Annotated in this window: 50 protein-coding genes, 1 tRNA gene and 3 pseudogenes (1 of these 54 cut by a window edge); 28 read left to right on the top strand and 26 right to left on the bottom strand. The window is 72.5% G+C overall.

Annotated features, from left to right (window positions below; genetic code table 11):
• A protein-coding gene (locus DAA34_RS02265) for a nucleoside deaminase (RefSeq protein WP_106817434.1) crosses the window boundary here: on the bottom strand, window positions 1–366 show its 5' portion. It extends 126 nt beyond the left edge of the window; 366 of the gene's 492 nt are visible here — the first part of the coding sequence; it begins with the start codon at window positions 364–366; the stop codon falls past the left edge of the window.
• Window positions 367–423: 57 nt separating this feature from the next.
• Between DAA34_RS02265 and upp the strand changes: the two genes are divergently transcribed.
• The 4 genes from upp (at window position 424) to DAA34_RS02280 (ending at window position 3742) form a co-directional block, all read left to right on the top strand.
• Window positions 424–1077: a uracil phosphoribosyltransferase gene (gene upp, locus DAA34_RS02270; RefSeq protein WP_106817435.1), complete on the top strand. Its 654-nt coding sequence runs from the start codon at window positions 424–426 to the stop codon at window positions 1075–1077.
• Window positions 1078–1273: 196 nt separating this feature from the next.
• Window positions 1274–1450 (top strand): hypothetical protein, encoded by a 177-nt coding sequence (locus tag DAA34_RS12235; RefSeq protein ID WP_199847401.1) that lies wholly within the window; start codon window positions 1274–1276, stop codon window positions 1448–1450.
• 13 nt (window positions 1451–1463) lie between these two features.
• The gene (locus DAA34_RS02275; protein WP_106817436.1) at window positions 1464–2216 is read left to right on the top strand and encodes a PH domain-containing protein; all 753 of its coding nucleotides are present in this window, start codon (window positions 1464–1466) and stop codon (window positions 2214–2216) included.
• A 38-nt stretch (window positions 2217–2254) separates the two neighbouring features.
• Window positions 2255–3742: an amino acid permease gene (locus DAA34_RS02280; protein WP_106817437.1), complete on the top strand. Its 1488-nt coding sequence runs from the start codon at window positions 2255–2257 to the stop codon at window positions 3740–3742.
• A gap of 134 nt (window positions 3743–3876) precedes the next feature.
• Here DAA34_RS02280 and pntB read toward each other — a convergent pair whose 3' ends face one another.
• The 6 genes and pseudogenes from pntB to DAA34_RS12385 form a co-directional block, all read right to left on the bottom strand.
• Window positions 3877–5310 carry a Re/Si-specific NAD(P)(+) transhydrogenase subunit beta gene (gene pntB / locus DAA34_RS02285; protein ID WP_106817438.1) on the bottom strand — a complete coding sequence of 478 codons (1434 nt, stop codon included), beginning with the start codon at window positions 5308–5310 and terminating at the stop codon, window positions 3877–3879.
• A 3-nt stretch (window positions 5311–5313) separates the two neighbouring features.
• Window positions 5314–6870, bottom strand: a complete 1557-nt coding sequence (locus DAA34_RS02290) for a Re/Si-specific NAD(P)(+) transhydrogenase subunit alpha (protein ID WP_106817439.1) — start codon at window positions 6868–6870, stop codon at window positions 5314–5316.
• A 168-nt stretch (window positions 6871–7038) separates the two neighbouring features.
• Window positions 7039–7479 (bottom strand): DUF4333 domain-containing protein, encoded by a 441-nt coding sequence (locus DAA34_RS02295; RefSeq protein ID WP_106817440.1) that lies wholly within the window; start codon window positions 7477–7479, stop codon window positions 7039–7041.
• Window positions 7480–7532: 53 nt separating this feature from the next.
• A complete protein-coding gene (locus tag DAA34_RS12375; protein ID WP_234354070.1) occupies window positions 7533–7826 on the bottom strand; it encodes an MFS transporter in 294 nt (97 codons plus the stop codon).
• Between the two features lie 40 nt (window positions 7827–7866).
• Window positions 7867–8259 (bottom strand): annotated as a pseudogene (locus DAA34_RS12635) (hypothetical protein); the annotation flags it as partial.
• Window positions 8169–8474, bottom strand: a pseudogene (locus DAA34_RS12385) (MFS transporter); the annotation flags it as partial. The pseudogenes DAA34_RS12635 and DAA34_RS12385, both read right to left, overlap by 91 nt.
• 54 nt (window positions 8475–8528) lie before the next feature.
• Between DAA34_RS12385 and DAA34_RS02305 the strand changes: the two are divergent.
• Genes DAA34_RS02305 through DAA34_RS02315 form a run of 3 tightly spaced genes read left to right on the top strand, consistent with a single transcriptional unit; the run spans window position 8529 to window position 10503 of the window.
• Window positions 8529–9749 (top strand): pyridoxal phosphate-dependent aminotransferase, encoded by a 1221-nt coding sequence (locus DAA34_RS02305; protein WP_106817441.1) that lies wholly within the window; start codon window positions 8529–8531, stop codon window positions 9747–9749.
• Window positions 9746–10219, top strand: a complete 474-nt coding sequence (locus DAA34_RS02310; RefSeq protein ID WP_106817442.1) for a fluoride efflux transporter FluC — start codon at window positions 9746–9748, stop codon at window positions 10217–10219. The genes DAA34_RS02305 and DAA34_RS02310 overlap by 4 nt, the downstream gene beginning before the upstream one ends.
• The gene (locus tag DAA34_RS02315) at window positions 10216–10503 is read left to right on the top strand and encodes a FluC/FEX family fluoride channel (RefSeq protein WP_106817443.1); all 288 of its coding nucleotides are present in this window, start codon (window positions 10216–10218) and stop codon (window positions 10501–10503) included. The genes DAA34_RS02310 and DAA34_RS02315 overlap by 4 nt, the downstream gene beginning before the upstream one ends.
• A 4-nt stretch (window positions 10504–10507) precedes the next feature.
• On the opposite strand, the gene DAA34_RS12590 is transcribed toward DAA34_RS02315, so the two are convergent.
• The 3 genes and pseudogenes from DAA34_RS12590 to DAA34_RS02325 form a co-directional block, all read right to left on the bottom strand.
• A complete protein-coding gene (locus tag DAA34_RS12590; protein WP_325027818.1) occupies window positions 10508–10837 on the bottom strand; it encodes a phospholipase domain-containing protein in 330 nt (109 codons plus the stop codon).
• A pseudogene (locus DAA34_RS12595) lies at window positions 10811–11038 on the bottom strand (phospholipase domain-containing protein); the annotation flags it as partial. The gene DAA34_RS12590 and the pseudogene DAA34_RS12595, both read right to left, overlap by 27 nt.
• 95 nt (window positions 11039–11133) lie before the next feature.
• Complete coding sequence (locus tag DAA34_RS02325; protein WP_106817445.1) at window positions 11134–11925, bottom strand: ParA family protein; 792 nt, start codon at window positions 11923–11925, stop codon at window positions 11134–11136.
• A gap of 153 nt (window positions 11926–12078) precedes the next feature.
• Here DAA34_RS02325 and DAA34_RS02330 point away from each other — a divergent pair, with 153 nt between their 5' ends.
• Window positions 12079–13896: an AMP-dependent synthetase/ligase gene (locus DAA34_RS02330; RefSeq protein WP_106817446.1), complete on the top strand. Its 1818-nt coding sequence runs from the start codon at window positions 12079–12081 to the stop codon at window positions 13894–13896.
• 85 nt (window positions 13897–13981) lie between these two features.
• Here DAA34_RS02330 and DAA34_RS02335 read toward each other — a convergent pair whose 3' ends face one another.
• Both DAA34_RS02335 and DAA34_RS02340 read right to left on the bottom strand, forming a co-directional pair.
• The gene (locus DAA34_RS02335; RefSeq protein ID WP_106817447.1) at window positions 13982–15262 is read right to left on the bottom strand and encodes an acyl-CoA dehydrogenase family protein; all 1281 of its coding nucleotides are present in this window, start codon (window positions 15260–15262) and stop codon (window positions 13982–13984) included.
• 40 nt (window positions 15263–15302) lie between these two features.
• The gene (locus tag DAA34_RS02340; protein WP_106817448.1) at window positions 15303–16625 is read right to left on the bottom strand and encodes an acyl-CoA dehydrogenase family protein; all 1323 of its coding nucleotides are present in this window, start codon (window positions 16623–16625) and stop codon (window positions 15303–15305) included.
• Between the two features lie 382 nt (window positions 16626–17007).
• On the opposite strand from DAA34_RS02340, the gene DAA34_RS02345 reads away from it, so the two are divergent.
• Complete coding sequence (locus DAA34_RS02345; protein WP_199847402.1) at window positions 17008–17358, top strand: hypothetical protein; 351 nt, start codon at window positions 17008–17010, stop codon at window positions 17356–17358.
• Window positions 17359–17409: 51 nt separating this feature from the next.
• Window positions 17410–17610 carry a hypothetical protein gene (locus tag DAA34_RS02350; RefSeq protein ID WP_106817449.1) on the top strand — a complete coding sequence of 67 codons (201 nt, stop codon included), beginning with the start codon at window positions 17410–17412 and terminating at the stop codon, window positions 17608–17610.
• Window positions 17611–17679: 69 nt separating this feature from the next.
• Here DAA34_RS02350 and DAA34_RS02355 read toward each other — a convergent pair.
• Window positions 17680–17752, bottom strand: a tRNA-Arg gene (locus DAA34_RS02355).
• A 160-nt stretch (window positions 17753–17912) separates the two neighbouring features.
• Here DAA34_RS02355 and DAA34_RS02360 point away from each other — a divergent pair.
• The 3 genes from DAA34_RS02360 to DAA34_RS12060 all read left to right on the top strand — a co-directional run bounded on the left by DAA34_RS02360 (window position 17913) and on the right by DAA34_RS12060 (window position 21683).
• Window positions 17913–19190 (top strand): endonuclease/exonuclease/phosphatase family protein, encoded by a 1278-nt coding sequence (locus DAA34_RS02360; protein ID WP_106817450.1) that lies wholly within the window; start codon window positions 17913–17915, stop codon window positions 19188–19190.
• A 346-nt stretch (window positions 19191–19536) separates the two neighbouring features.
• The gene (locus DAA34_RS02365; RefSeq protein WP_106817451.1) at window positions 19537–21384 is read left to right on the top strand and encodes a phosphoenolpyruvate carboxykinase (GTP); all 1848 of its coding nucleotides are present in this window, start codon (window positions 19537–19539) and stop codon (window positions 21382–21384) included.
• A 149-nt stretch (window positions 21385–21533) separates the two neighbouring features.
• On the top strand, window positions 21534–21683 hold the full coding sequence (locus tag DAA34_RS12060) for a hypothetical protein (protein ID WP_158707561.1): 150 nt from the start codon (window positions 21534–21536) through the stop codon (window positions 21681–21683).
• Window positions 21684–21710: 27 nt separating this feature from the next.
• Here DAA34_RS12060 and DAA34_RS12640 read toward each other — a convergent pair whose 3' ends face one another.
• The 6 genes from DAA34_RS12640 to dnaK all read right to left on the bottom strand — a co-directional run bounded on the left by DAA34_RS12640 (window position 21711) and on the right by dnaK (window position 27987).
• On the bottom strand, window positions 21711–23138 hold the full coding sequence (locus DAA34_RS12640; RefSeq protein WP_325027413.1) for a gluconokinase, GntK/IdnK-type: 1428 nt from the start codon (window positions 23136–23138) through the stop codon (window positions 21711–21713).
• A 26-nt stretch (window positions 23139–23164) separates the two neighbouring features.
• Window positions 23165–23743, bottom strand: a complete 579-nt coding sequence (locus DAA34_RS02380) for a TIGR03086 family metal-binding protein (RefSeq protein WP_106817453.1) — start codon at window positions 23741–23743, stop codon at window positions 23165–23167.
• A complete protein-coding gene (locus tag DAA34_RS02385) occupies window positions 23740–24186 on the bottom strand; it encodes a heat shock protein transcriptional repressor HspR (protein ID WP_106817454.1) in 447 nt (148 codons plus the stop codon). The genes DAA34_RS02380 and DAA34_RS02385 overlap by 4 nt, the downstream gene beginning before the upstream one ends.
• Before the next feature lie 8 nt (window positions 24187–24194).
• Entirely contained in the window at window positions 24195–25223 is a 1029-nt protein-coding gene (locus tag DAA34_RS02390; protein WP_106817455.1) for a DnaJ C-terminal domain-containing protein, read from the bottom strand.
• Window positions 25224–25393: 170 nt separating this feature from the next.
• Entirely contained in the window at window positions 25394–26005 is a 612-nt protein-coding gene (grpE, locus tag DAA34_RS02395; protein WP_106817456.1) for a nucleotide exchange factor GrpE, read from the bottom strand.
• A gap of 92 nt (window positions 26006–26097) precedes the next feature.
• Window positions 26098–27987 carry a molecular chaperone DnaK gene (dnaK, locus tag DAA34_RS02400; protein ID WP_106817457.1) on the bottom strand — a complete coding sequence of 630 codons (1890 nt, stop codon included), beginning with the start codon at window positions 27985–27987 and terminating at the stop codon, window positions 26098–26100.
• 159 nt (window positions 27988–28146) lie between these two features.
• On the opposite strand from dnaK, the gene DAA34_RS02405 reads away from it, so the two are divergent.
• Window positions 28147–28443 (top strand): hypothetical protein, encoded by a 297-nt coding sequence (locus tag DAA34_RS02405; RefSeq protein WP_106817458.1) that lies wholly within the window; start codon window positions 28147–28149, stop codon window positions 28441–28443.
• 50 nt (window positions 28444–28493) lie between these two features.
• On the top strand, window positions 28494–29015 hold the full coding sequence (locus DAA34_RS02410; RefSeq protein WP_106817459.1) for a hypothetical protein: 522 nt from the start codon (window positions 28494–28496) through the stop codon (window positions 29013–29015).
• A 49-nt stretch (window positions 29016–29064) separates the two neighbouring features.
• On the opposite strand, the gene DAA34_RS02415 is transcribed toward DAA34_RS02410, so the two are convergent.
• The 6 genes from DAA34_RS02415 to DAA34_RS02440 form a co-directional block, all read right to left on the bottom strand.
• On the bottom strand, window positions 29065–29727 hold the full coding sequence (locus DAA34_RS02415; RefSeq protein WP_106817460.1) for an FMN reductase: 663 nt from the start codon (window positions 29725–29727) through the stop codon (window positions 29065–29067).
• Complete coding sequence (locus DAA34_RS02420; RefSeq protein WP_106817461.1) at window positions 29724–30860, bottom strand: LLM class flavin-dependent oxidoreductase; 1137 nt, start codon at window positions 30858–30860, stop codon at window positions 29724–29726. Before DAA34_RS02420 ends, DAA34_RS02415 begins: the two co-directional genes overlap by 4 nt.
• Before the next feature lie 81 nt (window positions 30861–30941).
• Window positions 30942–31433 carry an SRPBCC family protein gene (locus DAA34_RS02425; protein WP_106817462.1) on the bottom strand — a complete coding sequence of 164 codons (492 nt, stop codon included), beginning with the start codon at window positions 31431–31433 and terminating at the stop codon, window positions 30942–30944.
• 94 nt (window positions 31434–31527) lie between these two features.
• On the bottom strand, window positions 31528–32691 hold the full coding sequence (locus DAA34_RS02430) for a metallophosphoesterase family protein (RefSeq protein ID WP_106817463.1): 1164 nt from the start codon (window positions 32689–32691) through the stop codon (window positions 31528–31530).
• 114 nt (window positions 32692–32805) lie between these two features.
• Window positions 32806–34659 carry a dihydroxy-acid dehydratase gene (ilvD, locus tag DAA34_RS02435; protein ID WP_106817464.1) on the bottom strand — a complete coding sequence of 618 codons (1854 nt, stop codon included), beginning with the start codon at window positions 34657–34659 and terminating at the stop codon, window positions 32806–32808.
• Between the two features lie 26 nt (window positions 34660–34685).
• The gene (locus DAA34_RS02440) at window positions 34686–35186 is read right to left on the bottom strand and encodes a YsnF/AvaK domain-containing protein (RefSeq protein WP_106817465.1); all 501 of its coding nucleotides are present in this window, start codon (window positions 35184–35186) and stop codon (window positions 34686–34688) included.
• 125 nt (window positions 35187–35311) lie between these two features.
• On the opposite strand from DAA34_RS02440, the gene DAA34_RS02445 reads away from it, so the two are divergent.
• The 13 genes from DAA34_RS02445 to DAA34_RS02510 all read left to right on the top strand — a co-directional run bounded on the left by DAA34_RS02445 (window position 35312) and on the right by DAA34_RS02510 (window position 48136).
• Complete coding sequence (locus DAA34_RS02445; RefSeq protein ID WP_234354071.1) at window positions 35312–36307, top strand: cation diffusion facilitator family transporter; 996 nt, start codon at window positions 35312–35314, stop codon at window positions 36305–36307.
• A gap of 103 nt (window positions 36308–36410) precedes the next feature.
• Window positions 36411–37217, top strand: a complete 807-nt coding sequence (locus DAA34_RS02450) for an SAF domain-containing protein (RefSeq protein WP_106817466.1) — start codon at window positions 36411–36413, stop codon at window positions 37215–37217.
• 1 nt (window position 37218) lies between these two features.
• Entirely contained in the window at window positions 37219–38019 is an 801-nt protein-coding gene (locus DAA34_RS02455) for a hypothetical protein (protein ID WP_106817467.1), read from the top strand.
• Window positions 38012–39673, top strand: a complete 1662-nt coding sequence (locus DAA34_RS02460; protein ID WP_234354072.1) for an ATPase, T2SS/T4P/T4SS family — start codon at window positions 38012–38014, stop codon at window positions 39671–39673. The genes DAA34_RS02455 and DAA34_RS02460 overlap by 8 nt, the downstream gene beginning before the upstream one ends.
• The gene (locus DAA34_RS02465) at window positions 39673–40545 is read left to right on the top strand and encodes a type II secretion system F family protein (protein WP_106817468.1); all 873 of its coding nucleotides are present in this window, start codon (window positions 39673–39675) and stop codon (window positions 40543–40545) included. Before DAA34_RS02460 ends, DAA34_RS02465 begins: the two co-directional genes overlap by 1 nt.
• Window positions 40542–41441: a type II secretion system F family protein gene (locus tag DAA34_RS02470; protein WP_106817469.1), complete on the top strand. Its 900-nt coding sequence runs from the start codon at window positions 40542–40544 to the stop codon at window positions 41439–41441. The genes DAA34_RS02465 and DAA34_RS02470 overlap by 4 nt, the downstream gene beginning before the upstream one ends.
• A gap of 166 nt (window positions 41442–41607) precedes the next feature.
• Window positions 41608–41841 carry a hypothetical protein gene (locus DAA34_RS02475; RefSeq protein WP_106817470.1) on the top strand — a complete coding sequence of 78 codons (234 nt, stop codon included), beginning with the start codon at window positions 41608–41610 and terminating at the stop codon, window positions 41839–41841.
• A gap of 49 nt (window positions 41842–41890) precedes the next feature.
• Entirely contained in the window at window positions 41891–42319 is a 429-nt protein-coding gene (locus tag DAA34_RS02480) for a TadE/TadG family type IV pilus assembly protein (RefSeq protein ID WP_158707562.1), read from the top strand.
• Window positions 42316–42771 carry a TadE/TadG family type IV pilus assembly protein gene (locus DAA34_RS02485; protein ID WP_158707563.1) on the top strand — a complete coding sequence of 152 codons (456 nt, stop codon included), beginning with the start codon at window positions 42316–42318 and terminating at the stop codon, window positions 42769–42771. The genes DAA34_RS02480 and DAA34_RS02485 overlap by 4 nt, the downstream gene beginning before the upstream one ends.
• Window positions 42768–43199 (top strand): TadE/TadG family type IV pilus assembly protein, encoded by a 432-nt coding sequence (locus DAA34_RS02490; protein WP_106817473.1) that lies wholly within the window; start codon window positions 42768–42770, stop codon window positions 43197–43199. The genes DAA34_RS02485 and DAA34_RS02490 overlap by 4 nt, the downstream gene beginning before the upstream one ends.
• A gap of 1 nt (window position 43200) precedes the next feature.
• Window positions 43201–46428 (top strand): LysM peptidoglycan-binding domain-containing protein, encoded by a 3228-nt coding sequence (locus DAA34_RS02495; protein WP_106817474.1) that lies wholly within the window; start codon window positions 43201–43203, stop codon window positions 46426–46428.
• A gap of 77 nt (window positions 46429–46505) precedes the next feature.
• A complete protein-coding gene (locus DAA34_RS12065) occupies window positions 46506–47564 on the top strand; it encodes a hypothetical protein (protein ID WP_158707564.1) in 1059 nt (352 codons plus the stop codon).
• Window positions 47561–48136 (top strand): hypothetical protein, encoded by a 576-nt coding sequence (locus DAA34_RS02510; RefSeq protein ID WP_106817476.1) that lies wholly within the window; start codon window positions 47561–47563, stop codon window positions 48134–48136. Before DAA34_RS12065 ends, DAA34_RS02510 begins: the two co-directional genes overlap by 4 nt.
• 12 nt (window positions 48137–48148) lie before the next feature.
• Here DAA34_RS02510 and DAA34_RS02515 read toward each other — a convergent pair.
• A partial coding sequence (locus DAA34_RS02515) for an energy-coupling factor transporter transmembrane component T (RefSeq protein ID WP_234354073.1) occupies window positions 48149–48968 on the bottom strand: 820 nt, incomplete at its 5' end.

Raw genomic sequence — 48968 nt, forward strand, 5'->3', positions numbered from 1 at the left:
GTCGCGGGGGATGTCCCACACCGACCCGCACGCACCGGCCTTCTCGTCCCAGGCGCCGAAGACGATCCGCCCGACGCGCGCGGCCACCGCAGCGCCGGCGCACATCGGGCACGGCTCGAGGGTGACGGCCAGGGTGCAGCCATCCAGGCGCCACTCGCCGCGCGCGGCAGCGGCCGCCCGCAGCGCGACGACCTCGGCGTGGCCCGTCGGATCGGCGTCCCGTTCCCGGACGTTGAAGCCGCACCCGAGGACCGTCCCCCCGGCATCGACGACGACCGCGCCGACGGGCACGTCGCCGGCCGGGCCCGCCCCCGCAGCCTCGGCGAGCGCCAGACGGACCAGCTCCTCGTCGCCGTCCCGGATCATGCGTCCAGTGTCCCCCGCTCGCCGGGCTCGGGCGCGGCCGCCGGGTAGGTTCGGCCCATGCGCGTGCACGTCGCGGACCACCCGCTCATCGCCCACAAGCTCACCTACCTGCGGGACGAGCGGACCGACTCGCCCACCTTCCGGCGCCTGGCCGACGAGCTCGTCACCCTCCTGGCGTACGAGGCAACGCGGGAGGTGCGCACGAGCGAGGTCGAGGTGAGCACCCCGGTCGCGACGGCGACGGGCGTGCACCTGTCCGACCCGAAGCCGGTCGTCGTGCCGATCCTGCGCGCCGGGTTGGGGATGCTCGACGGCATGGTGCGCCTCCTGCCGACCGCGGAGGTCGGCTTCCTCGGGATGCTCCGGGACGAGGAGACGCTCGAGGCCGTCGCGTACGCCAACCGGCTGCCGGAGGACCTGTCCGGCCGTCAGTGCTACGTCCTCGACCCGATGCTCGCGACCGGGGGCACGCTCGCCATGACGATCCAGTTCCTCGCCGAGCGGGGCGCCGACGACATCACCGCCGTGACGCTGCTGTCGGCGCCGGAGGGCATCGAGGCGCTACGGGGTCATGTCGACGACCTCAACGTGCCCGTCACCCTGGTCACGGCGGCCGTCGACGAGCGGCTCAACGACAAGGGGTACATCGTCCCCGGGCTCGGCGACGCCGGCGACCGGCTGTACGGGATCGCGCGCGCCACGATCGACTGACCCACCCCCGCCTGCGCGCATGGCTACGGCAATTGCGCGCGCAATTGTCGTACGCGCGTGAAATGTCGCGCGCAGATGGCAATTGCGCGCGCAATTGCGGGTGCGCGTGTCGTGGCGAGGTCGCTCGTGTCACACGTGCCACACTCGTCCCGTCGTGCGGCCACCCGGGTCGCCGTGAGCTGCCCGAGGAGGACCGATGTCGACGCCGCCGATCAAGAAGATCGTCCTCTGGCTCCTCACGATCTTCCTCGTCTACGCGATCCTTACGTCGCCGAACCAGGCCGCCGACATCGTCTCGACCGTCTGGGACATGATCGTCACCGCGGTCCGCAACATCGGCCAGTTCTTCGACGCCCTCCTCTCGCGGTCCTGACGGGAGCCGGCCGGTGACGCGCCGCCCGCCCGTCGTCGACGACGACCCCGCGCTGCGGCGCTACCTGGTCGCCGGGGAGCACGTCGTCACCTCGATCCGACGCCACCCCGTCGTGCTCATCATCCCCAGCGCGGCGGCGATCACCGCGCTCGCGCTCGCCCAGCAGGTGGACGTCCGCACCCCCGCGAGCGCCGAACGTGCGGCGGACATCCTGTGGTACGTCGCCTTGGGCGTCCTCGCGTGGGCGCTGTGGCGCTGGTTCGACTGGGCCCGCACCCGCTTCGTCGCCACGGACAAGCGGCTGCTGCTGCTCCACGGGCTCCTCGTCCGCAAGGTGTCGATGATGCCGCTGGCGAAGGTCACGGACATGACGTACGACCGCTCCATCCCCGGCCGCCTGTTCGGCTGGGGGACCTTCGTCCTCGAGTCCGCCGGCCAGGACCAGGCCCTGAGCGAGATCCACTTCGTCCCCCACCCCGACGCGAACTACCGGGCGATCTGCGCGGAGCTCTTCGGTGCCGAGCGGGACGAGCAACTCCTCGACCCCTACGCCGACGAGGCCGGCGACCCCTATCTCGACCCGGTCGAGCGGCTGCCCAGCCACGACGAGCTGCTCACATGGCACGACGCCGACGCGGCACCGCCGAGGAGGGAGTACCCTTGGCGGCCGCGCACCGGGGCCGGGGTTCGCCTCGGGCCGGACGACGACACGATGGAGCTGCCCGTGGTCACCCGGCCCGGGGGCCGTCGTGAACGACGAGGGTGACCACGGCGGCGCCTCGTGGGACCGAGAGGAACGCAGGCATGAACATGCTGCGCACCAAATCCATCGAGCAGACCATCCGCGAGGGTGACGAGCCGGAGTACCAGCTCAAGCGCACCCTCTCCGCCCTCGACCTCACCGTCTTCGGCGTCGGTGTCGTCATTGGCGCGGGCATCTTCACCCTCACCGGGCGCGCCGCCCAGGAGGTCGCCGGCCCGGCCGTCGTCATCTCGTTCGTCATCGCCGCGACGGCCTGCGCCCTCGCCGCGCTGTGCTACGCCGAGTTCGCCTCCGCGGTCCCCGTGTCCGGGTCGGCGTACACCTTCTCCTACGCCTCCCTCGGCGAGATCGTCGCGTGGATCATCGGCTGGGACCTGCTGCTCGAGATGCTCCTGGGCGCCTCGGTCGTGGCCCAGGGCTGGTCGGCCTACCTCGGGGTGTTCCTCGAGCGCCTCGGCCTGGCCGTCCCCGAGCAGGTGGCGTACGGCTCGCGGTTCGACCTCCCGGCCTTCCTCCTCGTGCTCGTCCTGACGGCCCTCGTCGCGTTCGGCATCAAGGAGTCGCTACGGGTCAACCTCGTCCTCGTGGCCGTCAAGGTCTTCATCGTCCTGTTCGTCATCACCGCCGGTATCGGCTTCATCAACACGGCGAACTACACGCCGTTCGTCCCGCCGGCCAAGCCGTCCGAGGCGATGTCGTCCATGCAGGCGCCGCTCATCGAGTACCTCTTCGGCTTCGCCCCGAGCCACTACGGCCTCATGGGCATCTTCGCCGGCGCCTCGCTCGTCTTCTTCGCCTACATCGGGTTCGACGCCGTCGCGACGACGGCGGAGGAAGCCAAGAACCCCCAGCGCGACCTGCCGATCGGCATCATCGCCTCGCTCGTCATCTGCACGTTCCTCTACTCGGCGGTCGCGCTCGTCATCACGGGCATGGTGCGGTACGACCAGATCGACCCGAAGGCCGCGCTCGCGACGGCGTTCACCGACGTCGGCAAGCCGGGGTACGCGACGCTCATCGCCGCCGGTGCCGTCGCCGGTCTGACGACCGTCGTCATGACCCTGCTCATCGGCGCGACGCGCGTCCTGTTCGCGATGAGCCGTGACCGCCTCATCCCCCCGGCCCTCGGCCGGACGAACGCGCGGACGGGCACGCCGGTCCTGCTCACCGTCGTCGTCGGTACCGCCGTCGCGTTCACGGCCGCGCTGACGAAGGTCGGCGTCCTCGAGTACATGGTCAACATCGGCACGCTGTCGGCGTTCGTCCTCGTCTCGATCGCCGTGCCCGTGCTGCGTCGCAAGCGCCCCGACATGGAGCGCCCGTTCAAGGTCCCGTTCAGCCCCGTGCTGCCGATCCTCTCGGCACTGATCTGCACCTACCTCATGCTCACGCTGCCGGTCGAGACGTGGCTGCGATTCCTCGTCTGGATGGCGCTCGGCCTGGTCATCTACCTCGCATACGGCTACCGGCGCTCCCGGCTGTCGGGCAACGCGGCCGAGGGCGACCTGCCGAGCATGACGTCGACCTGATCGACCCTGCCGACCGCGGCCCGTCCCCGACCCGGGGGCGGGCCGTTGGCGTTCGGGCTCGGCGGGCACCGGCCATGGACGAGGGCCCGTGCCTGGTCGGCACGGGCCCCTCGCTGGCCGCACGGGCCCGCTCGTCAGAGCGCCTTGAGGATGTCCTCGACGCGGTCCTTCGCGTCCCCGAAGAGCATCTGGGTGTTCTCCCGGAAGAAGAGCGGGTTCTGCACGCCCGCGTACCCCGTGCTCATCGACCGCTTGAAGACGATGACGTCCTTGGCGTGCCACACCTCGAGGACCGGCATCCCCGCGATCGGGCTGCTCGGGTCCTCGGAGGCCGCGGGATTGACCGTGTCGTTGGCGCCGATGACGAGGACGACATCGGTGTCGGCGAGGTCGTCGTTGATCTCGTCCATCTCGAGGACGATGTCGTAGGGCACCTTCGCCTCGGCGAGGAGGACGTTCATGTGGCCCGGCAGGCGCCCGGCGACCGGGTGGATGCCGAACCGGACCTCGACCCCGCGCTCGCGCAGCTGCCGGGTGAGCTCGGCGACCGGGTACTGCGCCTGGGCGACGGCCATCCCGTACCCGGGGGTGATGACGACCGACGAGGCGTCCTTGAGCAGCTCGGCCGCGCCCGCGGCGTCGATCTCCCGGTGCTCGCCGTAGTCCTTCGCCTCGCCGGAGACGGCCCCGTCGCTGCCGAACCCCCCGGCGATGACGTTGAGGAAGGAGCGGTTCATCGCCTTGCACATGATGTAGCTGAGGTATGCGCCGGAGGACCCGACGAGCGCACCGACGACGATGAGCAGGTCGTTGTCGAGCATGAAGCCCGAGGCCGCGGCCGCCCAGCCCGAGTAGCTGTTGAGCATCGACACGACCACCGGCATGTCGCCACCACCGATGCTCGCCACGAGGTGGAACCCGAGCGCCAGCGCGATGACCGTCATGACGATGAGCAGCGGCAGGTTCGGCCAGATGACGAAGACGACCGTGAGGACGACGAACAGCGCGAGCGCCGCCAGGTTGAGCAGGTTGTGGTGCGGCAGCATGAGCGGCGCGGACTTCATCTTCCCGCTCAGCTTGAGGTAGGCGACGATCGAGCCGGTGAAGGTCACCGCACCGATGAAGACGCCGATGAAGACCTCGGCGTCGTGGATGCCGAGCATCGAGGACGCGGCGAGCTCGTCGTGCAGCAGCTGGTCGCCGTGCACCTCGAGGAACGAGTTGTAGCCCACGAGCACGGCCGCCAGGCCGACGAAGCTGTGCATGAGGGCGATGAGCTCAGGCATCCCCGTCATCTCGACGACGCGGGCGCGCCAGATGCCGATGGCGGCACCGATCGCCATCGCGACGAGCAGGAGGAGCAGGCCGATCCACGCGGCGCCGGACTCGAGACGGACGGCCCGGTCGACCAGGAGCGCGAGCGTGGCGAGGACGGCGATGGACATGCCCGCGATGCCGAGCCAGTTGCCCTGCCGGGCGCTCTCGTGCTTCGACAGCCCGGCCAGGGAGAGGATGAACAGCAGCGCCGCGAGGACGTAGGCGGCGGTGGTCAGGGAGACGATCTGCACGGGTCAGGCCTTCCGGAACATCGAGAGCATCCGCTGCGTCACGGTGAACCCACCGAAGACATTGATGCTGGCGAGCAGGACCGCGAGGAACGCGATGACCTGGATGATCGGGTCGTCATCGGTGATCTGGGTCATCGCACCGATGAGGATGATCCCGGAGATCGCGTTCGTCACCGACATGAGCGGCGTGTGCAGCGCGTGGTGCACGTTGCCGATCACGTAGTAGCCGATGACGACGGCGAGCATGAAGACGGTGACGTTGGCGAGGATCGCCGGCGGGGCGAACCCCATGACGAGCAGGAACACCAGCGCGGCGGCACCGATCGCACCCCAGCGTGCCGCGGGGCTCATCGGCGCCTTGGCGGCGGGCTCGGGCGCGGACGCACCCCCGGCAGCCGGCGCGGGGCTCGCCGCGGTCGCGGCGGCCGAGACCTGGACCGGCGGCGGCGGCCACAGCGTCTCGCCGCCGCTGGTCACCGTCATGCCGCGCACGACGACGTCGTCGAGGTCGATGACGAGCTGGCCGTCCTTCTCCGGCGTCATCAGCGTGAGCATGTTGACGACGTTCGTGCCGTAGAGCTGGCTGGCCTGGGTGGGCAGCCGCGCCGGGAGGTCGGTGTAGCCCAGGATCGTCACGCCGTTGGCGGTGACGACCTTCTCGTCGGCGACGGAGCCCGCGACGTTGCCGCCGCTGCCGGCCGCCATGTCGACGATGACGCTGCCGGGCTTCATCGAGGCGACCATCTCCTCGGTGATGAGGCGGGGCGCCTGCCGACCCGGGATGAGGGCCGTCGTGATGATGATGTCGACCTCGGCCGCCTGCTGCGCGTAGAGCGCGGCGGCCTTGCGGTTGAAGTCCTCCGTGGCCTCCTTCGCGTAGCCGTCGCTCGAGGCCTCGGCCTCGGCGGCGTCGCGCTCGACCTCGAGGAACTCCGCGCCCATCGACTCGACCTGCTCGCCGACCTCCGGGCGGATGTCGAACGCGCGGACGATCGCGCCGAGGCTGTTCGCCGTGCCGATCGCGGCCAGGCCCGCGACGCCGGCGCCGCAGACGAGGACCTTCGCGGGCGGGACCTTGCCCGCGGCCGTGACCTGACCGGTGAAGAGCGAGCCGAACTCGTGCGCGGCCTCCACGACGGCCCGGTACCCGGCGATGTTCGCCATCGACGACAGCACGTCCAGCGCCTGGGCGCGCGAGATCCGCGGCACGGCGTCCATCGCCAGGGCGGTGACCTTGCGGTCGGTGAGCGCCTGCACGAGGTCGGGCGAGGTCGCCGGGGCCAGCAGGCTCGCGAGGGTCGCGCCCTCCCGCAGCCGGCCGATCTCCGCCGGGCTCGGGGCGTTGACCTTCGTCACGAGGTCCGCGCCCCATGCCTCCTCGGCCGATCCGACGGTGGCCCCGGCCGCCTCGTACGCCGCGTCGGAGAAGGCCGCTGCGGCCCCCGCACCCGACTCGATGACGACGTCGTAGCCGAGCTTGACGAGCCGCTCGACGGTCTTGGGGGTCGCCGCGACGCGTGTCTCACCCGCTCGGGACTCCTTGGGCACTCCCAGTCGCACTGCCGCTCCTCGGGGTCGGTCGGGCCACCCGGCTCTGGGTGGTCGAAGGCAACCTATTGTGCCCGGGCGCCCCCTGTCGTCAGATGTGACGGCGGCAATACCCGATACCGCGAGTTCCGGTCAGTTTCGGGACGATCGTCCCAACATCCGGGACGGACGTCGGGACGGTCAGCCGGCGGCGGGCGTCGTGCTGCCGTCTGTGCCGGTGACGGCCGTGTCGTTCTCGAAGTCGAAGTTCACCGTCGTCCCGGTGATGGACTTCACCGTCGCGGTCATCCCGAGCGTGGTGCCGTCCGACAGCGTCCACGTACAGGTCGTCGTCGCGCCGACCTTCGCCTCGATGTCGTCCGGGCAGTCGAGCGTGGCGCCGTCGGGCTTGTTCGTGAACGCCTCGGTCGCCTCCGTCTCGATCTCGGAGGCGGACACGGTCGCCCCGGCGGTGTCGGTCGTCGTCGACGTGACGGGCGACGTCGGCCCGTCGGGCGAGGTGCTGCTCGAGCTCGAGGACGACGAGGAGTCGCCGACCGAGAACGAGCAGGCACCGAGGGTGATCGCGCTGGTCGCGAAGATCGAGCTCGCGATGACGGGTGCGGTGCGGATGGAACGCATGCTGTGGATCCCCCTGCGTCGAGATGGCGAGAGCTCGCCCGTACGCGGCGAGTCTAGGTGGACCGCCCCGGGCGCACGTCCTCGGAGGCTGGACGGTGCAGGAGCAGCGGGACGAGGGAGGGGGCCACGAGGACGGCCGGCACCGCCGTGAAGCCGACGAGCGCGGCAGTCACCGCTGAGGGTGGCTGCGTCACGGCACCGTCCCTCGAGGCGACGTACCCGCCCGTGGCGAGCACGAGCGCGTACAGCCCGGTGCCGAGCGCGAGCCCGAGGGTCTCCCCCGCGGTCCACACCCCCGTGAACACCCCGGTCCGGTTGGCCCCGGAGCTTCTTGCCCGCCCGGACACCGACCCGTTCCCACAGGGGGGTCTCGACGATCGCCGGCCCGACGAACGCGACGAGGATCAGCGTCGAGGCGCCCGCGTCGCGCAGCACCCAGCGGGCGACGTAGTCCGCGCCGGCGAGCATCGTTCCCGTCGCGAGCGCCTGGAGCACCCACGCGAGCAGGAGCGTGCGGAACGGACCCGAGGAAGCGACGACCGCGAGCTGCTCGCGCAGGCCGCCGACCGACGGGGCCACCCCGCCGGCGTCGACGGGCGCCCGACGGGTCGTCCACCACGCGCGGAGCCGTCCGGGTCGGCGGTCATCTCCGCCGGCATCGCCATGCACGGCACCTGGAAGAAGGCGTACGCGCTGGCGCACACGAGGTAGAGCACGGCGACCCACGCCGCACCGAGCCAGGCCGGACCCGTCGGACCGAGGAAGAGCAGCGCGAAGCACACGGCGAGCGCGAGGCCGGCGCGGAGGATGAACGGCCGCCGCCGACCCGCCGGATGCTCCGACCGGTCGGTGAGGAACGGCAGCAGGAGCAGACCCGGCACCGCCCCGAAGGACCCGGTGACCACCGACCCCAGCCCGTACCCCCGGCGGGCCTGCGACGGGAGGGCCTCCGCGGTGGTCCCGGCGGCCTCGTCGGCGCCCGTCGTCGTCGGCATGGACGGAGCGCAGTCAGCGTCGGGCGGGGACGTCGGCCTGAGAGACTGACCGCCATGCGACGGATCAGGCAGGCCGACAAGCTGAAGAACGTCCGGTACGACGTGCGGGGCCCGATCCTCCAGGAGGCCCAGCGCCTCGAGGCCCTGGGCGAGAAGATCCTCAAGCTGAACATCGGCAACACCGCACCGTTCGGCTTCGAGGCACCGCAGCCGGTGCTCGCCGCGATGATCCAGCACCTGCCCGACTCCCAGGGCTACTCCGACAGCAAGGGCATCTACCCCGCCCGCACCGCCGTCGCGCAGTACTACCAGTCGGTCGGCATCACCGAGGTCGGCGTCGAGGACGTCTACATCGGCAACGGCGTCTCCGAGCTCATCACGATGGTCCTCCAGGCCTTCGTCGACGACGGCAACGAGATCCTCGTCCCGGCGCCCGACTACCCCCTGTGGACCGGGGCCGTCGCCCTCTCCGGCGGCACGCCCGTGCACTACCGGTGCGACGAGAGAAACGAGTGGAACCCCGACCTGGCCGACATCGAGTCGAAGATCACCGAGAACACCCACGCCCTCGTCGTCATCAACCCGAACAACCCCACGGGGGCGGTGTACTCGGAGGAGACCGTCCGCGGCCTCGTCGACATCGCCCGGCGCCACGACCTCGTCCTCATGGCCGACGAGATCTACGAGAAGATCGTCTTCGACGACGCCGTCCACCACCACACCGCCAAGGCCGCCGGCGACGACGTCCTCTGCCTCACGTTCTCGGGCCTGTCGAAGGCGTACCGCGTGTGCGGCTACCGCGCCGGGTGGGTCGTCGTCACCGGGCCGAAGGAGCGCGCGAGCGACTTCCTCGAGGGCCTGACCCTGCTGGCGAACATGCGGATGTGCGCGAACGTCCCCGGGCAGCACGCGATCCAGACCGCCCTCGGGGGCTACCAGTCCATCGACGAGCTCATCGTCCCCGGCGGGCGGTTCCACGACCAGATCCAGCTGGCGTCGCGCTTGCTCAACGAGATCCCCGGCGTCAGCTGCGTGCCGCCGCGCGGGGCGCTCTACTGCTTCCCCCGGCTCGACCCGGAGGTCTACCCCATCGAGGACGACGAGGCGTTCGTCATCGAGCTGCTGCGGGAGAAGAAGATCCTCGTCACCCACGGGCGAGGTTTCAACTGGTTCGAACCCGACCACTTCCGGCTCGTCACGCTGCCCGACGCCGACGTCCTCACCGAGGCGATCGGGCGGATCGCCGACTTCCTCCAGGTCCGTCGAGGCTCGTGACGGCGCGGCCCACGCACGGGCCCGCGGTCCCGCTCCTCGTCGGGCTCGGCGGAGCGCTCGGCTCGCTCGGCCGGTGGGGCGTCTCGCGGGCGCTCCCGCCGCGAGACGGCGGCCCTCTCGGTGGCCTGCCGTGGGGGACGCTGCTCGTCAACGTCTCGGGGGCGGTGCTCATCGGGCTCGTCGTCGCCGGTCTCGCCGCGCTCGCCGCACGCCGGGATGCCGAGCCCGTGTGGGTGCGGCCCTTCCTCGTCGTCGGGGTCCTCGGCGGATGGACGACGATGTCCACCCTCGTCGTCGAGCTCGGGCGCCTCGCGGGACACCGGCCCGCCGTCGCGCTGGTGTACCTGCTCGCGTCGGTCGCGCTCGGGGTCGGTGGGTGCGTGGCCGGGCTCGTGGTCGGCGAGCGGGTGCTCGGCGGCTCCCCCGGTCAGGCGGAGGTCGCACGCACGATCGAGGAGGGCGGCGCATGAGCGCACTCGCCCTCGCTGCGGGCGTCGGGCTGGCCGGGGCGGCCGGGACGATCACCCGGTGGCGGGTCACGACGAGCCTGACCACCCGGGGCTGGGCCGCAGCCCGTGCCACGCTGGCCGTCAACGTGGCCGGGACGGTGCTGCTCGGCGCGCTCCTCATTCTCGCCGGGGGACGGACCCCGGCCTGGCTCCTCGTGCTCGGGACGGGCTACTGCGGCGCCCTGACGACGTTCAGCAGCTGGGCGCTGCACACCGCCGAGCGCCTGCGCGCCCGCCGCGGCTGAGCACTCAGGGGGTCAGCGACTCCCGGCCCGTGTCGACGTGGCCGGTGACCCGTCGGCGGAAGGCCGCGTCCTGGGCGCACGTCACCTCGACGTCGAACCACCCGTGGTCGGTCGGCCACGTCAGCTCCGTCGAGCCGTGGGCGGGCAGGTCGACCGTCCGGCTGGTGCCGGCGTGCGCGAGCGGGCGGAGGACGAGACGGACCGCCTTCGCGCCCGACCGGAGCGTGAGCCGCGCGGCTCGGTCGGTCCGCGGCGCGACCTCGACGTCGACCTCGCGCGCGGCTCCCGTGATGCTCCCCTTCACGTCGTACCAGAACCGGTTCGGCCCCTGCACGCTGATGTCCCACCTGCCCAGGAGCGGGACGAGCGTCGTCTCCGTCGACCCTCGGGCCGGGACCGTCACGAACGCCGGCGTGAGGCGCTCGCCCGCGAACGGGAAGACGGTGAAGGGCAGCGCGCGGCCGCCGCCGTTGCCGAGCCGGACGCGCAGCGAGCCACCCTCGTAGCGGGCCGAGGCTGTCGGTCGGTACCCGGTGGGTCGCGTCGGCGGGCCCGGGCTCGGTCATGCCCCGCAGTGCACCGCTCCGAGATGACGCGATCGCCACGACGAGGTGAACGCGCGCGGATAGGTCAGCGACCGTGCGGCGCTCGTAGGGCGCGGTCGAGGATCGCGTCGAACGCCCGCGCCAGGTCACGCCCGCCGGGGTACTCGTGGATCGGGACCGTCGCACCCTGGGCGCGCTGCAGGACGCTGCGCTCGGGCAGGACCGGGGAGAGGACGAGCGGGCCGAACATCGACTGCAGCTCCTCGACCCGGTACCGGTGCTCGGCCAGCGACGAGCGGAACCGGTTGACGACGACCCCCAGCGGCTGCAGGCGCGGGTTGAGGGAGCCGCGGACGTCGTGGACCGCACCGAGCGCGCGGTCGGCGGCGTTGACGGCGAACAGCCCGGGCTCGGCGACGATGAGCGCCCGGTCGCTCGCGGCGAGACCCGACCGGGTGAGGGCACCCAGGTGCGGCGGGCAGTCGAGCAGGACGAGCTCGTACCCCTCGGCCTTCGCCAGCGCACGGGACAGGGCCAGCAGCGCCTTCTCGCTCGCGTCGGGCCGCTCGCGGGCGGCGAGCGCCGGCCCGCCGGTGAGGACGTCGAGCGGCACCTGCGCTCCGTCCGCCCCGCGCCACGACCACCCGCTGGGGACGACCGCCGACCGGACCACCTTCGCGCGGGGGTCCTCGAGGGCGTCGGCGAGCGTCGTCGACGGCTCCTCGGCGACGGCCAGGCCTGTCGTCACGTCGCCCTGCGGATCGAGGTCGACGACGAGCGTGCGCAACCCGCGGGCGTGCGCGCCGGAGGCGAGGCCGAGGGTGACCGACGTCTTCCCGACCCCGCCCTTGAGGCTGCACACGGCGAGGACGAGCATGCGCGACAGGGTAGCCGCGCCCGAGCGGCGACCCGGCCGAGCGGGCGACCCGCCGCTGCCGCGGGCCCGCCCCCGTGACATCCTCCGTAGAGGAGAAGTTCCCGTACCGAGAGACCCGGGAACGGGTGGTCCCACCCCGGGGGAAGGTTGGTCATGACCCAGTCGATCGCCGACGGCGGCACCCTCGAGCTCGTGGCGGAGGACCTCCTCGCCACCCATCCGTGGCGCGCCGCGGCGCAGGACCCGCAGCGGGTCGTCTTCTCGCGGTTCGCGCAGGAGCGCTGGCTGCCGATCACCGCGGCCGACCACCTCACCGCGGTGACCGACGTCGCGCGGGGCCTCATCGCCCTCGGGGTCGAGCCCGGGGACCGCGTCGCGCTCATGGCGAACACCCGCTACGAGTGGCTGCTCATCGACCAGGCGTCGTGGGCGGCCGGCGCCGCCGCCGTGCCGATCTACCCCTCGTCCGCTCCCCCGCAGGTCGAGTGGATCGTCTCCGACTCCGGCGCCCGGGTCGTCGTCGTCGAGACGACGGCGCAGGCCCAGGCCGTCGCCGAGCTCGGCCTCGGTGTCCGCGTCCTGGTCCTCGACCCCGAGGACGACTCGACCGACGCCGTCGCCGAGCTGCGGGCGCTCGGGGCCGACCGCACCGTCGCGGAGGTCGAGGCCCGACGCGACGCCGTCACCTTCGACTCCCTCGCCTCGATCATCTACACCTCGGGCACGACCGGCCGCCCCAAGGGCGTCGCCGTCACCCACCGGCACCTGGCGGCGGAGGCCAAGGGACTGCTCACCCACCCGATCGGGGGGGTCGTGCAGAACCGCCGGGTCCTCATGTTCCTGCCGATGGCGCACGTCCTCGCCCGCGCCGTCACGTACACGGCCGTCCAGGGCAACTCGACGGTCGGTTTCTGGGGCGACTTCGGGACGATCACCGACAAGCTCGTCTCGTTCCGCCCGCACGTCGTCCTCGGGGTTCCGCGGGTCTTCGAGAAGGTCCACGCGGCCGTCCGCACCCAGGCCACCCACCGCGGCCCTGCGATCGCAGAGATCTTCCGCCGCGGCGAGCAGGTCGCCGTCGCGCGCAGCGAGGCCCGCGGCGGCGACGGCCTGGGCGACTCCCGCCGCCCCACCGCCCGGGAGCGGCTCGAGCGCGCCGTCTTCGAGCGGCTCCTCTTCCGGCGGGTCCGGGGTGCGCTCGGCGGCGAGTGCGAGCTGGCGATCAGCGGCGGCGGCGCGCTCAACACCCGGCTGGCGCACTTCTTCCGGGGCATCGGCGTGCCGGTCTACGAGGGCTACGGGATGACGGAGACGACCGCTGCCATCACGGTCAACGGCCCCGGGTGCACGCGCATCGGCTCGGTCGGCCCGGTCGTGCCCGGCAACCGCGTCCGGATCGGCGAGGGCGGCGAGATCGAGGTCCAGGGGATGGTCGTCATGGACGACTACTGGCAGAACCAGGACGCGACGGCCAAGACCTTCGACGACGGCTGGCTGCGCACCGGTGACCTCGGGACGCTCGACGAGGACGGCTACCTGACGATCAGCGGCCGGGCCAAGGAGATCCTCGTGACGGCCGGCGGGAAGAACGTCGCGCCCGGCCCGCTCGAGGACGTCATCCGGGAGCACCCGCTCGTCGCGAACGCGCTCGTCGTCGGCGAGGGCCGCCCCTTCGTCGGCGCGCTCATCACGCTCGAGCGCCCGGCCGTCGAGCGGTGGGCGGAAGAGAACGGCCTCGGCTCCGTCCCGATCGAGGAGCTGCCGAAGCGCAAGGAGCTGCGCGACGAGATCCAGAAGGCCGTCGACGCGGCGAACGCGTCCGTCTCGAAGGCCGAGTCCGTGCGTGCCTTCCGCCTCCTCGCGGACGACTTCACCGAGGAGCGCAGCGAGATGACGGCCGCGATGAAGCTGCGGCGCCACGTCATCACCAAGAGCCGCGCCGACGCGATCGAGGCGCTCTACCACCGCTGACCCGGTCGCACCGAGGACGAGCGACGGCGGGCGGTTCCCCGGGCCGGGGAGCCGCCCGCCGTCTCGTGCGGGACCGCTCAGCGGGTCATTTCAGCTGCGCGCTGCTGTAGCCGAGCAGGCGCCGGGCGACGACGAGCAGCTGGATCTGCTGGGTGCCCTCGAAGATGTCGAGGATCTTGCTGTCCCGAGCCCACTTCTCGAGCAGCTCGGTCTCGGCGTAGCCGGTCGCGCCGCACAGCTCGACGCAGCCGAGGGCGACGTCGACGCACGTGCGACCCGCCTTGGCCTTGGCCATCGAGGCCTCCATCGAGTTCGGCCGGCCGTTGTCGGCCATCCACGCCGCGCGCAGCGTGAGCAGGTACGCCGACTCGTAGTCGGCCTCCATCTGGATCAGCCGGGCGGCCGCGGCCGACTGGGTCGTGGCCGGCGCGTCGTGGTCGACCTCGACGCCCTGCTCGGCGAGGAGCTTCGTCGTCGTGTCGAGGCACGCGCGGGTCAGGCCGAGGGCCATCGACGCCACGAGCGGGCGCGTGTTGTCGAAGGTCTGCATCGCGCCGCCGAAGCCGCCCTCGATCTTGATCTCCGGGTCACCGAGGAGGTCCTGCGCCGGCACCCGGCAGTCCTCGAGGACGAAGGCCGCGGTGTCGGAGGCCCGGATGCCGAGCTTGTGCTCGAGCCGGACGAGCTTCAGGCCGGGGTTCGTCCGCTCGACGACGAACGACTTGATCGCCTGCTTGCCCAGGCTGCGGTCGAGCGTCGCCCACACGACGACGAGCTCGGCCCGCTCGCCAGCCGTGACGTAGATCTTCTCGCCGTTGAGGACGTACTCGTCGCCGTCCCTGACGGCCGTCGTCCGGATGGCCCCCGAGTCGGAGCCGACCTCCGGCTCGGTGATGGCCATCGCGGCCCAGCGGTTGCCGTAGCGCGCCTTCTGCTCGTCGTTGGCGACGGCCGCGATGGCCGCGTTTCCCAGCCCCTGGCGCGGGATCGACAGCGTGAGGCCGACGTCGCCGCGGCAGGTCTCCATGATGGACAGCGCCGAGGAGAGGTTCGCGCCGTTGCGGTTCTCCTTCGAGCCCTTCTTCTTGTTGCGGCCCGAGCCGACGGCCCCGACCTCGGCCTCCTTCTGGCCGGCGTCAGCGCTCGGCTCGTCGGCGCTACGGGTCGAGCCGGAGGCGCCCGCGCCCTGGCCGGCGCCGGAGTCGCTCAGGCCGTCGATGACGGCGCTGACGAGGTCGAGCTCGGCCGGGTACTCGTGCTCGGCGCGGTCGTACTTGCGCGAGATCGGCCAGAACACCTCCTCGGCCATGCCACGGGCCTGCTCGACGAGGGGACGGAACTTCTTCGGGACCTCGAGGTCGATCATCGTGTCTCCTTCGGGAAGGTCTGGGGTGGGTGGGAGCGCCTCAGACGAGGACGACACCCTCGAGGACACCGGCGGCCCGCAGGTCGCGGTACCACCGCTCGTTGTCGTACTCCTTGACGAAGCCGTGGCCGCCGAGCATCTGCACGGCGTTCGACCCGATCTGGGCGCCGTGCGAGGCGGCGAGGGCCCGGGCCGAGGCGATCGCCGCCGCGGCGTCCTCGCCCCGGTCGAGCCGGCTCGCTGCCTTCCACGTCGTCAGGCGGAGGCCGTCGAGCTCGATGCCGATGTTGCTGATCGTGAACGCGACCGCCTGACGCTGGCCGATCGGCTCGCCGAAGGCGGTGCGCTCCTTGACGTACGGGATGAGCTGGTCGAGGACCGCCTGGCCGGTGCCGACCGCGAGCGCGGCCCACGCGAGGCGGGCGCGGCGGACGGCGTCCCGGTGGTCGTCGGCGCTGCCGAGGAGGTTGGTCTTCGGCACGCGGACCCCGTCCAGGTGCAGGCGCTTGGTGTTCGCCGCTCGCAGGCCCATCGCCGGGTCGTCCTCGGTGGTCAGGCCCTCGGCCCCGGGCTCGACGACGACCATCCGGGCGACGCCGTCGACCATCGCGGAGACGACGAACAGCTCGGCGGTGTCGGCGGCCGGGACGAGCGCCTTGACCCCGTGCAGGACGAGGTCGGAGCCCTCGGTGGTGGCGACCGTCCGGAGCTCGGAGGGGTCGAAGAGCGGCTGCGGCTCCTGGAAGGCGAGCGCGGCCGCCGGCGGGTTGTCACCGGTGAACGCGGGCAGGTAGGTCGCCTGCTGGTCGGCGTCGCCGTAGCTCGCGATCGCGGTGGCAACGGCAGCCGGGGCCATGAGGCCGACGGCGATGCCCATGTCGCCGCGCGCGAGCTCCTCGAGGACGAGGGCGGCGGTGACGGCGGATCGCTCCTCGGCGATGCCCTCGAGCGAGGCGGGGACGCCGACGAGGCCCAGGCCCATCTCGGTCGCGGCGGCGCGCACGTCGTCGGGGACGGAGCGGTTCGCGTCGGACTCGGCGGCGATCGGTCGGATCATCTCGTCCGCGAGGTCCTTGGCGACCTGCTTGATCGTCGCCTGGTCCTCGTCGGGGGTGAGGTCGAACATCTGCTTCGGCGGGCGGGCGGCGGCGCGCTCCGGGTCGCCCGAGCCCTTCTTCTTCGCGAAGGCCCGACCGGCGGCGGTCTGGGCCTTGAAGCCGCTGACGGCACCGCGATACAGCAGACGCTCGACCTTCTTGCGCCGTTCGGGGTCCTGCAGGGCCGGCAGGCCACCGGCCTTGGCGATGAGCTTGAGACCGAGACGCTGGCCGCGCTCGGCGAGCGACGACGGGGTGGAGGCCATCGGGTTCCCTTCGTGGTCCGGATGCCCCGGGTCGACCGGGGAAGAATGTGCGGTACGCACGGTATCCGTTACACCGAGTATCGGTAACCCCCACGGGAGTGACCCGCGTCACGTCCACCGGACCGAGGACTCCGCACCGCGGCTCCGCGCGCTACTCTTCGGCAACCATCCGGCAGCGCAGCCCACGGGCATCGGTCCGGCGCGCCCGTCTGTCGCACCACGAGGTGCATTCCATGACCGACTCCGCCCTCATCACCGTCGGGCTGCCGGTCGCGCTCGCGATCATCATGTTCGGCCGGGGCCTGTCCCTGACGGTCGACGACTTCCGCGGGGTCGCCCGCGCCCTCGCGCGGTCATCGTCGCGCTGGCCCTGCAGATCCTCGTGCTGCCCCTCGCCTTCGGCGCGATCCTGGGCGAGCGGGACGACCTCGGCGAGTACGTCCGCCAGGCCGGCATCGTCACGACGCTGTTCTGCCTCGCGAGCCTGACGATCGGCTACCTCGGCGCGAAGGCGCTCCGCCTGACCGAGCGCCAGGCGATCGCCAGCTCGATGGAGGTCGGCATCCACAACACGACCGTTGCCCTGACGATCGCGCTGAGCGTCCTGGCGAGCACGGAGGTCGCGATCCCCAGCGCGGTGTACTCGATCGTCATGTACATCGTCGCGGCGGCCTTCGGGATGCTCATCACCCGCCGCCGCCCCGATCGTGAGCTCGCCCAGCCCGCCGGCTGACGGCGCCCCCGCCCGCGCACGGCGCGCACCCCGCCGCCGTAGGTTGGGGTCATGGCGAAGACAATCCCCGCGGACACGACCGGCCTGTCGATCGGCTACCGGATCCTGTGGCGGATCCAGTACACACTCCTGTCCTTCATGGGCCCGGCCGACCAGGGCGGGATGAACGACCCCCGCTTCCGCATGCGGGCCGAACGCACCCGGCGGGTCAACGCAGCCCGCGCGGCGAAGGGCCTGGACCCGCTCGACTGAGGCCGAGCGCACAACGACGAACGGCCCCGGTCATCACCGGGGCCGTTCGTCGTCTGTCTCAACTCAGAGCGCGCCCGTAGGGATTCGAACCCCAAACCTTCTGATCCGTAGTCAGATGCTCTATCCGTTGAGCTACGGGCGCATGCCGCTTGCACGGCGACGACCGATGCTACGCGATCGGCGCCGCTGACGCCAACCGGAAGGGCCGCCGGTGCGGCTGGCAGCGTTCACCTCGACTTCATCCGGTCGCCCGATGCCGTTCCTAGGGTGGCCAAGACCGCCCCCGAACCGACGGAGGACCCATGACCCGCTCGACCCTCGCCGCACTCGGCGCCGCCGCGGCCCTCGCGCTGGCCCCGGCCATCGCCCACGCCGGCCCCGCCGAGCACGGCTCGCAGAAGACCCACGGCCACCACAAGACCCACGGCACGCGCGGCCACGGGCACGCGGCCAAGGCGACCGACCTGCGCGTCGCGACGTACAACCTCTCGCTCAACCGCAACGCCCCCGGCCAGCTCGTCGCCGACCTGTCGACGCCCGACAACGCCCAGGCCAAGGCCGTCGCCGAGGTCATCCAGCGCACGAACCCCGACGTCGTCCTCCTCAACGAGTTCGACTTCGAGCAGGGCGGTCGGGCGGTCGACCTGTTCCGGACGAACTACCTCCAGCGGTCGCAGAACGGGGCGGGCCCGGTCCGGTACCCGTACGCGTTCGTCGCTCCGGTGAACACCGGTGTCCCGAGCGGCCACGACCTCAACAACGACGGCCGTGTCGGCGGCGGCGACGACGCCTTCGGCTTCGGGCTCTTCCCGGGCCAGTACGGGATGGTCGTCCTCTCCAAGTACCCGATCCGCACCAAGGACGCCCGCACCTTCCAGCACTTCCGCTGGCAGGACATGCCGGGCGCGCTCCTGCCGGACGACCCGACCACCCCGCAGCCGGCCGACTGGTACTCCCGCGAGGAGCTCGCCGACCTGCCGCTGTCGAGCAAGTCGCACTGGGACGTCCCGGTGGTCGTCGGCCGCACGACGGTCCACGTCCTCGCCGCGCACCCCACGCCGCCCACCTTCGACGGCCCCGAGGACCGCAACGGTCGCCGCAACCACGACGAGATCCGCTTCTGGGCCGACTACGTCACCCCAGGCCAGGGCCGCTACATCTACGACGACGAGGGCGGCCGCGGCGGGCTCAACCCGGCGGAGCACTTCGTCATCGCCGGCGACTACAACGCCGACCCGCTCGACGGCGACAGCTACGACGGCGCGATCCACCAGCTGCTCGACAACCGCCGCATCACCGACCCGCTGGCGGCCTCGGCCGGCGGCGCCGAGGCCGCACGTCTTCAGGGCGGCGCGAACCTCACCCACCGCGGCGACCCGCGGTACGACACCGCCGACTTCGCCGACGGCGCGCCGGGCAACCTGCGCGTCGACTACACCCTCGTCGACCGTCGCACCCGCGTGCGCGACGCCGGCGTCTTCTGGCCTGTCCAGGCCGACCCGCTGTCCCGACTGACCGGGGTCTTCCCCTTCCCGACGAGCGACCACCGCCTCGTCTGGGCGGACGTCACCGTCCGCTGACGCCGTCCGCCGCACGGCACCTGAGCGCTCCACGGAGCGTTCGCCGCTGCCGTGGCCGGACGCCGCGTTCTTGGCCGCGGCGTCCGGCCACCGGCGCAGCGTGCACCCCGTAGAGGTGGGGCGTCGGGCGTCGACGCGCGACGCCGGCTAGGCCCACCCCTGTGCCCCACGTCACCGAACCCGGCCCGACCCCGGTTCGACCCGGGCCGGGGAACGGAATAGGCTCTACCTAGCCCGGTACTGCGGCGTGTCGGGGGGCCTCGCCCCGGGACACACGCAACCGGCCGACCACTGGGTGCAACTCCATGGGGCCCATCACCCGGCCCCGCGAAAGGGATCAAGGGTCATGAGCACGGACACGGCTGGAACGAGCACCGAGCAGGGCGGGACGACGCACGCCGAGCTCGCATCGTGGGTCAAGGAGGTCGCCGAGCTCACGCAGCCCGACAGCATCCACTGGGTCACCGGCAGCGCCGAGGAGATCGAGTCCCTCAACCAGGCGCTCGTCGCCAGCGGCACCTTCGTCAAGCTCGACGAGGAGAAGAAGCCGAACAGCTACTGGGCCGCCTCGCAGCCGAGCGACGTCGCACGCGTCGAGGACAAGACCTTCATCTGCTCCGAGACGGAGGAGGGCGCGGGCTTCACGAACAACTGGAAGGCCCCCGCCGAGATGAAGGGGATCATGACCGACCTCTACCGGGGGTGCATGAAGGGGCGGACGATGTACGTCATCCCCTTCGTCATGGGCCACCTCGAGGCGGACGAGCCGATGTTCGGCGTCGAGATCACCGACTCCGCCTACGTCGTCGTCTCCATGAACATCATGGCCCGCATCGGCACCACGGTCCTCGACAAGATGGAGGAGACGAACGCCCGCTTCGTCAAGGGCCTGCACTCCGTCGGCGCCCCCCTCGCCGAGGGCGAGCAGGACGTCCCGTGGCCGTGCAACGACACGAAGTACATCGCCCACTTCCCCGAGACGCTCGAGATCTGGAGCTACGGCTCCGGCTACGGCGGCAACGCCCTGCTGGGCAAGAAGTGCTACGCGCTGCGCATCGCCTCGGCCATGGCCCAGAAGGAGGGCTGGATGGCCGAGCACATGCTCATCCTCAAGCTCACCTCGCCGGCGGGGAAGGACCACTACATCGCCGGCGCCTTCCCGAGCGCCTGCGGCAAGACCAACCTCGCGATGATCGAGCCGAGCCTGGAGGGCTGGAAGGCCGAGATGGTCGGCGACGACATCGCGTGGATGCGCTTCGGGAAGGACGGCCGCCTCTACGCCGTCAACCCCGAGTTCGGCCTCTTCGGCGTCGCCCCGGGCACGGGTGAGACGACGAACCCGAACGCCATGCGGACCGTCGAGAAGGGCAACTCGATCTTCACCAACGTCGCCCGCACCGACGACGGCGACGTGTGGTGGGAGGGCATGACGCCCGAGAAGCCCGAGCACCTCACCGACTGGAAGGGCAACGACTGGACGCCCGAGAGCGACCAGCTCTCGAGCCACCCCAACAGCCGCTTCTGCACGCCGGCCAAGCAGTGCCCGATGATGGCCGCCGAGTACGACGAGCCCAACGGCGTCCCGATCGACGCGATCCTCTTCGGCGGCCGCCGCAAGACGACCGTCCCGCTCGTCTACGAGTCGCGCGACTGGAACCACGGCGTCTTCATCGGTGCGACCCTCTCCTCGGAGACGACCGCCGCGGCCACCGGCGCGGTCGGTGTCGTCCGCCGCGACCCGATGGCGATGCTGCCGTTCATCGGCTACAACGCCGGTGACTACGTCAGCCACTGGGTGGAGCTCGGCAAGACCCACGACGAGTCGAAGCTGCCGAAGATCTACCAGGTCAACTGGTTCCGCAAGGACGAGGAGGACGGCTCGTTCCTGTGGCCGGGCTTCGGCGACAACGCCCGCGTCCTCAAGTGGGTCGTCGACCGCCTCGAGGGCACGGTCGAGGCGCAGGAGACCCCGGTCGGTCTCGTCCCGAACCCGGCCGACATCGACACCACGGGCCTGGACATGACGCAGGAGCAGGTCGCCAAGGCGCTCGCGGTCAAGGTCGAGGACTGGGAGAAGGAGCTGCCGCTCATCGAGGAGTGGTTCGCCAAGTTCGGCGACAAGCTGCCCGAGGAGCTCAAGGCCCAGCTCGAGACGCTGCAGAAGAACATCGAATCCGTGAAGGCCACCGTCTGACCGGACGACGTCGGGCCCCGTGCCCGTGACGAGCGGCCCGCCGCCCCCGACCGGGGGTGGCGGGCCGCTCGTCGTTCGCGGCGCCGGTTGCGGAGGACGGGGGCGTCCCTGAGAGGGTGGTCGAACCACCCCCGACGAAGGAGAACGCCGTGAGCATGCCGTTCGACGCCAACGAGGCCATCGACTCGACCGACGACAACACCGGGGAGCGCGAGCAGCACAACCCGGACACCCAGGCGACGGTCGACGACGCGAACGTGCCCCACCCCGCGGGTGAGGGCGACGCCGACCAGGCCTGACCCAGGGTCCGGGCGCCGGGCCCGGTCTCAGTCCCGCAGCCGCGCCGCGATGGTGAACGTCATCGCGACGCGGCTCGGTCGTTCTGCGAGGCGGTACTCGCCGGGGTGGTCCGGGTGCGGTGCCATGAGCGTGGGGAAGGGCCGCCACGGGGCGCTGTCGTGCTCGGCGAGCGCCGTGAGCTCCATCCCGCGGGAGAGCAGGGCCGTGACGATCTCCCCGAGCCCGTGGTTCCACTCGTGGCTCGTCCGGCGTGGCAGGCGGACGTCGGTGTCGGCGTACGTCGAGTCGTCGTCCCAGACGACCGGCTCGCGCGTCTCGAAGTAGGGCATCTCCGCGGCGAGGTGGCCGTCGACGGTGTCCAGGAGCGCGCCGAGCATCGGGTGGACGTCGCGGATGACCACGCGCCCACCCGGCCGCAGGAGCGGGACGACGGCGTCGGCCCACGCCTCGATGCTCGGCAGCCAGCAGATGGCACCGATTCCCGTGTAGACGAGGTCGAACCGCCGCTCGCCCAGCGCCTGCGGCGCGACGAGGACGTCGGACTCCACGTACTCGACGTCGACGCCTGCGCGGTCGGCGAGGGCGCGCGCCTCCTCGATCGAGCGCCCCGAGAAGTCGAGCCCCGTGACCCGCGCGCCGAGCCGGGCCAGGGAGAGTGTGTCAGTGCCGATGTGGCACTGCAGGTGGACGACGTCGAGACCGGTGAGGTCGCCGAGGAACGGGCGGTCGAACTCGACGACCCGGCTCAGCTGATCGGGGCCGGAGAGGAGCCGCTCGACCTCGTAGTCCGGGGAGCTCGCGTGGGCGTGCGCGCGGGAGTCCCACAACGAGCGGTTGACGTCGAGGAACGCCCCCGTGTCGGCGGAGTCGGGAACCGTCGGCGCGGGCTCCTCGCGGAACCGGGTGGTCGGTGCGCTCCGTTCGCCGAGCTTGGCGAGGACGACGTCGGTGACGTCCTCCGGCGCCCGGCGCACGTCGAGGGTGAAGCCGTCCTCGTCGGCCTCGAGCGGCTCGAGCTGGTCGACCTGGCTGCGCAGGAGGCTCTGCGGCATGAAGTGCCCGACGCGCCCGGCGATCCGCGCCCGCAGGACGGCGAACGGCGCAGTGAGGTGGACGAACTCGACCCCCGGGGCGCCGGACCGGAGGACATCGCGGTAGCGGCGCTTGAGGGCCGAGCACGCCATGACGGTGCTGCGCCCGGCCTCGTCCTGCTCACGGATCCACGCGGCGAGCGCCTCGAGCCAGGGCTGGCGGTCGGCGTCGGTGAGGGACTCGCCGGAGTTCATCTTCGCGATGTTCTCGGGGCCGTGGAAGTCGTCGGCGTCGGCGTAGACCCATCCCGTCCGCTCCGCGATCAGCTCGGCGACGGTGCTCTTGCCGCTCGCCGAGACCCCCATGACGACGATGTGGTGCGGGCGGTCGTGCAGCGGGGTGGTGGAGCTGGGCGTGGTCACCGACCAAGGATGCCGGACGGCGGCGGTCAGCGCGGCGGCGCCCAGCCCGGATCGCGGCCGAGCAGCCCGACGAGGACGTCGATCCGCGGCGCGTCGTCGGGGACGGGCACCGGCGCGGCGAAGATCCCCGCGACGCCCCCGCCGGTGACCCGGGGCCGTTCGTAGGCGATGCAGTGCTCGACGGCGTCCGGGACCGGCTGCAGCGGCACCCCCGCCCCGCGGGCGAGGTCCCACGCGTGCACGGTGAGGTCGACGAGCATCTGCTGCGCGTACTCCTCGGCGGGCGTGGGCCCGGCGCTCGTGGCGACGGTCGCGTCCGGGTCGGGCGAGGCCCACGCGGTGAGCGAGCCGGCGATCGCGCGTCGCCACGCGGTTCGCGGGGAGGTGCCGAGGACGTCACCGGCATACCGGTCGCCGACGTCCTCGAGGGACTCGCCGCGCAGGAGGTGCGGGGCCCACAGGTGCTCGGCGACGAGGTGGTTGAGGACGTCGCCGACGCGCCATCCCGCACAGGGGCTGGGGCGGTGCAGGGGCGGTCCGTCGATGCGGTCGACGAGATCGGTGACCACGCGGGCGGCGTCGGGCAGGAGGTCTCGGGCGCTCACGGGCGGTTCCGGGGTTGCCAGATGACGAGCGCCTGCCCCGCGCTCCGCCGCTGGGGGCGCTGGCCGTGGCGGAGCGGGACGACGTCGCCGGACGGGCCGACGGCGAAGAACCGGTTGCCGGAGGCCTCGCGGTGGGCCTCGAGCTCCTCCGTCAGCTCCTCGATCCGGGAGCGCAGGGCCGCGACGTGGTTCTCCAGCTCCATGATTCGCTGGATCCCGGCGAGGCTGATGCCCTCCTGCGCCAGCCGCTGGACCTGTCGGAGGCGGGCGACGTCGCTCGCGGAGTAGCGCCGCCCCCCGCCCCGTGTGCGGGACGGGGTGACGAGGCCGATGCGGTCGTACTGCCGGAGGGTCTGCGCGTGCATCCCGGCGAGCTCGGCGGCGACCGAGATGACGAAGACGGGGGCGTCGTCGTCCGGGGTGATCCGGTCCGTGCCGGCCATGACCTCGCTCAGGCCCCGGCGTCGGCGCGCAGGCTCGCGCGCGGGTCACCGTCGGCCGCAGCGAGGCTCTCGACCGCGGCCCGCTGCTCGTCGGTGAGGTCCGTCGGCACGACGACCTGGACGGTGGCGAGGAGGTCGCCCGTCGCCTTCTTCGACGCGACGCCGCGGCCCTTGATGCGCAGGACGCGGCCGCTGGGCGTGCCCGGGGCGATCCGCACCTTGACGGTCGAGCCGTCGAGGGTGGGGACCTCCACCGTCGCGCCGAGGGTCGCCTCGGCGAAGGTCACGGGGAGGTCGAGGGTCAGGTGATCGCCGTCGCGCGCGAAGACGGGGTGCCGCTCGACCTCGACCGTGAGGATGAGGTCGCCACGCTCGGCCCCGGCGTCACCGCGCCCGCCCTTGCCGCGAAGGCGGATCCGCTGACCGTCCTTGACGCCCGCGGGGATGCGGGTCGTCACGGTCTCGCCGTCGACCGAGAGGGTGACGGTGGTGCCGGTGACGGCGTCCCGGAACGGCAGGCGCGTGCGGGCCGTGAGGTCGGCGCCCCGGCGAGGGCCGCGCGGGGCTCCGTACGCCTGACCGGGGAAGCCGCCGGGGAACCCACCGGCGCGCCCGCCGGTGCCGCCCTGGCCGAACATCGCGAGGATGTCCTCGAGGTCGGGCTCGGCGCCGCCACCGCCGGTGGAGTAGCGCACGCGGGTGCCACCGCCGCCCGGACCGGCCGCGCCGCCGAACATCGAGAAGATGTCCTCGAAGCCACCGGCCTGGCCGTGGCTGCCGGCGGTGAAGCGGGCGCCGCCGCGGGCCATCGCGCGGATCTGGTCGTACTCGGCGCGCTGCTCGGGGTCCGAGAGGACCGAGTGGGCCTCGCCGATGTCCTTGAACCGCTGCTCGGCCGCGGCGTCACCGGCGTTGGTGTCGGGGTGGTACTTCCGGGCGAGCTTGCGGTACGCCTTCTTGATCTCGGCGTCGTCCGCATCCGTCGCGACGCCGAGGATGTCGTAGAAGTCCTTCTCCAACCAGTCCTGACTGGCCATGACGTCCTCCCTTCAGAGGAAGCTCGAGGTGGTGCTCGGCGCGAGCACCGAGGTTGCGTGGCGGCGGGGCGGGGTCGTCGGCGAGATCTGCGCGCCGAATGGTGCATCCGCGCGCGATGTGTGGCGCGCAGATGTCATTTGCGCGCGCAATTGCGGGAGAGGGGGCTGGGTCAGGTGGGGTCGGCGACCGCGACGCGGGCGGCTCGCAGGACCCGGTCGCCGGCCTTGAAGCCCGGCTGGAGGACCGTGACGACCGTCGTCGTGGTGGCGTCGCTCGGCAGGTTCTCGTCGTCGGGGTTCCACTCGGCGTGCATGAGCGCCTCGTGCTGCGTGGGGTCGAACGGCTCGCCCACCGCACCGAACGGCACGAGCCCGTACTTGCCCAGGGCGGCCTCGAGCTTGTCCGTGATCGCCTTGAACGGGCCGTCGACGACGTCGCCGTGCTCCCGCGCGAGGTGGATCTCGTCGAGCACCGGCAGCAGGCCCGTGAGGACCTCGACGACCGCCGACTGCTTGACCTCGACCCGGTCGCGGTCGACCCGGCGCTTGTAGTTGACGTACTCGGCCTGCAGCCGCTGGAGGTCTGCCAGGCGCTCGGCGGCCAGATCGGTCTCCGGCGCGGCCTGCCCGACGCCGGCGTCGGCCACCTCGTCGGCCGCCGTGCCCTCGGTCGGCGTCTCCTGCTCGTCCGCGGCGGCGCCCGGCTGGGCGGCCTGCGGGTCGTCGTTCACGGCCTCGGTCGTCACGTCCGGGGCCGTCGGGTCGGTGGGCTGCTCGGTCATCGGGCTCCTCCTGCGCTGCGTCGTCAGGGGGCGGCGATCCCCGCCGCCCCGGGGGCGGGCCCCCGCGCGAGGTTGCGCGGGGGCCCGACCGGTCACTTCTGCTCGTCGTCCTCGACGACCTCGGCGTCGACGATGTCGTCGTCACCGGCGGGGCTGCCCTGCGAGGAGTCCCCCGCCTCGGTGCCGCCGACGTTCGGCGACTCGCCCTCCTCGGCGGCCTTGGCGTAGAGGGCCGCACCCATCTTCTGCGACTCCTCGTTGAGGGTGTCGACCTTGGCCGAGATCTCCTCGGCGCTGGCGCCCGACTCCGGCTCGAGGGCCTTCTTGAGGTCCGCGAGCGCGTCGTCGACGGGCTTGCGGTCGCTCTCCTCGAGCTTCTCGCCGTTCTCCGAGAGGAACTTCTCCGTCGAGTAGACGAGGTTCTCCGCGGTGTTGCGGGCCTCGGTCTCCTCGCGCCGCTTCCTGTCCTCGTCGGCGTGCGCCTCGGCCTCCTTGACCATGCGCTCGATCTCCTCCTTCGACAGGGCGGACCCGCCGGAGATGGTGATCTTCTGCTCCTTGCCGGTGCCCCGGTCCTTCGCGGAGACGTTGACGATGCCGTTGGCGTCGATGTCGAAAGTCACCTCGATCTGCGGGACCCCGCGCGGCGCCGGCGCGATGCCGGACAGCTCGAACGTGCCGAGGTTCTTGTTCTGCTGGGCGATCTCGCGCTCACCCTGGAAGACCTGGATGAGGACCGAGGGCTGGTTGTCCTCGGCGGTGGAGAAGACCTCCGAGCGCTTCGTCGGGATGGCGGTGTTGCGCTCGATCAGCTTGGTGAACAGGCCACCCTTGGTCTCGATGCCGAGCGAGAGCGGCGTGACGTCGATGAGGAGGACGTCCTTGCGCTCGCCCTTGAGGACACCGGCCTGGAGCGCGGCGCCGAGCGCGACGACCTCGTCCGGGTTGACGCCCTTGTTCGGCTCCTTGCCGCCCGTGAGCTCCTTGACGACGTCCGAGACGGCCGGCATGCGGGTCGAGCCACCGACGAGGACGACGTGGTCGATCTCGGAGACGGAGATCCCGGCGTCCCGGATGACGTTCTGGAACGGCTGCTTCGTCCGCTCGAGGAGGTCCTTCGTCATCTGCTCGAACTGGGCGCGAGTGAGCGTCTCGTCGAGGTGGATCGGGCCGTTCTCGCCCATCGACAGGTACTGGAGGTTGATCGACGTGCTCGAGGAGGAGGACAGCTCCTTCTTCGCCTGCTCGGCGGCGTCCTTGAGCCGCTGCATCGCGATCTTGTCCTTCGACAGGTCGACGCCGGTGGAGCTCTTCACCGCGGTGAGCAGGTGCTGGACGATCCGGTCGTCCCAGTCGTCACCGCCGAGCTCGTTGTCACCGGAGGTCGCCCGGACCTGGATCGTGCTGAAGCCGTCCTCCGGGTCCTTGCCGACCTCGAGGAGCGAGACGTCGAACGTGCCACCGCCGAGGTCGAAGACGAGGATGAGCTCGTCCTCCTTGCCCTTGTCGAGGCCGTAGGCCAGGGCGGCCGCGGTCGGCTCGTTGACGATGCGCAGCACGTTGAGGCCCGCGATCTCGCCGGCCTCCTTCGTGGCCTGGCGCTCGTGGTCGTCGAAGTACGCCGGGACGGTGATGACCGCGTCGGTGACGTCCTCACCCAGGTAGGCCTCGGCGTCGCGCTTGAGCTTCATCAGCGTCCGGGCGCTGATCTCCTGCGGCGTGTACTTCTTGCCGTCGATGTCGCCGGTCGTCCAGTCGCGGCCCATGTGGCGCTTGACCGAGCGGATGGTCCGGTCGGCGTTCGTCACGGCCTGCCGCTTGGCGACCTCGCCGACGAGGACCTCGCCGTTCTTGGAGAACGCGACGACGGACGGGGTGGTGCGACCGCCCTCGGCGTTCGCGATGATCGTGGGCTCGCCACCCTCGAGGACGGCGACGGCGGAGTTGGTGGTACCGAGGTCGATGCCGACGGCACGGGCCATGGTGGTTCTCCTTCGTTGGTGGTGCTGGGGTTGAGGTGCTTCCGCTCAACCTAGGGGCGCGATCCGACCTTGCGCAACTCGGTGGGCGAAAAGGTGAGTCACCTTCACTCAACCTCGGGGATCGGTGGCGCATTCCCGACGACCGGGCATGCTGGGATCGTGGAGCACACGACCCGCGAGGAGGCCGTCGACGAGCTGCTGCGCGCCGCGAGCGCGCCGGTGCCGATGTCGCGCGGGCACCTCGGCCAGGTGCCCATCCACTGGAAGACGGCCCTGCTCGTCTTCCCGCTCGCCGGGGCGGTCACCGCGTCCGCGGAGCTGCTCCTCGATCCCGGCGACACCTTCTGGGGCCGCGACCCGGCCGACGGCATCGCGGTCGCGGTCCTCACCCGGGCCGATGGCACGCGCGTCATCGAGTCCTCGACCCGCCGGCCCCGGCTGGAGAGGACCGACTGAGCCCGGCGCGCCTCGGCGTGTCGGGCGGCTCGATCGGGGACCATGGGCTCATGGCGATCCCTGACCTCCGGCCCGTGGCCGACCGCCGCCACGACCCGCTGACCCGGGACCTCACCGCGTTCGACGCCGCGGACATCGACGGGCTCCTCGGCCGGCTCGCGTCCCCCGACGACGAGTCCGACACCGCCATCATCCCCCGCCTGCACGCCCCTGCCTCGGCGCCGCAGATGGTGTGGACCCCCGCGCCGGTCCGGGTCGGGACCACGCCCGCGGGCACCCCGGCCACCGCGCCCGCGATCACCGCGCCCGAGACCACCGCGCCCGCAGTCACGCGAGCGAGCCGTCGCGCGGGCGCCACCTCCCCGTTCTCCCGGGTGCCGTGGGCCCTGCTGGGGATCGTCGCGGCGCTGGCCGTCGTCCTCGTCGTCGCGACGGTTCTCGCGGGACCGATCGGCCTCGCGGCTGCGCTCGGCGCCGAGGCCGTCCTCGTCGGCTGCGTCGTCGCGGCCGGCTCGCGCCGGGGGTACACCGGTCGGCACTCGGCCGGCTACCGCCCCCGCCACGCAGCCTGAGCCGACCCCGCGGACGGGGCCGGCCCAGGCTTGGTCGGTGACGGGGGGCTCAGTCGCCCGTCAGACCGCTCAGCAGCTCGGAGAAGTCGGTGACCTCCTGCTCGACGCCGACCCCGGAACGGCGCCGGCGCGCCGCACCCGCCTCGGTCGGCGCGAACCCCTCGACGCCGCTGGGGGCGGCGACGACCAGGGCGGCGAGCTCGTCCGCCGCGCGGGAGATCCGCGCCTGCAGCTCCGCGCCACCACCGAAGTCCTCGGTCGCCGCGAAGACGGCCGTCGGCACGACGACCGCACGCAGGTAGGCGAACAACGGCCGCATCGCGTGCTCGAGGACGAGGCTGTGCCTGGCCGTCCCGGCGGTCGCCGCGACGAGGACGGGCATCCCCGTCACCGCGTCGGGGTCGAGGGTGTCGACGAACATCTTGAACAGTCCGGAGTAGCTCGCCGCGAAGACCGGGGTGACGGCGACGAGACCATCGGCCTCCGAGACCGCTCGGCGGGCGGCGTCCAGCTCCGGAGAGGGCATCCCGCCGGTCGTCATCGCCGTCGCGAGCGGGACGGCGAGGTCGCGCAGCTCGATGACCTCGATGTCCACCGCCTCACCGCGCGCCGAGACGCGGGAGCGGACGGCGTCGGCGATCCGGTCGGCGAGCAGCCGCGTCGAGCTCGGCACCGAGAGCCCCGCGGAGAGGACGACCACCCGCCGGGTCATGCCGACACCTCGGCGGCGTCACGAGCCACCGCCGTGATGACCGTGCGGTGGGGGGAGTCCGGCCCCTCGGCGCGCAGGCTCTCGTGGGTCGGCGGGTCGCTCGGCACGTGGGCCGGCCGTCGGCGGTCGAACTCGGCGCGCAGCACCGGCGCGACCTCGCGACCGAGGATCTCGACCTGCTCGAGGACGACGTCGATCGGCAGGCCGGCGTGGTCGATGAGGAACAGCTGCCGCTGGTAGTCACCGACGAGGTCGGCGTACCCCAGGTACCGCTCGATGACCTGCTCGGGCGTGCCGACGGTCAGCGGCGTGGTGCGGGTGAACTCCTCGAGGGAGGGGCCGTGACCGTAGACGGGCGCGACGTCGAAGTACGGGCGGAAGCGGCGCACGGCCTCGGCCTCGGCGCCCGCCATGAACACCTGTCCGCCGAGCCCGACGATCGCCTGGTCGGCGTCGCCGTGACCGTGGTGCTCGAAGCGCCGGCGGTACAGCCCGACCATCTGCGCCGTGTGCTCGGGGTTCCAGAAGATGTGGTTGTGGAAGAAGCCGTCGCCGTAGAAGGCGGCCTGCTCGGCGATCTCCGTGCTGCGGATGGAGCCGTGCCAGACGAACGGCGGCACACCGTCGAGCGGTGCGGGGGTCGAGGTGTAGCCCTGCAGCGGGGTGCGGAAGCGGCCCTTCCAGTCGACGACCGGCTCGCGCCACAGCCGACGCAGGAGGTGGTAGTTCTCGATCGCGAGCGGGATACCGTCGCGGATGTCCTTGCCGAACCACGGGTACACCGGGCCGGTGTTGCCGCGGCCCATCATCAGGTCGATGCGCCCGCCGGACAGGTGCTGGAGGAAGGCGTAGTCCTCGGCGATCTTCACGGGATCGTTCGTCGTGATGAGGGTCGTCGAGGTCGACAGCCGCAGACGCTCGGTCTTGGCCGCGATGTAGCCCAGGTGGGTCGTCGGCGAGGAGGGGACGAACGGCGGGTTGTGGTGCTCGCCCGTGGCGAAGACGTCGAGCCCGACCTCCTCGGCCTTGAGCGCGATGCGGGTCATCGCATCGATGCGCTCGTGCTCGGTCGGGGTCCGGCCAGTCGTCGGGTCGCGCGTGACGTCGCCGACGCTGAAGATGCCGATCTGCATGGGGTGCTCCGCCCTGTTAATTGACGATTCAACTACCCTAACCCCGTGGGGCACGCGGGCATTCCCCGCCCCCGGAGTGCGTCAGCCCGCCTCCCGTTCGGCGATGGCGCGGATCGCCTCGAGGGTCGCCGGGATGCCCGCGACCGCGGCCTCGCGACGGTCCGCGAGCTGCGCGCGGGCGTCGTCGCCGTACCTGCGCTCGAAGAACGCGAAGCCCGTCTCGAGCACCTGCCACGTCTCGGTGAGGCGGCACCCGCTGCCGGTCGGCTCGATCTCGTAGCCCCAGCGGACGACGTCCTCGCCCACGACCCACGCGAACGAGCGCGGCGGATCCGCCTCGACGACGCGCGACGTGGTCTGCCACTCCCGCGTCGGCGTGACGTTCCGGCCGACGATGACCGCGCCCGGCCGGACCGGGCCGCCGTCCTCGTACCAGCTCTCGGCGACGACCGGGCTCCACTCGGGGGTGCGGCGCACGTCGGTGACGAGGGCCCACACCGCCTCCGCCGGTGCGGCGATCTCCACGGTCTGCGCGCGCCCGAACTCGGCGCGGTCGATGTCCGCCAGGCTCATGCCCTCCACACTCCCCCGCCCGGTCACCGACCGCAACCGGCCGGACGCACTGCGCCCGGGCCGGCGGACCGCCCCGGGCGCAGCGACGGACGGCTCAGGCCCAGCGCGGGAGCGGAGCGGGGGTCGTCGGCTTCCGGACGTTCGTCAGGTCGATGCCGAGGTCGCGGGCGAAGACCAGGCGCGTGGTCCACGAGCCGTCCTCTCGCACCTCGAAGACGCGACTGCCGCGCAGCCGGTGGTTCTCCGCGCCCCCGAGGCCGTAGGTGCCGAAGCCCGAGCCCGGGCCGTACCCGAGGTGCACCCCGTAGTAGCTGCCGGTGTACGTGTTCACGTGGTCGTGCCCGCAGTAGACGCCCGTGACGTCCCCGCGGTGGAGGATCGCGGAGAACATGCCGGAGTTGAACGGGCCGGGGCACTCGTCCTCGTTGCGCTCGCCGACGATCTGGTGCTTGACGCGCGCGCGGGCGTGGTCGGCCTCCGTGCGCGAGTCGACGCTCGCGAACCACATGAAGCGGTGCTCCCACAGCGGGATGTGGATGAACATGACACCGGGCACGATCCGGCCCGCGGCCCGCTCGGCCTGCCGCGAGGTCTCGAGGTACCACTCGACCTGGTCCGCTCGCAGCCAGTCCCAGTCGGGGTACCCGGCGAAGTCCTGCCCGGCGATGGTGTCCGGCGCGTAGCGCCCCGAGTCGAGCAGCCACACGTTGAACGCGGTGCGGCCGTCGCGCCCGCGGACCGGGACGACCGCGTTGCCCGTGCCCGTGATGCGGCGGGCGCCGTCCGGGTTCACGTTGTGCGGGTACCGCTGGAAGAACTCGAGCATGTCCGACTCGTCCATGCCGGTCTTGCTCGTCGAGTCCTCGTCGTGGTTGCCGAACTGCGCGGCCCACGGGATGCCCGCGGCCTCGACCGGGGCGATGACGTTGTTCAGCGCCTGCTTCGTCTGCAGACCCGTGTCCGGCCCGCCGTTGATGTTGTCGCCGACGAAGACGACGAGGTCGGGCTCCTCCTGGGCGATGACCTTCGTGACGAGCTCGATCGTCCGCGCATCGGTCGTCTCGTCGTCCTGGGTGTCGTTGAGCTGGACGATCTTGAACGAGCCGTCGCGACGGAACGACAGGCGCGGGGCGTGGCCGTGGCGTCGACGCAGGCCGTGGGTCGGGGACGCGTCGGCGGCGCCGGCGCTCAGGGCGGTGGCGGCCAGGCCGGCGGCACCCGCGGTGATCATGCTGCGACGGCTGGGTGCGGTGGTCATGGCGGGTCTCCCTGAGGGCGGGGGTGACGGGCACCACGAACCTAGGGTCGCGACGTGACAAGCGGGTGACCCCGGGCAGACCTGCGGTGAACGTCCGGCGACGCCGGGCGCGGATCAGTCGACGACGCGCGCTGCGCCCTTGTCCGCCGACTGCGCGAACCGGGCGAAGATCCGCAGCGCGGGCGAGACCGGACGGTCCCGGTCGACGGGCTGCCAGCCGCGCTCGTCCTGCTCGGACCGGCGACGGCGCAGCTCGTCCTCGTCGACGAGCAGCTGCACGCGGCGCTCGGGGATGGAGAACTCGATGACGTCCCCGTCCCGGACGAGCCCGATCGGCCCGCCGCTGGCCGCCTCCGGCGAGACGTGCCCGACCGACAGGCCCGAGGACCCGCCGGAGAACCGGCCGTCCGTGATGAGGGCGCACTTCGGGCCGAGCCCGACGCCCTTGAGGTAGCTCGTCGGGTAGAGCATCTCCTGCATCCCGGGACCGCCCTTCGGGCCCTCGTACCGGACGACGACGACGTCCCCGGCCTGGATCTGCCCGGAGAGGATCATCTCGACCGCCTGCTCCTGCGACTCGGCCACGCGCGCCGGGCCGGAGAAGCTCCACTGGTGCTCGGGCACGCCCGCGGTCTTGACGATGCACCCGTCCGGGGCGAGGTTGCCGCGGAGCACGGCGAGGCCGCCCTCGGCGGTGTACGCGTGCTCGACCGACCGGATGCAGCCGTGCTCGGCGTCGGTGTCGAGGTCGGCCCAGCGCTTGGTCGAGCTGAACGCCTCCGTCGTGCGGACACCGCCGGGCGCGGCGTGGAAGAGCTCGGTCGCCTCCGGCGTGGCCGTCCCCGAGCGGATGTCCCAGGCTCCCAGCCACGCGTCGACGGACTCGCTGTGGACGGCGTGGACGGCGCGGTCGAGCATCCCGGCCCGGTCGAGCTCGCCGAGGATGGCCGGGACGCCTCCGGCCCGGTGCACGTCCTCCATGTAGTAATCGGTCGAGTTCGGGGCGACCTTGACCAGGCACGGCGTGACCCGCGAGAGCGCGTCGATGTCGTCCTGGTCGAAGTCGACGCCGGCCTCGTGCGCGGCCGCCAGCAGGTGGAGGATCGTGTTCGTCGAGCCGCCCATCGCGATGTCCAGGCGCATCGCGTTGGCGAACGCCGGGCGGGTCGCGATCGCCCGCGGCAGCACCGAGTCGTCGTCACTGTCGTAGTACCGGCGGCACAGGTCGACGACGAGGCGCCCGGCCTCCTCGAAGAGCCCGCGCCGGGCCGCCGCCGTCGCCAGCGTCGAACCGTTGCCGGGCAGCGACAGGCCGAGGGCCTCGGTGAGGCAGTTCATCGAGTTCGCCGTGAACATCCCCGAGCACGAGCCGCACGTCGGGCACGCGGCCTTCTCGATCGCGTCGATCTCCGTGTCCGAGACGGTGTCGTCGACGGCCTTGATCATCGCGTCGATGAGGTCGAGGCGGCCCCCGGCGGCGGGCTCGCCGTCGACGACCTGCTCGCCGAGCGCGCGACCGGCCTCCATCGGGCCCCCGCTGACGAAGACGGTCGGGATGTCCAGCCGCAGGGCGGCCAGCAGCATCCCGGGCGTGATCTTGTCGCAGTTGCTGATGCACACGAGCGCGTCGGCCCGGTGCGCCTGGACCATGTACTCGACGCTGTCGGCGATGACCTCGCGGCTGGGCAGGGAGTAGAGCATGCCCGCGTGACCCATCGCGATCCCGTCGTCGACGGCGATGGTGTTGAACTCGCGCCCGACGCCACCGGCCTCGGCGATCGCGTCGGAGACGAGGCGACCCATGTCCCTCAGGTGGACGTGACCGGGGACGAACTGCGTGAAGGAGTTCGCGACGGCGACGATCGGCTTGCCGAAGTCACCCTCCCCCATGCCGGTGGCGCGCCACAGGGCGCGGGCGCCGGCCATGTTGCGGCCGTGGGTGGTGGTCCTGGAACGCAGCTCGGGCATGGACCCACGGTAGGCGCCGCCGTCGCTCAGGCGCGGGGCGCCCCGTCCACCGGGTCGACGTGCCCGACCTCGACCTGCTCGCGGGCGACCTCCGTCGTGACGGGGACCTCCTCGCGGGTGACGCTGCGCACGAGCCGGATGCGCTCGACCTCGACGACCTCGGTCGCGAAGACGGGGCGCTCGGCGCGCACGACGATCTCCTGCTCATCGGCCCGCAGGTCGCGCTCGCCGTCGGTCCACTCGCGGTCGACGTCGGCGGTGCTGGTCCCCGCCTCGACCGCCGCGGTCGGGGTCGTCGCACGGTCGACCGGCACCCGGACGATCTCGACCTCCTCGCGGCGCAGCGGGATGGTGAACGTGACGTCCTCGGTGACGATCCGCGTCCGGACGACGACGCGCTCCCCTGCCACCCGCTCGGTGCCGACGACGAGGCGCTCCTCGCGGACCACGAGGCCGTCGCGGTCATCGAGGCCCTCGACGGGCCGGTGGTCACGGTCGATGGCGTGCTCGGGCGTGTGGTCGGTCATGCCGTCCGTCCTCGTCGTCGTGATGACCTGCGGCGATGGGCGCAGCAGCCGTCCCCCGACCCTAGATCACCGCAGGCCCGCTGGGAACTGCGCACGACGGCGCAGGGGTGGGAGGATGTCCCTCCGTGACCGCCGTTCCCGCCACCACGCCTGCACGACCCGGCCCGCCGGCCCGGGTCGACCTGACGAAGTTCGCGCTCCTGTCGGTCGCCGCGGCGGTGGTGACGATCGCGCTCAAGGTGTACGCGTGGCGGATCACCGGCTCGGTCGGCCTCCTGTCCGACGCCGCCGAGTCGGTCGTCAACCTCGTCGCGGCGGTCACCGCGCTCTTCGCGCTGCGCGTCGCCGCCCGCCCCGAGGACAAGAACCACCACTTCGGGCACGCGAAGGCCGAGTACTTCTCCGCCGCGATCGAGGGTCAGATGATCTTCATCGCAGCCTGCGTCATCATCTGGACCGCCGTCCAGCGGCTCCTCCACCCCGCGCCGATCGAGTCCGTCGGGATCGGTCTGGCCGTCTCCGTCGTCGCCTCGCTCGTCAACGGGGCGTGCGCGCTCGTCCTCCTGCGCGCCGGCCGCGAGCACCGCTCGATCACGCTGACCGCCGACGGCAAGCACCTCATGACGGACGTCGTCACCTCGGCCGGCGTCGTCGTCGGCGTCGCCCTCGTGTGGATCAGCGGGCTGCAGTGGCTCGACCCCGTCGTCGCGCTGCTCGTCGGCCTCAACATCATCGTCACCGGGTGGAAGCTCCTCCAGGAGTCGGCCGACGGGCTCATGGACATCTCCCTGCCCAAGGAGGACAACGCCCGCATCTCCGAGGCCCTCGGCCGGTTCGTCACGCAGGACGTGCACTTCCACGGCCTGCGCACCCGGGAGGCAGGGCACCGCCGGTACGCCGAGGTCCACGTCCTCGTCCCCGGCTCGTGGACGGTGACGCAGGGCCACGACCTCGTCGAGGACGTCGAGGCCGCGCTGCGGGAGGAGCTGCCCGACGTGACCCTCGTCTGCCACCTCGAGCCGAACGACGACCCCCGCAGCTACGACGACTACCCGACCGAGTTCCCGGTCCCCGACCACGCCGAGATGCGGCGCCGCGCGGGGGTCGACGGGGCCTCCTGAGCCCGCCGAGCCGAGCCCTCCGTCCCGGGGTACAGTCCACCCCGGCAGGGGTGTCGGTCCCTGCCGAGCGACCCACGACGCACGTGACAGGGGCCCCTCCCGGATGAGCACCGCACCTCAGCCACCCAGCCAGTCCGTTCCGCCGCAGCCGGGCCAGCACCCGATCGCGGGGCAGCCGGTCGCCCAGCAGGCCCAGCCGGCGCCCGACGAGCGGCGCCGGGCGCGGAAGGGGACCAACGAGCAGGCGGCCGCACCGGCCGGGACCCCGGTCCCGCCGCCGAAGCTGCGTCGCCGCCCGCTCTACATCGCCCTCGGGCTCCTGGCCGTCGCGCTCGGCGCGATCCTCACGGCGTTCCTCGTCAGCAGCCTGACGAGCTCAAGCTCGGTCGTCGCCGTGAGCAAGGACATCCGGCGCGGCGAGGTGATCGAGGCCTCCGACCTCATGCCCGCGCAGGTCAACGACGGCTCGGGACTCAACCCGATCCCCTTCGCCGACCAGGACCTCGTCGTCGGCAAGCGCGCCGCCTACGACCTGCCGGCCGGGGGCATCGTCCCGCGCAACGGTTACACCGCGCAGACCGTCCCCGGCCCGAACAACGCGCTCGTGGGCCTCAGCTTCGACGCCGGCCACGTGCCCAACAGCGAGCTCCTCACGGGCGACCGGGTGACCGTCGTCCGCGCGCCCAACGGCGAGGGGACGGTCGCCGGCGCCGGGGGCGGCTCCTTCACGGAGGTCGCCGGCACCGTCGTCGCAACCCGGCGCAACGCCGACGGCACGAAGATCCTCGTCGACATCGAGTTCACCGCCGCCGACGCCAAGACCGTCGCCAAGGCGTCCGGCCCCGGGGACCTCGCCCTCGTCCTCAACAGCCGCTCGCAGAGCGACACGAAGGAAGCGGCGGGCAGCTGACGTGGCCGTCGTATCCCTCTTCTCGGTCGGAGGCGCACCCGGGGTCACCGTGAGCTCGCTGGGGCTCGCGCTCTCCTGGCCGCGGCCGGTCCTCCTCGTCGACGCGAACCCCAACGCTGGCTCGGCGGTGCTCGCGGGCTACCTGCGCGGCCAGATGCCCCACGACCGCGGTCTGCTCGACCTCGCGATCGCCCACCGCGCGGGCGACCTCGGCGCGGCGGTCGGTGCGACGGCCCGGGAGATCCCCGGGTCCAAGGTCCGCTACATCCCCGGCCTGCGCTCCCACGTCCAGGCCCCGACGACGACCTCCCTGTGGGAGCCGCTCTCCGGGGTCCTGCGCTCCCTCGAGCAGCAGGGGATGGACGCGATCGTCGACTGCGGTCACCTGGGCCTCGTCGGCGCGCCGAAGCCGATCGTCCACACCTCCGACGTCGCGCTGCTGACCACCCGGACCTCGCTGCCGGACCTGTCGGCCGCCCGCTCGTGGGCCAAGGAGCTGAGCGGCGAGTTCCAGCAGCTCGGCACCCCCGACCACCTCGGCTGCCTCGTCGTCGGGGAGGGCCAGCCCTACGGGCACCGCGAGGTCCAGAAGGTCCTGCGCCTGCCCGTCGTCAGCGCGCTGCCGTGGGACCCCGAGACCGCCGCGGTCTTCCACCACGGTGCGGACGCCCCGAAGCGGTTCACCAACAGCCCCCTCAACCGCGGGCTGCGGGCGACCGCACAGGCGATCCTCGGCCTCATCACGACCAACCGCGAGCGTCTCGGCACGCACGCGCCGTCCCAGGAGCCCACCCGTGCGTGACCAGGACCCCGGCGAGATCGGCATCCCCCTCTTCGACGACGACCTCGACGGTGTCGACGAGTCCACGTCCTCGCGGGCCGACGTCTCGCAGCGGTACGCCGCCGGGGCGGGCTCGACACCCTTCACGATCGACGCCGCGCTCGCCCCCTCGCCGCCCCAGCCGACCCTCGGTCTGGCTCCCCCGGTGGCACCGACGAGCGCGACCTCCGTGCCCGGCCTCGCCGCACCGTCCGTCCCCGAACCGTCCGCCCCGTCCGCGGTCGCCGGGTCACCGACGGTCCCGACGGGGACCAGCACCTCGACCAGTCGCCCCGGCTCCCGCGACCAGGGCATCGACTGGGCCCAGGTCGCCGCCCTGCGGACGCAGGCGTCGGAGATGCTCACGAGCGCGATCGCCGAACGGGGCAACGCCCTCGACGGGGACGCGCAGCGCGAGCTCGGCCGAACGATCATCCTCGAGCTGCTCCAGTCCACGGCCGCCGAGAACCTCGCCGTCGGACGTCGGGCGTGGTCGCTCGAGGAGCAGGGCCGCATCGCGCAGGCCGTCCACGATGCGCTCTTCGGCCTCGGCCGGCTCCAGCCGCTCGTCGACGACCCCCAGGTCGAGAACATCGAGATCACCGGCTGCGACCAGGTCCTGCTCGAGTACGTCGACGGGTCCCTCCACGAGGGCCCGGCGGTCGCCGAGTCCGACCAGGAGCTCATCGACTTCCTCGTCTTCCTCGCCAGCCGGTCCGAGGTGAACGCCCGTCCGTTCTCCGAGGCGCAGCCGCGGCTGCACATGCGGCTCGACGGCGGGGCCCGGCTCGCGGCGACCGCGTGGGTCACCCCGCGCCCGTCGCTCGTCATCCGACGTCACCGTCTCCGGGAGATCACCCTCGAGGAGCTGTCCGAGCGCGGGATGCTCGACCCCGTCGCCGTCTCCTTCCTGCGCGCCGCGGTGCGGGCGAAGAAGTCGATCGTCGTCTCCGGTCCCCAGGGCGCGGGCAAGACGACGATGGTCCGCGCGCTGTGCGCCGAGCTCGACCCGTGGGAGCGGATCGGCACGTTCGAGACGGAGTACGAGCTCCACCTGCACGAGCTCACCGAGAAGCACCGCCGGATCGTCGCCTGGGAGTCCCGCCCGGGCTCCGGCGAGGTCGGCCCGGACGGCCGTCAGGCCGGCGAGATCCCGCTGGACGACCTGCTCTACGACTCCTTCCGCTTCAACCTCTCCCGCCAGATCGTCGGCGAGGTCCGCGGCAAGGAGGTCATGGCGATGATCAAGGCGATGCAGTCGGGCTCCGGCTCGATCAGCACGACGCACTCCGCCGACGCCGTCGGCGCGATCCGCAAGCTCATCACCTGCGCCATGGAGGCCGGCGGGCACGTGACCGAGGCCTACGCCCAGCGGGCCGTCGCCGAGCACATCAACATCATCGTCCAGCTCCACCTCGACACCCGACCGGCCGCGGACGGCACCCCCCGGCGCGAGCGCTACGTCAGCGAGATCATCGCCGTGCACCCCGGCGAGGACGGCCCGGCGACGACCCACGTGTTCCGGCCCAACCCCGACGGCGGCGAGCCGATCCCGAGCGTCCTGCCCGACGACTACCGCGAGCTGGCCCGCTTCGGCTTCGACATCGAGGGCTACTACGCCGGGGTCCGGGCCTGATGCAGACCCAGATCGCCGCGCTCGCCGGCGCCCTCGCCGTCGGAGGGATCATCCTCGTCCTCGTCGGCATGCGGCCGGCGCCGGAGCGGCAGCAGGCGGCCTTCACGCGCCGCCGCAGCCCCCTGGCGACGCGGTGGCGGCGGCTCGAGACCCGGACGCGGCGGCTCGTCGTCGGTGGCGTCACGGCCGGGCTCCTCATCGGGATCCTCACCGGGTGGTGGATCGCGCTCGTCGTCATCCCGGCAGGGGTCATCGGCCTGCCGATCCTGCTGTCCGCCGGGGGTGCGGCCCGGAAGATCGACCGCCTCGAGGCCATGGAGGAGTGGGCGCGCTCGCTCGCCGGCGTCCTCACCGTCGGCGTGGGGCTCGAGCAGGCGATCGTCGCGACCCTCCGCTCGACCCCGAAGCCGATCGAGCCGGAGGTGACCCTGCTCGCCGCGCGCCTGCGCGCCCGCTGGCCCACGCGGGACGCGATCCGGGCCTTCGCCGATGATCTCGACGACCCGACCGGCGACCTGCTGTGCGCCAACCTGCTCCTCGGTGCCCAGCGGCGTGGCGCAGGCCTGGCCAGCGTCCTGGAGTCCGTCGCCCAGTCCGTCTCCGAGGACGTTCGCGGGCGGCGCATGATCGAGGCCGACCGCGCCAAGCCTCGGGCGACCGCCCGCTGGGTCACGCTCATCACGATCGCGGTCCTGCTCTTCCTCTTCTTCGCGACGAGCTACGTCGACCCGTACCGGAGCGGCATCGGACAGGTCATCCTCGCCGTCCTGCTGTCGGCGTACGTCGGCTGCCTCGTGTGGATGCGGGCGATGGCGCGGGGCAAGGAGCTGCCGCGGTTCATCGGTACCGACGTCGCCGAGGAGGTCCGGTGACCCTTCTGCTGTCCCTCTTCGCCGGCGCGCTCGTCGGCCTCGGCCTCGCGCTCCTGCTCGTCAGGTCCCTGCCCGCGCAGCCCGATGCCCTCGCCACCCTCGAGCGGATCAACCCCGAGCAGCGCAACGAGCAGCTCGTCATCGCCTCGAAGGACGCCGACGTGCGCGACGTCCTCGGCTCATGGGCCCTGCGGAAGACCGCCCTGCCGGGACTCGGACCGGTGCCGACGAAGGAGCTCGCCCTCCTGCAGATCCCGCTGTACCGCTTCTTCGGCGAGAAGATCATGTACGGGCTCATCGGCCTGATCCTGCCGAGCATCCTGACGGTGGTGCTGTGGATCGGCGGCCTGTCCCTACCGTTCGCCATTCCCGTCCTCGCGAGCCTTGTCCTCGCCGCGGTGATGTTCTTCCTGCCCGATTACAACGTCCGCGACGACGCCGCCGCGGCGCGCAAGGACTTCTCCCGCGCCCTCGCGTCGTACATCGACCTCGTCGCGCTCGAGCGCAACTCCGGGTCCGGCCCGCGGCAGGCGATGGAGATCGCCGCGTCCGTCGGCGACTCGTGGGTCTTCAAGCGCCTGGCCGACGAGCTCGCCCGGTCGCGCTGGTCCGGCCAGCCGCCGTGGGACGCGCTGCGCACCCTCGCCGACGAGCTGAGCCTGCCGGAGCTCGCCGACCTCTCGGACATCATGCGACTGTCCGGCCAGGAGGGCGCGCAGGTGTACGCGACGCTGCGGGCCCGCTCGCAGTCCATGCGCACGGCGGAGATGAACGACCAGCTGTCCGAGGCCAACGCGATCGGCGAGCGGATGTCGATCCCGATGTCGATGCTCGGGCTCATCTTCATGGCCCTCCTCATCACCCCGGCGCTGCTCAAGGTCATGCTCGGCGGCTGAGGCTGCTGCGAATCCTCCGGTGAACACTCGGTGAACCCCGCCCGAAGGGGCACTCGGGGGCGGTCCGGACGAGCATCCGGACCGCCCGGCGGGTTACAGTCGACGGGCGTGGCCCGCAGGGGGCCCACCGTCGCGCATCACCCGATCTTGAGACGGAGAGACTCCGATGATCCAGCTGTACGCCACCCTCCACACCGCCGGCGCGATCAGCCGTGACTACCTCGCCCGGCAGTGGGCGATCGTCTCGGACGAGGACGAGCGTGGCTCCGTCACCATCGAGCAGGTCCTGTGGGCCATCGCGATCATCACCATTGTCGGCATCGTCGTCGCGGCGATCACGGCGTGGGTGACGAAGGCGTCGGGGGACCTGGCCAACAAGGGCACGGACGTCGGGAACTGATCCGACCGGTATGGAGCAGCGGGGGCGCAGAGACGACGACCGGGGAGCGGTGAGCATCGAGATGGTGCTCATCTTCCCGATGGTCATGCTCGTCACGCTCCTCGCGCTCCAGGCCGCGGCGTACCAGCACGCCCGGACGATCGCCCTCGCCGCCGCCCAGGAGGGTGCGCGTGCCGCCACGCCGCTCGGCTCGACCGACACCGTCGGGAAGGCGGCCGCGGAGAACTTCCTCGGCCACACCGGCGACGGCCTGGAGAACCCCAGCGTCACGCTCAACCGGAGCGATTCCAACGTGATCGCCGTCGTCACCGGCCGGTGCCCGACGATCCTCCCCGGGTTCTCCGCGACGATCACGCAGTCCGCCGCGCGGCCGATCGAGCAGCTCACCGGTGGCGGCGAGAGCATCGACGACCCGGGTCTGCTGCCGGGCGAGTCCGACGACCCCTTCGGCGGGGAGGCCCCGCCGAACGCGCCGTGAGCGCCCGCCGCGGGGCGTCCGAGGCGGGCTCCGCATCGATCGAGCTCGTCATCCTCGGCCCCGCCTTCGGGCTCGTCGTCGCGCTGCTCGTCATGGCCGGGCGGCTCGCGATCGCCCAGCAGACGATGGAGCAGGTGGCGTTCGAGACCGCGCGGACCGCTTCCCTCGCCCGGACCGCGGCCGAGGCGAGCTCGATCGGGACCAGGACGGCCCGGCTCGAGGTGGGCCGGCAGAACCTCCGGTGCAGCTCCGAGCCGGAAGTGGAGATGAACGACCTCGAGGCCTTCTCCGCGCCGCCGGGCACCCCCTCCGACGTCGAGGTGACCGTCCGCTGCCGCGTCGACATGGCCGACCTCGCCATCCCGGGCACCCCGGGTTCCGTGCAGGTCGAGTCCACCCAGAGCAGCCCCATCGACACCTACCGCGGGCGCGGGATCGGCGGTCGTCCATGAGCACCCCTTCCCGCCCGTGGCGGGCCGACGACGGAAACCTGTCGGTCTACTTCGTCAGCCTGACGCTCGGGATGATCGTCGTCCTCGGCATGGTCGTGGACCTCGGCGGGTACATCCGGGCGCAGCAGCACGCCGACGCCGTAGCCCAGGAGGCCGCGCGGACGGGGGCGCAGCAGATCGACGGCGGCTTCGCGATCCCCGGCTACGGCGTCCGCCTCGACCCCGATGCCGCGAAGGCCGCGACCGACGCCTACCTCGCCGGTTCCGGCCTCGAGGGCTCGTCCGAGGTGGCCGAGAACACGATCACCGTCGAGACCCGCGCGACGTACGAGCCGATCTTCCTGTCGGTCATCGCCATCAGCGACCTCCCGGTCACCGGTCGGGCCAAGACACGGGTGACGCGAGTCTTCCGGGGCGAGGAGGTCTGACATGGCCGCACGGATGAAGGGCCTGCTCGGGTCCCTCGGCCTGCTCGCGATCGTCGTCGGGGTCCCGGTTCTGCTGTGGACGCTCGGTATCCACCCGCTGCCCTCCGACGTCCCCTCGTTCCGGGAGATCCTCGACGGGCTGCTCAGCCCCGACGACGGCACCTTCCTCCTGCGGGTCTTCGGCGGCCTCGCGTGGCTCGCCTGGCTCTTCATCGCCTTCTCCGTCGTCGTCGAGATCATCAGCCGCCTGGCGGGGGTCGAGACGCCGAGGATCCCGGGGCTCGCCCTCCCCCAGGGCATCGCCCGCGGCCTCGTCGGCACCGCCGCGCTCCTCTTCGTCGCGGCCCCCGTCGTCGGGCAGGCCACCGCCGCCCAGGCGGCCGTCGGGCCGGCCAGCCCCACCCCGACGACAGCCGCGTCCGTGAGCGCGGTCGCGCTGGGGGCGTCGGAGGCCGCCGCCGTGGCGAGCGTGGACGTGGCCACCCCCGCACCGCAGGAGACGGAGGACAGCCCGCAGCACGCGACGGTCGACCACGTCGTCGAGCAGGGGGACACGCTCTGGTCGCTCGCGGAGAAGCACCTCGGCGACGGCGGGCGCTACCCGGAGATCGTCCACGCGAACCCGGGCACGATCAGCTCCTCGCACTGGCTCGCGACCGGCACGACGATCCAGATCCCCGTCGACGAGAAGGCCGAGCAGGCGTCGTCGCCCGCCCACGAGGTCGTCGTCGAGCGCGGCGACACCCTCTCGGGCATCGCGGAGCGGGAGCTCGGGGACGCCGACCGCTATCCGGAGCTCGTGACGGCCACGCAGGACGAGGTGCAGCCGGGCGGGGCCCGCCTCACCGACCCCGACCTCATCCTCCCCGGCTGGACCATCTCGGTCCCCGGCGACGGGTGTAGCACCGAGCGCAGCTCGGACCGAGCCGCCGCGACGGCGACGAGCAGCAACCCGGACGCGGCCCGCACGACGCCCGACGTGCCCGAGCGGAGCGACGCCGCGATCTTCGCCGGAGCGACCGGCTCGGCCGACGTGCAGGGCGACCTCGACCTCGCGGGCTTCGCGGGCGCCGTCGCTACGGACGCGCCCACCACCGCGTCGGGACCGGTCGCCGCGCCGCAGGACGAGGGTCCCGGTCTCGGATCGATCGCCCTCGCGTCGGTCGGGGTCCTGGGGCTCGGCGGGCTCACGGCGAGCGGCCTCGTCGGACTCCTGGCCCTGCGCCGTCAGCAGCAGCAGCGCCGCCGCGGTCCGGGCGAGGCACTGCCCCTGCCGACGGGCCGGCTCGTCGAGGTCGAGAGCGCGCTGCGCGACACCGCCGAGCGGGAGGACGCGCGCACGGTCGACCTTGCGCTGCGCCACCTCGCCGCGGCCTTCGGCGGCCGGGAGGCACCGGCCGTGCGATCCGTGCTGATGACGCCCGGCGGGGTCGACGTCCACCTCGCCGCACCGACCGCGCTGCCCGCGCCGTGGACCGTCACGGCCGACCCGACGATCTGGACCCTCCACGCCGAGCGGGCCGCCGGTCTCGACCTCTCCTCGACCGGCGCCACGCCCCCGCCGTACCCCGCGCTCGTCTCGCTCGGCCGGGACCACGAGGGCGCGCACCTGCTCGTCGACCTGCAGCAGGCCGGGGTCCTCAAGGTCGCCGGTCCGGCTGAGCGGACGCGGTCGGCCATCGTGGCCGTCGCGGTCGACCTCGCGACCTCCGCATGGGCTGCGGGCGTCCGGGTCACGGTCGTCGGCGGCCAGGACGACCTCGCCCAGGTCCTCGGCACCGATCGGCTCCGACCCGCTGCGGACGTCGACGCCGCCGTCGAGATGGTCGAGCAGGACACCGATCCGGTCGTCCACGTCGTCCTCGTCAGCGGTGACGCGACGATCGACGGCAGCCGCCGCCTCACCGACCTCGCGACCGCCCGCCGCGACGTCTGCGCCGTCATCGCGACCCGCGACTTCGCGCCGGGCGAGTGGGCCCTCGACCTGCGTGAGGACGAGCAGCTGGGCGTCGTCTCGCCGATGTACCTCCAGGTCCACGCCCAGCGTCTCCCGGACGACGTCTGGCACGACATCCGCGACCTCTTCGCGCTCGCCAGCGCCCCCGCGCTCGCCGCGGCCTCGCCGTGGGCCCCGGTCGAGGAGCCGACCCTCGCCGGACTGACCGCCGCCCGGGTCGCCGAGGGCTACCTCGACGACGCCCTCGAGGACGTCCCGACCCGGGTCCGCAACACGGGCGGCGGGGTCGAGGCCGGCGACACCCCGCGGACGCTGTGGAACACCCCGGTCCCCCGCCCCGTCGGCGGCTCGGGCGTGGTGCGCGGCGTCGACGGCGGCATGACCCCGCGGGTGGCCGACTGGCTCGTGCCCTCGGTCACGCCGACCCCGGGGACGCCCGTCCCGCCGGTCGTCCCGTTCCCGACCCGGATCAGCGAGCACTCGGCGCCCAAGCGGCTGCCGTTCCTGCGCCTCCTGGGCCCGGTCGACCTGGAGAACGTCCCGGACATCGATCACGGCGCCCGCACCCGGCTCACCGAGCTCACCGCCTACCTCGCGATCAACCCGGGCGTCGACCGCCGGCACCTCGACGACGCCCTCTGGCCCAACCGCGCCCAGGCCGACATCAGCCAGGCCCGCGAGGCCGCGATCACCCGGCTCGGCGACTGGCTCGCCGCCACCCCCGGCGTCGAGGGCGCCCTCCTGCACGAGGACGGCGCGACGCTCTCCCTCGACGGACGGGTCACGACGGACTGGGACCTGTGGACGGGCCTGCTGCCCGACGGCCCGCAGGAATCGAGCGACGCCCGACTCGAGCAGGCGCTCGGCCTCGTTCGGGGACGGCCGTTCATCGGGACGCACCCGCGGCAGTTCGCCTGGGCGGAGGGTCCGAAGCAGATGATGGTCGCCGCCGTCGTCGACGCGGCCGCCGAGCTCGCGCGCCGGTGCATCGACACGCAGCGGTACGACGACGCGATCGACGCGGCGCTCGTCGGCCTCACCGTCGAGCCGGCCGTCGAGCGGCTGTGGCGCCTGCGCATCGTCGCGGCCGACCGGGTCGGGCAGCCCGACGTCCGTGACGAGGCCGTCAGCGCCCTCGTCACGCTCTGCGAGGCCGCCGGTGGTCGGTTCGAGCCGGAAACCGTCCGTCTGCTCGACGACCTCCGCGCCCGGACCGCTCCCGACGGCTCGATCCTCGCCCCGGCCACGAGCCGCTCGGCCGAGGTCGTCTGACGGGGACCAGCGGCCGTGCCATCATCGAACGAACCGTTCCGGGCACCAGGCCCGATCATCGGAGGGGAGCCCACGCGATGACCACGACCCCGGTCCGCCGGCAGATCAGCGCCGTCATGGCTGTCGTGCTGCTGTGCCTCATGACGATGGCGGCCGCCATCGTGCTCGCCCCGCGGGCCGAGGCCGGGTGCAGCCAGATGCCCGCCGTGCCCGCGTGCACCTTCACCCCACCGCCGCGTCCGGAGCCCCCACGGGCGGATCCTCCGCCGAGCGGGTCGAGCACGGGCGGCGGTGGCGGCGGCTCGAGCACGGGCGGCGGTGGCGGCGGCTCGACGAGCGACGACACCCCCGAGGAGGAGAAGGAGCCTCCGAAGCCCCCGTGCTGGGTCGTCGCCGAAGGCACGAAGTGGGGCTGGGACGAGGTCGAGTGCCGCAAGATCCAGTACGGCGACTGGTCCAACGAGCGCCAGTGCTACATCCTCAAGGCCGACCCCCAGCCGCCGGCAGGCGCGGACGTGTGGGAGGGCCGCACGACGGGCGCGATCTACTACTGCACGACGTTCAACTGGGGCTGGCCCCGCAGCGCCGCCTTCTGGTCGGAGAACCCGCCGCCGACGAACAGCTTCCTCGGCGACCTCCCGACGACGCTCGTGCCCGACCGGGTGCGCATCGGCATCACCCCGGGATACATGCGTTCGAAGGAGGCCCGGGAGAACGACCAGATCGGCGTCGTCGGAGCGCCGGTGTGGATGTGGATCCCGAAGGACAACCCCAAGACGGCGTACGGCCGCTACCAGGTGAAGCTGCTGTCCTCGACGGGCGTCATGACCGTCACCCTCACGGCGGGCGAGGTGCGGTGGTACATGGGTGAGAACGGCAGCGCCCGCCCTGACGTCGTCTGCAAGGGCCGGGGCACGCCGTACCGGATCGAGTTCGGGCTCAAGGAGTCCCCGGACTGCGGGTACATCTACCGCAAGCCCGGCCTCTACCGGGTCCGCGCGTTCGTCGTGTGGACGGTGGAGACCGACGGCGGCTGGGGCACCCCGCCCGAGCGGTACGAGGGTCTGCTGCGTGCCTCGAGCGCCGTCATCAAGGTCGGCGAGGCCCAGGTGCCGATCGTCGAGGACACGCCGTGAGCCGACGCACCCGCACCGCCGCGGTGCTGGTCGCACTGGCGCCGGCCGCGCTCGCTGGCGGGTGCTCGTCCGGTCCGGAGCCCCTGGCCCGCGGCGGCATCACGTCCACGACCGAGGAATCGACCCTGCTCGAGACGGACCGGGACCAGGCGATCCGGGCCGCGAAGGCGCAGCTGCGCGCATTCCTCAGCGCCTTGGACACCGCGATGAGTGCCCCGACGAAGTACGGCGAGGACTCGCTGCGAGCGGTGTCGGACCCGATCGGCAGCAAGGCCTCGTTGTTCCTCAACACCCTGCGCGAGAAGAACCTCCGTCAGACCGGCCGAACTCGCCTGAAGTCGGTGAAGGTCGCCGACGACCGGATCGTCGCCAAGGACGGCGAGGTCCCGGCGATCGACCTCGAGGCGTGCCTCGACGTCTCGGGCGTCAACTACGTCGACGAGAAGCGCAAGGCCCTGCCGAAGGACGGGGTCAACAGCAGGCGGTACGTGTACACGCTCACGAACAAGGAGTACCCGAAGCGCTCGACGTGGAAGGTCACCTACCTCGAGATGTCGAACGAGGGCTGCTGAGGCCGGCGCCGGTCAGCGCAGGAACCGGACGGCGAGCGCCCCGAGCGGCAGGAGCGCGAACGCGAGCGTGAGGAGGGTGTCACCCTTTCCCCAGCGGGCGGGGGTGACCCAGGTTCGGCGCTCGGCATTGGCGAAACCGCGGGCGTCCATCGCCGTCGACAGCTCGACCGCCGACCCGAGCACGCGCACGAGGACCGTGAACGTCATCGCCCCGATCGTGCGGACGGGTGGCAGCAGGGAGCGTCGCGGGCCGACGCCGCGGACCCGGCGGACGGCGGCGACCTCGTCCCACGTCGCGCGGAAGGCTTCGATCCGTCCGAGCGCCGCGCCGAAGGCGACCGCCGGGCGAGCCGGCAGACCGAGCCGCCGGGCCAGGTGCACGGCCAGCTCGTCGGTGTCGATCCAGGCCACGAGGACCGATGCCGGGACGATCATCACGAGCAGTCGGGTCATCGCGTCGAGCGCCGGGCCGATCCGCTGACCGCCGAGCAGCCACGAGCTCCAGCCGAGGAGGACGGCGGCGATCACCCCGGGGGCGAGCCGGAGCAGCACCGAGCGCGCCCGTCTGCGCGGCGGTCCGGAGTCGGGGATCCCGCGACGACCGGGCGCCGCGAGCAGGGCGACCCCGAGGACGACCTCCGCGGCGACGAGACCCAGGGAGACGCGCCACCCGGGGGACAGCAGCCCGGCGACCGCCGCCAGGAGGAGGGCGAGCAGCGGCGCGAGCGGACCGACGCGGGCGACGAGGGGCGGTCGCCGGGCCGCTGTTCCCCGGGCGGTGCGTCTCCCACTGGCTCTTATACACGACCCCGAGCTCACCAGACGGACCCCC

It is taken from the genome of Janibacter massiliensis, from assembly GCF_900289115.1.
Taxonomy (GTDB): domain Bacteria; phylum Actinomycetota; class Actinomycetes; order Actinomycetales; family Dermatophilaceae; genus Janibacter_A; species Janibacter_A massiliensis.

What these genes read in the sequence shown, in the direction of transcription:
- DAA34_RS02280 (WP_106817437.1), top strand. Translation starts at nt 2,255, where the DNA reads ATGAACATGCTGCGCACCAAATCCATCGAGCAGACCATCCGCGAGGGT.
- DAA34_RS02365 (WP_106817451.1), top strand. Translation starts at nt 19,537, where the DNA reads ATGAGCACGGACACGGCTGGAACGAGCACCGAGCAGGGCGGGACGACG.
- DAA34_RS02385 (WP_106817454.1), bottom strand. Translation starts at nt 24,186, where the DNA reads ATGGCCGGCACGGACCGGATCACCCCGGACGACGACGCCCCCGTCTTC.
- DAA34_RS02305 (WP_106817441.1), top strand. Translation starts at nt 8,529, where the DNA reads ATGCGACGGATCAGGCAGGCCGACAAGCTGAAGAACGTCCGGTACGAC.
- grpE (WP_106817456.1), bottom strand. Translation starts at nt 26,005, where the DNA reads ATGACCGAGCAGCCCACCGACCCGACGGCCCCGGACGTGACGACCGAG.
- DAA34_RS02360 (WP_106817450.1), top strand. Translation starts at nt 17,913, where the DNA reads ATGACCCGCTCGACCCTCGCCGCACTCGGCGCCGCCGCGGCCCTCGCG.
- upp (WP_106817435.1), top strand. Translation starts at nt 424, where the DNA reads ATGCGCGTGCACGTCGCGGACCACCCGCTCATCGCCCACAAGCTCACC.
- DAA34_RS02430 (WP_106817463.1), bottom strand. Translation starts at nt 32,691, where the DNA reads ATGACCACCGCACCCAGCCGTCGCAGCATGATCACCGCGGGTGCCGCC.
- DAA34_RS02335 (WP_106817447.1), bottom strand. Translation starts at nt 15,262, where the DNA reads ATGATCGACCTCGAGGTCCCGAAGAAGTTCCGTCCCCTCGTCGAGCAG.
- DAA34_RS02415 (WP_106817460.1), bottom strand. Translation starts at nt 29,727, where the DNA reads ATGACCCGGCGGGTGGTCGTCCTCTCCGCGGGGCTCTCGGTGCCGAGC.
- DAA34_RS12235 (WP_199847401.1), top strand. Translation starts at nt 1,274, where the DNA reads ATGTCGACGCCGCCGATCAAGAAGATCGTCCTCTGGCTCCTCACGATC.
- DAA34_RS02420 (WP_106817461.1), bottom strand. Translation starts at nt 30,860, where the DNA reads ATGCAGATCGGCATCTTCAGCGTCGGCGACGTCACGCGCGACCCGACG.
- DAA34_RS02340 (WP_106817448.1), bottom strand. Translation starts at nt 16,625, where the DNA reads ATGGCCTCCACCCCGTCGTCGCTCGCCGAGCGCGGCCAGCGTCTCGGT.
- DAA34_RS12065 (WP_158707564.1), top strand. Translation starts at nt 46,506, where the DNA reads ATGACCACGACCCCGGTCCGCCGGCAGATCAGCGCCGTCATGGCTGTC.
- DAA34_RS02495 (WP_106817474.1), top strand. Translation starts at nt 43,201, where the DNA reads ATGGCCGCACGGATGAAGGGCCTGCTCGGGTCCCTCGGCCTGCTCGCG.
- DAA34_RS02450 (WP_106817466.1), top strand. Translation starts at nt 36,411, where the DNA reads ATGAGCACCGCACCTCAGCCACCCAGCCAGTCCGTTCCGCCGCAGCCG.
- dnaK (WP_106817457.1), bottom strand. Translation starts at nt 27,987, where the DNA reads ATGGCCCGTGCCGTCGGCATCGACCTCGGTACCACCAACTCCGCCGTC.
- DAA34_RS02440 (WP_106817465.1), bottom strand. Translation starts at nt 35,186, where the DNA reads ATGACCGACCACACGCCCGAGCACGCCATCGACCGTGACCACCGGCCC.
- DAA34_RS02350 (WP_106817449.1), top strand. Translation starts at nt 17,410, where the DNA reads ATGGCGAAGACAATCCCCGCGGACACGACCGGCCTGTCGATCGGCTAC.
- DAA34_RS02315 (WP_106817443.1), top strand. Translation starts at nt 10,216, where the DNA reads ATGAGCGCACTCGCCCTCGCTGCGGGCGTCGGGCTGGCCGGGGCGGCC.
- DAA34_RS02410 (WP_106817459.1), top strand. Translation starts at nt 28,494, where the DNA reads ATGGCGATCCCTGACCTCCGGCCCGTGGCCGACCGCCGCCACGACCCG.
- DAA34_RS02475 (WP_106817470.1), top strand. Translation starts at nt 41,608, where the DNA reads ATGATCCAGCTGTACGCCACCCTCCACACCGCCGGCGCGATCAGCCGT.
- DAA34_RS02465 (WP_106817468.1), top strand. Translation starts at nt 39,673, where the DNA reads ATGCAGACCCAGATCGCCGCGCTCGCCGGCGCCCTCGCCGTCGGAGGG.
- DAA34_RS02425 (WP_106817462.1), bottom strand. Translation starts at nt 31,433, where the DNA reads ATGAGCCTGGCGGACATCGACCGCGCCGAGTTCGGGCGCGCGCAGACC.
- DAA34_RS02490 (WP_106817473.1), top strand. Translation starts at nt 42,768, where the DNA reads ATGAGCACCCCTTCCCGCCCGTGGCGGGCCGACGACGGAAACCTGTCG.
- DAA34_RS02330 (WP_106817446.1), top strand. Translation starts at nt 12,079, where the DNA reads ATGACCCAGTCGATCGCCGACGGCGGCACCCTCGAGCTCGTGGCGGAG.
- DAA34_RS02325 (WP_106817445.1), bottom strand. Translation starts at nt 11,925, where the DNA reads ATGCTCGTCCTCGCCGTGTGCAGCCTCAAGGGCGGGGTCGGGAAGACG.
- DAA34_RS02295 (WP_106817440.1), bottom strand. Translation starts at nt 7,479, where the DNA reads ATGCGTTCCATCCGCACCGCACCCGTCATCGCGAGCTCGATCTTCGCG.
- DAA34_RS02390 (WP_106817455.1), bottom strand. Translation starts at nt 25,223, where the DNA reads ATGGCCAGTCAGGACTGGTTGGAGAAGGACTTCTACGACATCCTCGGC.
- ilvD (WP_106817464.1), bottom strand. Translation starts at nt 34,659, where the DNA reads ATGCCCGAGCTGCGTTCCAGGACCACCACCCACGGCCGCAACATGGCC.